Here is a 57,671-nt window from a genome sequence, read left to right on the forward strand (position 1 = left end):
GAGGTCGCCGGTTCGAATCCGGTCGGGAACGCTTGTTTGGTTTGTTGATCTGAAGGTTGTCCCGCGTGGCTGGACGAATTTCATTTCGGCAAACCAACATGGCACGCTACGCCAATAAGGCAGAGCGACCAGGCTCAAATCCTGGTGGATGGGGGTTCGAGTCCCTCGCGTGCTACTTCGAGGCGTGTCCCTCACAGATGCCTGTAAAGCACCCGTCGAAAAAAGTGAGGTGGCCGACGAGAGGTTCAAATCCTTCACGCCTCATCCATCCGTGGGAAGGAGGAAGTATGCCAAAGTTAAAAGGCAAACGCGGGTTTCGATTCATTAAAGAACTAGGCGGAGCCATTCGTCGCGAGACAATCAGTTTCGGCGCGGCGTGGCTGGTGCAGCAGCGACGGGTCGAGGGACGTACGCTCGACTATGGCTGCGGGTTCGGCCGTGATGCCGATCACTTCGGTTGGGAGGCATTCGATCCTTACTATCGACCTGTCATGCCGGAAGGAATGTTCAACACAATCGTCTGCAATCATGTCCTCAACATGCTAACGCAGGCCAGTCGGCTCGCTGCAATGGAGCAGATTCAACAGCGACTTGTTCCGAGAGGAAACGGCTGGCTGATCGTTCCGAGAAATATCCCGGCGACCGGCAAGCTAGGGCTTCGCAAACGGATTCAAAACTACGTGGTGCTCGATCTGCCTTCGGTCTATGTCGACGCCAAGTTAGAGATCTATCAGCTGACGCGGGATGCGAAGATTGCAGATCGAACGGACGAGATCGAACATCGGCTTAAAGGCCGGTAACCCATTTGGCCAAGTGGCGGAATTAGAAGACGCGCGACGCTTAGAACGTCGTGTCCATCGGGCGTGGGAGTGCAAGTCTCCCCTTGGCTACTTGATCGCAGGCAGCATGCAGCATGAACAGGAAATTGCACTATCCGAAGATTCGCGATTCGCGTGACTTTCCGCTGGGGCGCTGCATTGCCTTCGAGAAGTTGGACGGAACGAACTTACATTTCGTTTGGCAACGGACTTCCGGTTGGATCGCGCTGGGGACGCGTCGTGATCGTTTTACTTGGGATCACGCAGGTCGAGAAGCATTCGCGGCAGCCCATGGAAACGTTGCAGATGCCGCCGAATTGTTCGAGCAGCAATGGGCCGCTGAATTAGAGACCGTGTTCCAGCAGGACGAACGCTGCCAGTTATGGCAGTTGGTGGAAGTATTCGCCGAGTACTGCGGACCCAATTCGTTTGCTGGATTGCACAAACATGATGATCCCAAGCGATTGGTAATGTTCGATGTCGCAGTCGATGGCGAGATGCTCGGACCGTTTGAATTTATCGAACTGTTTCGCGAACTTCCGATTGCCCGCGTGGTCTTTCAAGGCAAGTTCAATGGTTCGTTTGCGGAACGAGTCCGTGAGGGAAAGCTGGACGTGATGGAAGGCGTCGTCTGCAAGACCGGTACACGCGGGAACGTGCAGATGGCCAAGATCAAAACCAATGCCTATCGCGACCGCTTGCAACAATCGTTCGGCGAACGATGGGAAGACCATTGGGAATAGCTCGATTCAACTGACGTGGGTGAGCCAGTGCTCATCCGGGCCTCATAAGCCTGGATCGTCGGGTGCGACCCCCGAACCCACTACTTTCATTGGTCAATGCGATCACGCCTGGTTGAGGTGAGATCGCGAGACCAACCTATGGTGACTGAAGTGTTCCTGGTAGGCACACCTGCCTGTGAAGCAGGAAGAGGGAGTTCGAATCTCCTCGGTCACCCTCATAACTCGGTAGTGTATCGGATCGCACGGAACTCTTCGAAAGTTCAAGGCCAGGTTCGATTCCTGGGCGAGTTACTCGATTGTCTTTGGAGTGTGGTGGATCGCACGCGAGCTTGCGAAGCTCGAAGATCAGGTTCGATTCCTGGCAAAGGCACTGCTTCAATGAGGGCGACTGGGACGGCGAGTTTAGAGTGTCTTCAGGTACTCAACCAAATCGGTAAGTTCGTCCTCTTTTAAAGGACGCGTGCCGGAGACTTCTTCGGGCGAGTGAAAGTCGACCAAAACATCTTCCAGGCTCTTCGCTCGACCATCGTGCAAAAATCGCACCTTGCGGTAGATGCCAACCAGCGAAGGCGTGTTGAAGCCTTCGTATTCATCTTCGTCCGAGCCCAAGCCGACATCGTGGATCTTGCCATCAGTTAGATAGGGGCCAGAGTGACAGGCCGCACAGTTGGCTTCGCTGCTTTCGAAAACGGCTTTGCCACGCTGGGCCGACTCGCTTAGTTGGCCTTCGGTGTCTCGGAACGGATTGGGTGGCGAACGATCGGTCTTCAGGTACGCCAGAATCGCTTCCTTTTCTGCTTCGCTGGCCTTCTCGCCTTGCATGGTTGTGGTGAACGATTTGTGCATTGCATCGTTCAGGTCGACCTGCCAACCATGCCAGGTCCATGGTCCAGTCTTATCGACATCGTACAGCGGTAACACTGTCTTCATGGTCAACGCGGAACCATCGTTCCAGGTATCCATCGCCTTCGAGTTCACGCCGCCGTTGTAATGGCACGAGTGGCAACTGTACCACTGATCAAGACTGCGCTGGGCATCGAAGAACAACGCTTCGCCGTGACGGATCTGGGTGACTTCGATCGCAGGTGCCAGCGGGATTTCCGCCAGCAGTTTACGCGATTCAATATCGACAACCTGCACCGCATCTTTCAAGTAGTTGGCAACGTAAACGGTTCGGCTGTCGTCCGCCATCGCCATACCCATTGGGCGACCACCGACGTCGATTCGGCCGAACATATCTTTGTCCATCATCAGCCGCGAATCGATGAAGTCGCCGGGCCCGCCGATGCCTTCCCAGGGAAGATCGGCCCGACGATAGACCAGTAACTCGTGCGTTCCCGATGCCGAAACCACCATTCGTTTGTGGTTTTCACTGATGACCATGCCATGCGGATCGGCGACGGCAGTTCCTGATTCGTCGAGAGTGATCGCTTCACGATACTCTGGGCCATCGAGACGAACCCGGGCAATCCGACTTCCCAGGACCCAGCCTTGGCGAATGTTAACGCGGCTGATCGGATTGCTGCGATAAACCATCCAGGGAAAGTAAACGTGCTGTCCGTCGGCCGAACATTGCAGGTGACCGATGTTGATGCCGCCAGAAAGTTTCTCGGCATAGGCGATCTCGCCAGAGGCAATATCGACGACGACAATCTTGCTTTCACCACTGCAGCCGACTGCCAGTTTCGAGCCATCCGGCGTGACGGTCAGATAGCGAGGCCAAGGTCCGACCGGAAACTTACGGATGACCTCGCCGGCTTCCAGATCGAGCTCGGCGACTTCGCCAGTCGCGACCAGCCCGGTGTAGGCTTTTTTGCCATCGGGAGAAATCGCCAGGCCATTTGGTTCAAAACCAACGTCAAACGTCTTCTTTTTTTCTAGCGAATTGCCGTCCACCTGAACGAGCGAGACCTGACCACTGTAAGAACAACTCACCAGGACGTGATCACCGTCGAGACAGATGGCCACCGCGGTGGGGTGTTTGCCGACGGCCAACTCGTCGAGCACTACCTGGCGGCGGGTGTCGACCAGGCTGATCGAGCCAGAGGTTTGATTCGCGACGACTAGCCATTCGCCGTTTTTTGCCAGGGCAACGTCGACGGGCGAGCGATATTGAGCCAACTCGGCCGGGGAAGCTTGGGCTAGCAACGGGACACTTGCGCAAATCAAGGCAAACGACAGGCAGATCAAACGCAGAGCATTCATTTATTTTTCGGCCTAAGCAGCGAGAACTGAAGCAAGTTTTCGGTGTTTGTTAGCAGCATAACAGAAACGCGGTTTCCTTTGGATAATCATACTCAAGACTTGTAGCTGGGGATGGGATTGCGGATACTGCATCTGATCTGGATGCCCAGTCCGGTACCGCCAAGGTGGAAGGACTCGGTCGTTGCGTCCCCTCCGTTACCTCCCCATTCTGTTCCCCTCGGTTTGTTCCAGGAGTTCTCTGATGAAGCTTTTGACGATGATGCTCACCGCGGTCGCTTTGGTTGCCGGTTCCTCGCTTTGCATGGCGGAAGAAACCAAGAGCGGTCTGCAAACGGGTGAAATGATTGGCGCGTTCTACGTGACCAAACTGGCCGGTGCCTCGGAAGATGGCGTCGATGTTGGTAAGAATCTCTGCTACCGCTGCAAGAACGGTGGTCGTCCGCAGGTGATCGTGTTTACCCGCACCGGCGACAAGCAGGTGGTCGATCTGGTCCAGCAGTTGGACAAGGCCATCGCCGCTAACGAAGACAAGCAGTTGCGTTCGTTCGTGAACTATCTCGGCGACGAAAAGGCTTCGGCCAAGGCTGACGCTGAAAAGCTGGCCAAGACCGTCACTGCCGACAACGTGCCAATCGTTCTGCCAAACGAATTTGAAAACGGCCCAGAAAACTACGGCATCAATCCCAAGGCCGAAGTCACCATCATCCTGGCCAAGGGTGGTGAAGTGAAGGCGAACTTCGCCGCTACTTCGGCTAAGGACCTGAAGGTCGACGCCGTCATCGCTGGTCTGGAAAAGATCTTGAACTAGTTTCACGATCCCGACTCGCATCAATATTAAAAGAGCCGCCTGGCAACATGTCAGGCGGCTCTTTTTTTGTTCGCTTCCAGCAAAACTTGTCGCGACTATGCAAAGATCTCGCTGACCGCTTTGCCTTTGCCATCTTCGGTCGCATAGAACGGACGACGTTCGATGTCGTAAACCGTCTTCGGGCTGATACCCATCGCGGTGAAAATGGTCGCGTGCAGGTCCATCACCGATACCGGGTTCTCGACCGCGACGAATGGTCGCTGCTCGGCCGTCTTGCCGTAAAGGTGACCCTTCTTCACGCCGCCGCCCCACATCGCCACGCACGAGCCACCGGTGAAGTGGCGGTGCTGCCCGTAGTGCTTCATCTCTTTGAAGACTTCGACCTTCTCGGTCGCCTGGTCGAAGGCATTCGAGCCTGGCTTGCCTTCCATGATCATGTCGCGGCTGAATTCGCTGGCGAGAATCACAAGCGTGCGATCGAGCAGGCCGCGGCTTTCCAAGTCGCGAATCAACTGAGCGACCGGCAAGTCGATCTCTTTCTTCATCCGCTGAAGGGTCGTGTTGCCATTCGCATGCGTGTCCCAGTTCAAAAACGGAACGTACTCGGTGGTGACTTCCACGAAGCGAGCCCCATTTTCAACCAACCGGCGGGCGAGCAAGCAGCCTCGGCCGAAGCGGCCGGTGTCGTATTTCTCGTACGATTCTTTTGGTTCCAGAGAGATGTCGAACGCCTCACGCTCTTTCGCGCTGAGCAGCCGATAGGCGTTGTCCATCGAACGGAGCAGCGACTCGCGCTGGAAGTCTCCCAGGAACTCACGCTGCGGCGACTGATCGATCAGCTTGCGGAATAGCTTGTTGCGATTGGCAAACCGGTCTGACTTCATTCCTTCCGGCGGACGAACCGACTGAGCCGCTTGTTCCGGGTAAGGCAAGTTCATTGGGCCGAACTCGCTGCCGAAGAAGCCTGCCGTGGTGAAGGCCTTTAGTTCCTCTTGTTCGCCGACACCTTCCAGACGTTGCCCGATGTTGATGAAGGCAGGCATCACCGGGTTTTGCGGGCCAAGCACTTTGGCCATCCACGCCCCGATGTGAGGGCAGGCCACTGTTTGCGGTGGAACGTAGCCGGTGTGCCAGTGGTACTGATGTCGCGAGTGAAGAATGCTGCCGAGGTCGGGCAGGACGTGCGAGCGAATGAGCGTCGCGCGATCCATGACCTGGGCGATGTTCTCCATCCCTTCCGAGATCTTGATGTTGTCGACGTTCGTATCGATTGCCGGGAAGGTGCTTTCAACCGCCGAGACCGGCGTGCCTACCTCGAAAGGAACGTACTTCTTCGGATCGAACGTGTCCGGGGCAGCCATGCCGCCTGCCATCCACAGCAGAATGCACGCGTCCGCCTTCGGGGCAGGGTGGTCGATCGGTTCCCCCTCGTTGGCTTCAACAAGTTGGGGCGCACCTGCCATCATCGTCGCGGCAGAGGCGGCGGCCATCTGCTTTAAGAACTGACGTCGAATCGCTGGATGATCCATGGATAAACTCCGTCGGGCAAGGCCCGCAGGGACTAATGAACGAGTTGAAATTCTGGCAACATGAAGACCGCCCACAGGACATCTTCAATTGCCTCGGTCGACATCTCATCACCCAGCGACTGGCTGAGTGTCGTCAACTCGGCTTCGGTCGGGTTTCGACTCAACGTGAACTGATACAGCCAGGTAACCATCGCTTCAGGCGACTCCCACGACTGCTGCTGAAGTTGCTCGGCTCCTTGGTGCAGCATGCTGGCCAAGGTCTCGCCATTGGAAAGATCGATCGCTTCGAGCGTTGTCAGTTCCAAAGGACGAACGCTGACAACCTGATCCCGGTTCGGTCGCCCTAGTGACCGCATCAGGAAGTCGCTCTTCAGCAGAGAGGCCCGCACCATCATCTGCGAGCCATCGACTCCTTGAGCGAGTAGCTGCGTAAACTGAGGCTGAATCCGACTCATCCAGACCTGCTGCGATTTCACGACCTCGGCGGGTTGCCAATCTTCAGGAGGCTTGGTGAACTTGCCCGACTTCGCAGGGATTTCAGACGTCCATTGCCAGGTGGCATCCGAGGCCAAGACCTGCGCCGGAGCATCTCCCGAGCTAAGGTGTGCCTCGAAGAAGAGGCCGGCCGGATTCGGTCCGCTACCACCATTCTTCGCGACGATCAGGATTTCGTTAACCCCTTGCTTCAGCGAAGTCAGTGGAATCAGGTTCGGTTCTTCCCAGTTGTCGCCCGCTTTCAGTTGTTTGCCATTCACGTACAGCGTGTACGAGTTGTCGCACGTTACTACCGCGTAAGCGGCCGTGATCGGCTCGGCGATCTCCCACTCCTTGCGAAGCGAGATCGTTTCGCCGGCGGCCGCATTCGAGGCATCAGTTCGACTCCAGATCCAGGAACCAGTAACGGCCAATGCATCCGCTTGCTTGGCGATTGGTTTGCCTCGCACCACTGGGGCGTCGAACTTACTTGGCGCGGTGCCGGTAACTTGCCACACACAGTCAATGAACTGTTCCGCTGTCATTCGCTTCGAGCGGGGACCGGCGTACTCGTAGCCATCGTCGTCCTTGCCTTCGGTGACGCGTTCCGCTTCGCTTTGATAGGCCTGCGACGTGGCAATCAGTTCGAGAGTCTTCTTCAGATCGTAGTGGTTGTCGACCAGATGCTCGGCGAGGAAGTCGAGCAGGTCGTCATTCCACGGCGGGCTTTGCATCGAATCGGTCGGATGCACAATCCCGTGTCCCATCATGCGATGCCACAAGCGATTGACAATCGTGCGAGTGAATCGGCCGTTCTCGCGATGCGTCATCAAGGCGGCAAGCTGCTTCAAGCGTTCCGGCTTGGCGGCGTTCGGATCGATCTGACCCAGTTCCGGAAACAGCCAGGCAGCCTCGGCCATCTTGCCGATCGGCTTATCGCAGCGATGTAGTTCCAGCGGACGTTCCGCGTAGATGGCAGCCAGCCCGTACGAATCTTTCAGCTTCCAGCGATCGATGAAGCTGTCGTGGCACGAGGCACATTTCAGATTGATGCCAAGGAACGATTGCCCCATATTCTGGGCAAATTGGATCTCAACGGTCTGCCCGGCACTTACTTCACCACGCCACTTGATGCCACCAGCAAACCCCGAACTGTCTGGCGTCGGTGGGGCGATCAGCTCTTGCGTGAACTGATCGTACGGCATGTTGGTCACGAGTGCGTTGTACAGCCACTTCGAGATCTGCGAACGCCCACCGGTGATGAAACCGGTTCCGGCGTAATCGTTGCGGAGCAAATCGTTCCAGAAGCTGAGCCAATGTTCGGCATAGTCGACGTCACGTTCCAGCAGGTTGCGAACGAGCTGGGCGCGCTTGTCAGGGTTGGCATCGCTGAGGAACTGACTCCGCTGCTCTGGCGTCGGCAGCAGTCCGATCAAATCGAGATAGGCTCGCCGCAAAAATGCTTCGTCGTTGAGGGTTGCGATCGGGGCTTGGCCTTCAGTCGCCAGTTGAGCGTCCAGGATGCGATCGATCGGATTGGTGCGGCCAGCAACGGCCGGGGGGAGTTCCGGGCGACGAGGCTTCAGCGGCGGCTCGTAGATGGGCTCGCCGAAGGTAAAGCCCGGTTCCCAGGCCACGCCGCCTGCGATCCATTTCTTTAGCAGCGTAATCTGTTCTTCGTTGAGTCCGTCCCCTTCGGGCGGCATCCGCGTGAATTCATCGTCGGTGATCACGCGTGCCAACAGTTCGCCTTGATCGGTCTTGCCAGAAACGACGGCAACGCCCGATTCGCCCCCGGCCAGGACCGTCTCGCGGGTATTCAGCGAGAAACCACCTTCCTTCTGGTTGCCGCTATGGCACTTGCCACATTGCTGCTTCAGAAGGGGCACGATCTGATGAGCAAAGTCGATTTCTTCGGCTTGAAGTGCCGAGCCAAGAGCGATTGCGAGAACGATCGCGAGTCGTGAAATCATAAGATCAGATGCAGAAAAATGGAGGCGGGAAAAACCTCAGTATATATCCGTATGCCCGATATGCAAATTGGAATATTGCCGCGTTAAGTAATCTCATGGCAGGTGAAAAGATTCTCAGTCTGGGGGAACAGTTACGCGAGCAGTTCGCGAATGACGTGACCATGAACATCGGTCAGTCGGCGATCGATTCCATTGTGCCGCACGGTCAACTTTTCGTGATTAATTCCCAGCAGATGCAGCATTGTGGCGTGGATGTCGTAGACCTGAGTTGGATGATCGCGATCGAGCGGCTTGTATCCCCACTGATCCGACTGCCCGTGGGTGACGCCTGGTTTGATGCCGCCGCCGCAAAGCCAATTGGTGAAGACATACGGATTATGGTCGCGGCCGACATTGCCTTGCGTGGAAGGCATTCGGCCGAACTCGGTCGTCCAGAGGATAATCGTATCGTCGAGCAGCCCGCGCTGTTTCAGGTCTTGGATCAGAGCCGCCGTGCCGACCGCCATGCCGGTGGCCAGAGGACCATGATCGCGCCGAATGTCTTCGTGGCTGTCCCAATTGCGGCGAGGGAAGCCGTTGTCGTTACCAGACCAGATTTGAATGAAGCGAACGCCACGTTCGATGAGCCGTCGCGCGATCAGGCACTTGCGTCCGAAGTACTCGATCTCTTCCGGAGCGTTGATCTCGGCCGGATATTCGGATCCCATCCGATCGAGACCATACATTTTTAGAATGTGCTGCGGTTCGTCCGAGATATCGAGAGCCTGGGGAGCACTCAACTGCATCTTGGCGGCCAGCTCGTAACTGCGGATGCGTGCTTCCAGACGCGAGTCGCCGGGACGCTGCGACTGATATTGGCCGTTGATCCGCTCGAGCAGTCGCATGCTGGCGGCATCACCTGCCTTGGTGGTGAACGACGAACTTGGCATCAGGTCTTCAATTGGGTTGGCTCGCTGCGGAAAGATCGCCGTTCCTTGCGTGCTGGCCGGCAGGAAGGCACTGCTCCAGTTTTTTGGACCGTTACTCGCGAAGCCGCGATGGTCTGGCAGAACAACGAACGCTGGCAAGTTGTCGTTCAAACTTCCCAGCCCGTAACTGATCCAGGCCCCCATGCCAGGATAGCCTGGCGTATCAAAACCGGTCGCTTGCAGGTACGTGGCTTGCGAATGCACGCCGCTTTTGCCAACCATATTGTGGACAAAGGCCATGTCGTCGACACATGCGCCCAGCGGGGCGACCACGTCGCTTAGCATCTTGCCCGACTTGCCGTAGGGGCGAAACGGAAACGGAGATCTCATCCAGGGACCGAGGCCGTTCTGGAACGCTTCGACATGCTCGCCGAAGTCTGATTCTTCGCCGTGATGCTTATCGAGAAACGGCTTGTGATCGAACATGTCGATCGGGCTCGCCGCACCACTCATGAAGAGCTGAATGACTCGCTTCGCCTTTGGGGGATGATGGGGCGAGGCAAGCACACCTGACTGACCAGATGCCGCGTCGGCATCCTCTTGCATGAGCAACGATGACAACGCCAAGGTACCAAAGCCCCAGGCATTCTGCTGCAAGAATTCACGTCGTGAAGGGAACATTCGCAGTCCTGAGGTGCTTAGTCGAGGTAGACGAATTCGCTTTGGTTGAACCAGACGCGACACAAATTAACGAGCCCGTGCTGTTCGGCGAAGCCAGTGAATAGTTCCACTTCGTGCGGCGTCGCCGATCGGCCCAGCGTAAGCTGAATGCCACGTTCGATCTGCCGCGGAAGGGTGTCGGCCTCTTGCTGCAGTCGCGCGGCGAATGCCTCGGACATGGCCAACTGGAACGGATTGTTGAGCATCGAAAGGGCCTGCAGCGCCGTCAGTGTCTCGCTTCGCTTCGGCGTGCTTTGCGAGGAGTCGGCACAGTCGAGCGTCGTCATGTAGGGATCGGGCTGCGACCGAACCACGAACCGATAAATACTGCGGCGATGCGAAGCAGGGTCACGCGGGTCGAACTTGTGATACTCGTAGTGCGGCGAGTGGGCTTCCTTTTCGAGCTCAAAAAGAAAGTATCCTGGGCCACCCATCTGCAGGTTCAAGCGTCCGCTGACGGCCAGGATCGCATCACGGATCTCTTCCGCTTCGAGCCGGCGACGATTCATCCGCCAATAAAACTGGTTGCCACCATCGATCGCGGCGAACTCTTGCTGGTGGTCCGACCGCTGGCGATAGACGCTGCTGTTGACGATTAGTCGATGCAGGTGCTTCATCGACTCGCCATTGTCACGAAACTCAATCGCCAACCAGTCGAGCAATTCCGGGTGCGTAGGCAGTTGCCCCATGCGCCCGAAATCGTTCGGCGAACCGACAATCGGCTGATCGAAATGATGCTGCCAGATTCGATTGACGATACTTCGCCAGGTCAGGGGATGTTCAGGATTGGTAATCCAACGGGCTAGTTGAGCCCGGCGTGCTGCTTCAGGATGGCCATCTGCCAAATCGAACGGTGCCGTGTCGTCGCCTGCTAGTGGCAATGCCCCTGGAATGGCTTCTTCGCGCGGATAAGTCACGTTGCCGCGATGCAAAACGTGAACCGTGCGCGGGGTGCCTTCGGTTGGCTGAAAACTTCCCTGTGGCTTGAAATGAGTTGCCGCTGCATAAACCATCTTGCCGGTCGGAAGTGATTTCAGCTTCGCTTCGGTCTGCTGAAGTTGCTGCTGGAGGGTCTGTCGACGTGTCGTTCGTTCTGGCGTGTTGATCTGGCTTTCGATGCGAGCCAATTCCTGTTGGACCTCTCCGATCGCTCGGGCTGGCGACGTTTCAAAAGGCTGTGGCCAGCGTCCATCGGTCAAGTTCGCCCGCCCCCAACGAATCGGGGCCTCGATCGAATCCAAGGCAGTCACTTCCGCGCCGGCTGCCAGGTTGCCGCCATTCGCGTCGAGTAGTTCAACTTCGGATAGTGCGAAGATAAAGTCGTTCTGCCGCGGAGCAAGCTTCGTTGCCGTGATGCGAATGAACCGGGCCGTGACCTCGGTGTTTACTTCATAGGTTGCCAGCAGCGGATTGGGATAGTCGCGACTCGTTTCATCTGCCAGCGTTGTGGCGTTGGTCATCGCGGGGTCGGAGGAGGCTTCGACTTTGAAGCGAACCGGAAAGCCGAAACCAGGACCGATGCCGGCGTAGTCGTCGTAGCAGGGATGAAGCACCACACGAGCCAACTCGACCGGTGCCCCCAGGTCAATCTGCACCCACTTGGCCTGATCCGCGTTCGCTTCGATCCGGCTATGGTAACCATGCTCGGCGACCGGTCTCTTCGGGCGATGCTGTGCTTGGAGTGATTTCAATTCAGCTTGAAGCTCTCGCAGACGCAGTCCGCCGGCGGTTTCCATTTCCCGATCGAGCGAAGCCAACTGCTGCAGAGCGTGTTGTTTGTGCTCGGCGAGTTCGAGCCGTTGTTGTTCGATCGCAGGATCGAGGTCGTATGCTCGTTCGGCTCGGTCGACGGCGGCGAAGACTGCTTGCAGTCCGTAGTAATGTTGCTGGGTATAAGGATCAAACTTGTGATCGTGGCAACGGGCACATTGGATTGTGACGCTGCAGAAGGTGTTCATCGTGTTCGAGACCATTTCGTCACGATCGAGATTTCGGGCCATCTTGCCATCGATCTTGGTCGCCGGGACTTCGACGTGGCCGATAAAGTCCCACGGGCCTGCGGCGATGAACCCCAGGCCGAGGATGCCATCGGCTTCGCCAGGATAGAGCGTGTCGCCAGCGATCTGTTCCTGGACGAATCGCGTGTAGGGTTTATCTTCGTTGAACGAGCGAATCACGTAGTCGCGATATGGCCAGGCATTGCGCCGCAGCTTGTCTTTATCGTATCCGCAAGTATCGGCGTACTTCACCACATCCAGCCAATGCCGGGCCCAGCGTTCGCCATAGTGAGGCGACTCCAAGAGATATTCGACAAGCTCCGCGTACGCTTCGTCGTCGCTTTCCAGCTTGGTCGTCCAATGACGCATCTCGTCGGGCGTTGGCGGCAGGCCGATCAAATCGAAGTAAAGTCGCCGGACCAGCGTGCGTGCGTCGGCCTCGGCAGAGAGCTGAAGGCCATGTTCCTGCTGCTTGGCGATGATGAAGGCATCGATTGGAGTGCGAACCTTCGCGGCAAGCTCGCCGGGAATCGCTGGCACTTCCGGACGCTTCAGCGGCTGGCGAGACCACCAGGTATCGTTCGCCTTCAAAGCGACCCCGTCCGGCCAATCGGCACCAGTAGCGATCCAGCGGCGGATCGTTTCGACTTCCTCTTTGCTTAATGGCGTGCCCCCTTTCGGCATCTCCGGTTCGTCGCCGCTGATGTAATCGAGCAGGACGCTGGCATCGGGTTGTCGCGGGACGATTGCCTCGCCGCTTTCGCCGCCAGCGAATGCCGCTTGGGCACTTGCCAGCGATAGCCCACCCTCTTGCTTCTTCGGGTTGTGGCAACGGACGCAGTGGTTCGACAGGATCGCTCCGACCGAGTTCTCAAACGTTTCGGCAGGCAAGGGTTCGGCAGAGGCAATCGAACCGACCAACGCACACGCGAGCCAGCAAACTGCGGACAGCCATCGTGGAGAAGAGATCGACATAAGGAGGGCTCGTCAGGGAAGCTGGGGCGACTTCGATGTCGCGGAAGCAGACGAGTGCTGCTGCGTCCAAGTTTGCCATGACGGGTAGGTCGAGAGCAAGAAAAAAAATAGGTAGGCATTCTGTCGGGGGAGAAGCCGCCGAAGGGAGCGTTCCGCTGCACTAAGAAGGAGAATCTAAGGCGTAGGGAGGAGGAAACCGAAATAGGCCCACCTCTGGGGACATTTTTGAGGAGCCGCGCCGCCGAGAGTTTTCGTTTTTTTCTAAAATTACAACGAGAATTGAATGAATTGAGGATGAATCGCATTGAACGACCCCAATCGGTGACCTGTGAAAATATCCCCTCAGAATGAGCAGTTTGTTCGGCTGTACGCCCGCGACGAAGGGCGGCTGCGGCGCTATGTCGCGTCGTTGGTCCCTTCGACAGCCGACGTGGATGATGTGTTGCAAGAGACAGCTATCGCGTTGATGCGCAAGTTCGAGCAATACGACGACGAGCAACCCTTCTTTAACTGGGCGTGCCGCTTTGCACTGTACGAAGTGTTACAGCATCGCAAGCGATCGAACACGCGTCGTCGCCATTTCTCGGATGAAGTGGTGGAAGCGATCGCCGCAGAGTATCAGCAGCATCAGCAGCAATCGGAAGAACGCAAGAAGGCCCTGGCCGATTGCCTGCACAAGTTGGATTCGCAAGATCGTCGGCTCGTAGAGCTACGATATTTCAGCGAAGAAACGATCGACAGTCTCGCCCAGCGAATCGGCGAACCTGCCGCGAAGTTGTATCGCTCGCTGGCACGGATTCGCTATGCGTTGGCTTTGTGCGTCCGTGAGACGATCGCTGCGGAGGCCACCTCATGAGCACGCCGATGGATCCCAAGCAGGCCCGCGAACTTTGCGATCTGATTTCGACTTTGGTCGAAGGTTCGATTACTGACGAACAGTTCGCCCGGCTCGATCGGTGGCTGAAGGAAGACGCAGAAGCACGTCAGATTTACCTCGACTATTTGCAGTTGCATGGCGACCTGGGTGAGTTCGCGTATATCACCTGCGAACCAGAACCGATCCAGCCCGTCGAGAAGCTGCCCCAACTTCCGGTCCATGTCCCGGTGGAGGAAAGCAGACGCCTGCCAGAGTGGATGATCTCGCTCTCGGTCGCGCTGCTTCTGCCGTTGGCTGTCGTCGTCGGCATGATGTTGCCGCGCGGTGGCGATCCGCTGATCAGTCCCACGTCGCCAATCGCGGCCAATAGTGGCGTGACCTATCAGGTCTTTTTCGCGAACGTCGCGCATGCCAAGTTTTACGGACAGCTACCCCCGGCGATTCGTTCGCAGTTGGTTCCCTTGAAGGACTACGTGCTGCTGGAAGGAATGGTCGAACTCGAGTTCCCTCGGGGGGCTTCCACCATTATCGAAGGCCCAGCGGTCTTTCGGGTCGAATCGGATCAAAGGCTTTCGCTCGACGTCGGACGTTGTAGCGTGCATGCCCCTGCGGGAGCCGAAGGGTTCGAAATCGCCACGCCGGAGATCAACGTGGTGGATCGCGGGACGCGCTTCTCGGTGAACGTCCTGGAAGGCAACATCACCGATGTTCAGGTGATCGAAGGGGCCGCCGACGTTTATCGTAAACCAACTAAGGATACGACAACCACGTTGGAGCCGCAGTTCGAGCGACGCTTGAACCCGGAAGATGCCCTGCGGTTCTCGCAATCGAATCGAGCGAACCCACAGCCGTTGCCATTCGAGGCCAGCCAATACCAACGGCAACTGCCAGATCGAATCGTTTCGTACGACGGGACAACCGATGCCAAAGGTCAGGTCGATGAACTGCTGAGTATCTCGATGCAGCGGGGCGGCAAGACGACCACAATTTCGATCGAAGACTTGATCCTATCGCGAGTGACCTGGTACCAGGCCCAAGAGAACGTTGGCTATTTGATTGGCGGTAAAGAACTGCCAGAGCTACGGGCCGACTTTGCGTCCGATCGTAGTTTGCGGACTGGTCTGATCAACATGGGTGGCAGCCCTGAACCTTTGGCTTCCGACCCGAAGATGACGATCGATGTCGACGCGAACGACTTCGGCACACCAGGCATGGCGGTGATGTTCGATCGCCCGGTCCGCAACGGACCTGGGGCCGACATTGTGTTCTTCGAGATTCAAACCTATTCCAATCCGATCGAAGGGGACGCGTTTCACGTCAGCCCTTTGAAGTTCACCGAGGGTCTGCGTTCGCACACGATCACCCAGTACGACTTGACGATGGAATCGCCCGAAGCGTTGTGCGTGCAACCGACCTGGTTGTATCGCAGCGATCAGGCCCCCAAGTCATTGGAACAACTGGAGCAGTTGCCTTTCGATTCCGTCGAACAGTCGACCCGTTTTGACGCGATCGCGGTTGGTATCGATTTGTCTGATCTTGGCTACCCCGAAGGAGCATTGGTCGAAGGCCTGTTCTTTCAAGACGCCATGGACAACGAAGACGCGGTCGACCCGGTGTTCATTGCCGGTTTACCTGACGAGCCCAGCTCATAAGACTCCTCCGAGAATCCTAACGGAATGTGGCCAGCTTTCCGCAGTGGCACGTTCCGAATCCCGACTATTCCTCCTTATCCCTCATTCGCAGGAATCCTTTCTATGAAATCGCACTTCGTTTCGCCTCGGCGACGTGGATTCACGCTCGTCGAATTGTTGGTCGTCATCGCCATCATCGGTATCTTGATCGCGCTCCTCTTGCCGGCTGTGCAGCAAGCCCGAGAAGCGGCTCGCCGCATGCAGTGCTCGAACAATCTAAAGCAGATGGGCCTGGCGTGTCACAACTATATGGACACCCACCAAGGTTATCTGCCGCCAGGATCGATGTATGTATTGCAGTCAGGCCAGTGGGACTCACACGGCTGGGCCGTGGCGATTCTGCCTTACATCGAACAGAACGCGTTGTACGACGGTTACGACTTCTCGCAGGGACCGCAAGCCACCGTTCATCAGAACATCCGCCGAACGGTCGTGTCTGGATACATTTGCCCGAGCTTCCCAGGTGCCTCGAAGAACTCGTCCGGCAGTGCGTTTTCGGATGGTGCTTTGCTCACCTACCAAGGCGTGGCCGGCGTTTACTACAACAACTCGACGCTCGATCGCAACCTGCCCGGCAACGCAGGCCACGGCATGATCACCTCGAACGGTGTCTTTCGTCTGAACGGTCCGCGTCGTGCGGCCGAGCTGACTGACGGCATGAGCAACACCGTCATGATCGGCGACTATAATCACGCCGACCGAACCGGCGTGAACAGCGGCTACCCGGGCAACGTTCGCGTCTGGATCATGGGCACGACCGATGTCGCCAAGGGGGCTCTCTACAACATGAAGATCATCTACGAAGACACGATCAATTCGCGTCGCGATCGTAACGATGGTGTGGCGTTCAATCACTTGCCTTTCGGTAGTCAGCATCCTGGCGGAGCGAATTTTGTCGCCGCCGACGGAAGTGCCCACTTCATTCCGGAAACGATCAACTTCGACGTCTACCGTGCGATCGGCACGATCAACGGTAGCGAAGCCTTGTCGATTCCATAAGAACATCCCACCTCCCATTCCTTGTCCTGACATTATCTCGTGGCGGAACGGTCGCCACGAGTTCGGAGTGAATCATGCGTAGCCTATCCCTTGGTCTGTTGTTTGTGGCAGTCTTGATGCTGCCCGGCTGTGGCAGTAGTGGCTCTTTGGAAACAGCACCGGTAACCGGCGTCGTGAACTACAACGGTCAACCGCTGAAGTTTGGTACGGTCAGCTTTCGACCTGCGGCTGGTTCGCCTGCGACCGGCACGATTCAAAGCGATGGCACCTTCACCTTGTCGACCTACGGCAATGGCGATGGCGCGATCATCGGAATGAACGAAGTCTTGGTGACCGCGACCGATCGCGATGCGGGCACGGCTGGTGAAGTGGCCGAGAATACGGAGATGACTGCCCCGAAGATGCTGATTCCGCAGAGGTACACCAGCTTCTCGACCAGCGAACTGTCGGCCGATGTAGTGGCTGGCAAGACGAATACCTTCACGTTCAATCTAATGGACAAATAAGTCCTTCTTCCCGCCTCGACTTTCCCACCTAACTTGCTTCCCGAATGGAAATCTTACCCATGACGTTCCTTCAGAGAATCTCGCTTGGATGTCTCGCCGGCATCTCGACCGTGTTTCCTCTTACCGTCGGCATGGTTCATAGCGAAGAACCGATCGCCTCTTGGGAATTTGGTACCGAAGAACAGTCCCCGCTCAAGTCGGTGGGAGGCGTTCATCGCGATGTCCCTGGTCCGCGTCCGCCTGCTTATCCCGACTTTGCCGAGAACAACACGGCAGTCGACTTCGATGGTAGCGGAGCTCGCTTCACCTTTGCCGATCTGGGACCTGAGAGCCCGTTCGACTTCACCAACGGTGACGAGATCACGCTCGAAGCGTGGGTCGATGTTCGCGATCTGAAGGAAGGGGAGAATACCTACGTCATTGGCAAGGGACGTACCGGCCGGGCCGGCTTCATGCCCAACAATCAAAACTGGGCACTACGAATGCGCCGCGTGAATGGGATGGCCTGCGTCAGCTTCCTGTTTTCGACGCCTCCGAACGGCGATGGCAAAGACCCTTGGCATCGATACACCTCGACGACTGGCTTCATCCCGAACAGCGAGTGGCATCATGTTGCCGCAACCTATCGGTTTGGTGATCCGAAGAGCGTAGCGACGTGGATCGATGGTCAGAAGGTGCCTGGTAAGTGGGATATGGGGGGTGCCACCGAAAAGGCCCCAGTCGTGGACGACGACGAAGTCTGGATTGGCTCTTCAATGGGTGGTGCTGCTTCGACGAGCTTCCGCGGAGGCCTCGACTCGATCGCCATTCATCGCCAGGTTCTCGACGACGCCACGCTGAAGAAGCGTTATCGACGCGTCGGCGAGGCGGTCGTGATTGGCCCGGCACCAGAAACGATGCCAGAGCTTGGCAAGTTGCCTGCCGATCAGGTCGCCGTTTCGTTCTTCGAAGACTTCCCGGCCCACGATCGTTGGTTGATGTCGAACGAAAGCTGGCCGGAAGCTGCCCAGACCTGGAATGGCGAGGCCTTCCTGCTGAATCATCTTCCCCAGCGATACGACGCATGGGGTATTCGCGATAGCTGGAAAGCTCCGGTCGTCGTGCGGATGGCTTCCGACGTGCAGCTTTCGCCAGGCAACCACACGCTGCTGATGCGTGCCCGCGGCCTGGCTCGCGTGTGGGTCGATGGTCAGTTGGTTGCTTCGACGAAACCTCTTTCCGGTTCGCCTGATGGGGAAGAGCCGATCACGCCGGTCTCCGAGCCCCCAGCACCGGGGCATCGTCCGAAGTGGCATCGCTGTCAGGAGGTGACGGGCGACTTTCAGGTAAAAACGATTGGCCCGGTCCGTGTTGTCGTCGAAGCGATGGCAGGCGGAAAACGCTTTCGTGTCGATCCAGGCGAACTGACTATCGCAGTCAGTAGCGACGAAGGGAAGACCTTCCAGGTGCTGCGTCCGGCAGCATTGGCTGGCGATCCGTTGCCATTGACCAACGTAGCGGTTGAAGCGGAACTTCGCCGTGTGAAAACCTCGCTGGAACAACTCAATCGCCAGAAGCGTCACGCGGCGGCGAAGGGGCAAGATGCTTATTGGCAGAAACGTCACGAAGCCGGCCAGGCCTGGCTGGCAGAGCATCCAGCACCAGAAGTTCCGACTCCAAAGACCCAAGTTGAAAGCCCCGTCGATGCGTTTATCGTCGCCCGTATCGAAGAAGTAAAGGCTTCGCAAGGGCAGGGGGGCACGACCGATGTCAGCTACTTCCATAAAGAAGTGCTGCCGATTTTGAAGTCGGAGTGCATTCGCTGCCATGGCGAGAAAGACAAAGGAGGCCTCGCGCTGAACTCGCGTGAATTGGCCATGCTAGGTGGCTTCTCCGGTGAGCCCGCGATCACTCCTGGCGATCCGCATGCCAGCGAGATGATCGCACGTATGCGAAGCGAATCGGCCGAAGAACGCATGCCACCGACAGGCAAGCCGCTACCAGAAAAGAAGATTCAGATCCTCGAAAAGTGGATCACCGACGGAGCAATCTGGCCAGAGGTTCAATTGACCGAAGCCCAGACCGAACGCTCAGCCATCGTCGACGACACAACCTTCCTGCGTCGTGCTTATCTTGATACGGTCGGTGTTCCGCCAACTGCGGAAGAAGTTCAGAAGTTCCTCAGTGATTCGTCGCCGGACAAGCGTTCGCAGTGGATCGATCGCCTGCTGGACGATCCTCGCTGGGCCGATCATTGGGTCAGCTATTGGCAAGATCTGCTGGCGGAAAACCCGACGATGATCAACGCGACGTTGAACGCAACGGGACCATTTCGCTGGTTTCTTTACGATTCGCTTCGCGACGACAAATCGCTCGATCGCATGGTGACGGAACTGATCATGTTGCGAGGCAGCTCGGCCGACGGTGGTAGTGCCGGCTTCGGTCAGGCCGCCCAGAACGACTCGCCGTTTGCCGCCAAGGGGCATGTGGTTGCCAGTGCGTTCCTTGGTTTGGAAATGCAATGTGCTCGATGCCATGACTCGCCCTACCATTCGACGACGCAAAAGGACCTGTACTCGCTGGCCGCGATGTTCTCGCGGAAATCAGTGACGGTTCCGAAGTCGAGTACCGTTCCGCCAGGCTTCTTTGAAAGCAAGCAGCGTGAGTCGTTGATTCAGGTAACGTTGAAGCCGGGCGAGAGCGTCACGCCGACTTGGCCATTCGCCAAAGTCACCGGGGCGGCCGACGACCAAGCACTTCAGTCGTTGATGCAGAACGGTTCTGATTCTCGCGAGAAGCTGGCAACACTGATCACCGCGCCGCAGAACGAACGCTTCGCGAAGGTGATGGCGAATCGCATCTGGCGCCGACTGATCGGAGCTGGGATTGTCGAACCTCCACACGACTGGGAAGGCAACTTGCCGAGCCATCCGGAACTGTTGGAATGGTTGGCGAAGGAACTAGTGGCCAGCAACTACGACGTGAAGCATTTGACCCGTGTGATTATGAACTCGGAGCTATACCAGCAAGAGGCGATCGGTCACAACCTAGATGCCGAACCAGGACAGCGATTGTTCAACGCTCCGGAACGTCGTCGCATGACAGCCGAGCAGATCGTCGATTCGTTCTACGAGGCAGCCGGTTGCCAGATGGATGTCGAGCAAATGACGCTCGACCCAGATGGTCGCCGCGCGGCGAGCAGTCGTAACACGTTCGGCACGCCTTATCGCAGTTGGATGTTCGTCAGTCTTTCCAACGAACGAGATCGACCAAGTCTGACGTTCCCGCACGCGGCGATGGTGACCGAAGTGCTAACTGCCTTTGGCTGGTCGGCTGATCGTCAGGCGCCGAAGACCGATCGCGAAACCGATCCGAATATTCGTCAGCCCGCCGTGATGGCCAACAGCAATCTGGCAATCACCTTGACGAAGGCGGCTTATCAATCAGAACTGGCCGACTTGGCCGTGAACGCAAAGTCGCCTGACCAGTTGACAGATACGATCTACCTGCGTTTTTTGAGTCGCTATCCGACCGACGACGAGCGTCAACTGTTTCACGATCGTCTAGCGGAAGGCTTCGATAGTCGTTTGCTGCCGAAAGATCAGGTGAAAACGCCAGAGCCGCTGCCGCGTCTGCCGCAAGTGACCTGGTCGAATCACCTTCGATCGGAAGCCAATACGATTCAGCAGCAACATGCCGACCGTGTTCGTCAGGGACCACCTGCCGATCCACGGCTCGAGCCGAAGTGGCGAACTCGCTACGAAGATTTTGTTTGGAGCGTGGCGAACCTGCGCGAGTTTGTGTGGATGCCTTAGTTCGCTAAGCCATCTGCCGCATCGTTTCATTTCAAGCCAAAACGCAAAGCACAGGATCGAATCCTATGAATCCAAATCATTCCTTAAATCGACGTAACTTCCTTGCCGGCAGCGCCGCGATGGCCGGCATGGCGGCCACACCACTGTTTGCGGAATCGAACGCTCCACTGATCCAAGGTCAGGCCGAGCATGTCATCTCCATTTGGTTGGGCGGTGGCATGGGGCAGATCGATACCTTCGATCCGAAACGGAAAGGGGACCCCGCCAAGAAGGTCGCTGGCTCGTACTACGATTCGATCCCGACGGCAGTCGACGGGGTTCAGGTCTGCGAGTTCTTGCCGAAGATGGCCGGCATCATGGACCGTGTCACGGCCGTGCGAACGGTCCATCATTCGGTGATTGATGAACACGCCGCTGCCACCAACTGGATGCATGTCGGTCGCCCGGTGAGTGGTACCGTCGTCTACCCTTCGTTGGGATCGATCATCGCTCACGAACGAGGCGCCGCTTCCGAGTCCGCGCCTCCTTACGTGTTAATCGGTTACCCGAACAGCTCGCGCGGCCCAGGCTTTCTCGGGGCTCAGCACAGTTATCTTTATCTCACCGAAACAGGTCGTGGCCCCGCTGGGCTTTCGCGACCCGATGCGATCTTGCCAGAGCGTCAGGCTCGTCGCGATCAGTATCTGACCGAGCTGCGTGCTGTCCAGCCGGAAGCACACGACAAGCGTCTGGCAGATTACGAAGCAGCCGCTCGTTTGAGTATGCGACTGAGCGGGCCAGATTTCATGCGAAGCTTCGAGCTCGACAACGAGCCTGCGGAACTGCGTGAGGCTTACGGCGGTGAGTTCGGTCAGCGATGTTTGCTTTCGCGACGTTTGGTGGAACGAGGCGTTCGTTTCATCGAGGTTTCGCACAACTTGAACTTCCTGAACGGTGCTGGCTGGGATGTCCACAATCGCGGCATCCTCGATCAGCACAAGCTGATTGCCGAGATGGACGACGCTGTATCGGCGTTGATCTTGGACCTGGAAGCGAAGAAGCTGCTCGACAAGACGCTGGTCGTCATTACGACCGAGTTCGGTCGGCCTCCGCAGTTCGATGGTGGCGGCGGCCGTGGTCACCAGGGCTCGGCCTTTACGTGCGTGCTGGCCGGCGGCGGCTTGAAGCACTGTGGTGCCTATGGCGAAACGAACGAGTTGTCGCAGAAGATTGTTTCCAGCCCGGTGTCGGTGCCTGACTTCTTTGCGACGATCCATGCATCGCTGGGGATCGACTACACGAAGTCGCTGTACGACGGCGACCGTCCAGTTCCGGTGACCGATGGTGGGCAACCGATCGCCGCTTTGTTCGGTTAAAAGAGGCGGATCTCGAATTCGTCTCGATCCGCGATTAAACTAGGGGCTCCACATTCCTACCTGTTTCGATGGAGCCCCCCATGAATCTTGCCCGCGTATTTCTTTCCCTCTCTCTGTGTGCCTTGCTGGCCACGACGGCACTGGCCGAACCGACGTTCGAGACCGTGCCGGCCCAATTGGTCAAGCCTCGCGAAGGCTTGAGTAACGTCTTAAAGAAGCTGGAAGAAGGCAAGACGGTCCGGGTCGCGTACCTGGGCGGTTCGATCACCGCGGCCAATGGCTGGCGCGTGAAGACGACTAAATGGCTGCAAGAGAAATACCCTAACGCCAAGATCGAAGAGATCCATGCCGCGATTGGCGGTACCGGCAGCGACCTGGGCGTGTTCCGCTTGGAACGTGACGCGTTGGTTCACAAGCCAGACCTTTTGTTCGTCGAGTTCGCCGTGAACGACGGTGGTGCTCCTCCGGAACGCATTTGGAAGGCGATGGAAGGGATCGTTCGCCAGACCTGGGCATTGAACCCTGAAACCGACATCTGCTTTGTCTACACCTTCCGCGTTAACTACGAAGAACCACTGCGCAAAGGGGAATGTCCGCGTGCCGCTTCGGCGATGGAGATGTTGGCCGATCACTACGGGATTCCTTCGGTCAACTTCGCTTTGAAGGTGGTCGAGCTGGAATCTGATGGCAAGCTGACCTTCCAGTCGGATAAGCCGGAAGAAGGAAAGATTCACTTTTCGTCCGACGGCGTCCATCCGCTGGATGCTGGTCACGAGATCTACACCGAAGTCCTCGGCAAGGCGATCGAGCAGATGGCTGCCAACCGTCAGCCGGTCGATCATCAAGCCAAGATGGCTACGCCGTTCGTCGCCGACAACTGGCAGGCCGCCAAGATGGTTCCGCTGAACGACAGCATGCTGACGGGCAACTGGAAGCCGCTGGCCGAAGATGCCTCGCTGCAGCGTGCGTTCGGCAAGCGAATGGGCCAGATCTATGAAGGTAGCGAGCCTGGCAGCAAGATCACCTTCAAGTTCAAAGGTTCGACCGCCAAGATCTATGACCTGCTCGGTCCCGACGGAGGCCAGGTGCTGGTCACCGTCGATGGTAAGCCACACGGCAAGCCGATTCCTCGGTTCGACAGCTATTGCACCTATCATCGGATCGCCACGCTGGGTCTGGCCGATGGGCTCGATCCTAACGAAGTGCATACGGTCACGATCGAAATTCATCCTGACCAGCCAGATCGTCAGCCGGTTGCCTTCCGCTTGAAGGACCCGGAAGTCGAACTGAAGGCTCCGAAGTATCAGGGCACGAATGTGCGTGCCAGCCAGATCCTAGTCCTGGGGGACATCGTTCCTTAAGGTTCGCTTCCGGCGACAATTGATGACTGAATAAAAAGAGGCCTCGCGAACTGAATCGCGAGGCCTCTTGGTTTATCAAGTTGACCGTTGGCATTAGGCCGGCGGCTCTGGCTCGGTTTCTTTGTGTTCTTGCACGTGGATCGGCGAGAGGCCTTCCTTCTGGAGGACCTTCATCACCACGTAGTAGAACACTGGGGTGAAGATCAAACCGAAGCCGGTCACACCCAGCATCCCGCTGAACACCGCCACGCCCAGGGCGTAACGCATTTCAGCACCAGCCCCGTGAGCCCAGAGGAGCGGAGCCACACCGAGCACGAACGCGAAGCTGGTCATCACGATCGGACGCAGACGCGTGGTACAGGCCTGGACGGTCGCTTCGAGCAGCGGCATCCCTTCCTTCTCCATCAGGTCCTTGGCGAACTCGACCACGAGAATCGCGTTCTTACACGCCAGCCCCACGAGCACCACGAACCCAATCTGTACGAAGATGTTCAAGTCCATCTGGGCGATGATAATGCCGGTCAAAGCGGCGAGCACGCACATCGGAACCACCAGGATGATCGTGACCGGAAGTTCCCAGCTTTCGTACTGGGCGGCCAGAATCAGGTAAACCAGGATCACAGCACCAATCAATGCCGAGATCGGATTTTGCAGCAAGTCTTTGAACGATGTGAACTGGCTGGCTTGTTCCTGTAGGAACGAGATTTCCGTCCACTCGGCTTCCATCGACGCAGGCAATTCTTCCTGGGCCAGGTTGTTCATGATTTCGAGCACCTGACCGGTACTGATGATCGGCACATTCACGCCGTTGATGGCGGCGGCCGGGAAGTTGTTGTAGCGGTTGATGAACATTGGTCCGACGCTGTCTTCGATCTTGCAGATCGATCCCAGCGGAACCATGCCGCCCGAGCGCCCTTTCACCTTCAACTGCTTGACTGAGTCCGAGTTGACGCGGAAACGGGATTCGGCCTGAACGTTGACTTGCCAGGTACGTCCGAAGCGATTGAAGTCGTTCACATAGGTACCACCCATGTAGACCTGCAACGCGTCGAAGACGTCGTTCAGTTCGACCCCCATCGCCTTACACTTCTCGCGGTCGATATCGATATACAACTGCGGCGTGCTGGCACGGAAGCTACTAAAGGCAACGACGATGCCTGGCTGATCGAGTGCCGCGTTGGCCAGGCGATCGGCCTGGGCTTGCAGCACGGCATAGCCATTATCGCCACGGTCTTCGACCATCAGCTTGAAACCACCCGCGTTGCCCAGACCATTGATCGGCGGGGCCTCGAAGACGGAGATACGAGCTTCTTCGATCTGGGCGAACTTCTTGCGAAGTTCCATCGCGATTGCTTCCGAAGACTCGGCCGCCGTATGTCGTTCCGAGAACGGATCGAGCACGAGGAAGCCACCACCCAGGTTCGAGGTCACAGCATTCTGCACAAACGACTGACCGGCCACATCGACCACGTGACGCACGCCGTGCGTTTCCATGGCGATCTTTTCGATCTGCTTCATCACGTTGTCAGTACGTTCCAGCGAAGCCGAGTCGGGCAGCTGCACGTCGAAGATCAAGTAGCCTTGGTCCTGAGTCGGAATGAAGCCGCCGGGAACGGTCGTGAAACCGAAGCCAGTCAACGCAATCAAACCAACGTAAACGAACAAGGCGACGAAGCTGATTCGCAGCAGCTTGGCGATTCCCTTGCCATATAGATCGGTCGCCCAATCAAAGGCATTGTTGAACACGCCGAAGATCGCAGCCAACATCTTGTTGACGGTGTGGGCCAGCAGCACGCCTACCACAGCACCTGGAATGAAGAACGCAGCGTCGACAAGGTACTTCAGCGAACCAAGGTCGCTGTCTTTGGCGGTGATGAACATGTTGCCGAGCCAGGCCGTCAGCATGCCGAACAAGATGGCGATCCCCCACCAAGGCAACGCTTCGCGATCTTTGGTGTGGTCTTCGCCTGGTTTCGGATCGCTAAAGATCGATGTCGCACGAGCCGGCGTCATCGTCATGGCATTCAAAGCGGAAATAAGCATTGCTGCGGCGATCGTCAACGCGAACTGACGGAAGAACTGCCCGGTGATCCCTCCGAGGAAGGCACTTGGGAAGAACACGCTGGAAAGCACCAGGGTGATCGCGATGATCGGGCCGGTGATTTCCGCCATGGCATTGATGGTGGCCTCGCGGACTTTATAGCCCATGCCTATCCATCGCTCGATATTTTCAAGCACCACGATCGCGTCGTCGACCACAATACCAATGGCCAGCACGAGCCCGAACAAGGTTAAGTTGTTCAGCGTGAAGCCCATCACCATCATGATGGCGAACGTACCGATCAGCGACACGCCGACGTCGATCAGGGGCAGCATCACGGCCTTCCAGTCTTGCAGGAAGAGCAACACCACGATCGCCACCAGAATGATGGCGTCACGCAGCGTCTTGAACACTTCTTCCACCGACTGTTCGATGAATGGCGTGGTGTCGTAACCGATTTCGTATTCCAGACCTGGTGGGAAACGCTTCTTCAGTTCTTCCATGCGGGCCTTCACCCGTTCGCCCACATCCAGGGCGTTCGACCCAGGAAGCTGAAACACACCCAGACCTGCGGATGGCATCTGGTCGAGGCGGCACAACGTGTTTTGGTTCTTGGCACCCAGTTCGACGTAACCGACGTCGCTGATGTGCGTGATCTGACCATCTTCGCCCGTCTTGACCACGATGTCGGCGAACTGTTCTGGCGTGGTCAATCGACCGAGCGTGGTCATGGTCAACTGCATTTCCTGTCCCTTGGGGACCGGAGGCTGACCAATCTGACCGGCGGCGACTTGGATATTTTGTTCTTTCAGCGCTGAGACCACTTCACCGGCGGTCATGTTTCGCGAGGCCAACGCATCGGGGTTCAACCAGATACGCATGCTGTAGTCTTGCTGACCCAGAATCTGCACGTCGCCCACGCCGTCGAGGCTGGCCAGCTGATCGCGAATCTGAATGGTGGCATAGTTGCTCAGATAAAGGTTATCGAGCAGCGGCTTGCCGGTTTCAGGGTCGTCCTTCGAGTAGAGGTTGACCGCCAGCAGAATATTCGGCGACTTCTTTTTCGTCGTCACGCCGGTTTGTTGCACCACGTCGGGAAGCAGCGGCACGGCTTGTGCGACGCGGTTTTGCACCAACACCTGGGCCATGTCGAGGTCGGTTCCCAGGGCGAAAGTGACCGTCAGGGTATAGCTGCCGTCACTTGCCGATTGCGACGACATATAGAGGGCGTCTTCGACACCCACCACTTGTTGTTCGATCGGAGCGGCGACCGTTTCGGCCACCACGTCGGCACTTGCACCAGCATACTGACAGGTCACCGAAACCGTTGGTGGTGCGATTTCGGGATACTGGGCGATCGGCAACAGGTAAAGACAGATCGTGCCTGCCAATACGATGACAATCGAGATCACCCAGGCAAAAATCGGGCGGTCGATAAAGAAGCGAGCCAGCACGGTGTATTCCTTCGTCGTTAGTTAACGGCTATGAGCTTAAAAGGTTTCCACTACCAGGTAACTGGCTACGACTGGTCAGGGTTTTCGGAAGCAGGGGCTGCCTCCGAAGCGTTCGGGGTGGCCGGCTGATCCCCTACGTCATCAGCCGAATCAGCGGCAGGTGCCTCGGTATCGGTTTGGGCGTTCTGCAAGATCTTCTTATCGATTGGCGGAGGTTCTGGCATAGTGCCGTCGTGCGGAACGACTGGCTTGTCAGGTCGAACCAGCAGCGTACCGTTGATGATGACCTTCTCGCCTTTCTTCAAGCCGCTCGTTATGACACGCAGCTTGCCTTGCTTCGTGCCGAGCGTAACGCCGCGGCGCTGGGCGATGCCTTTGTCGTCGAGGACGTAGACATAGCGATCACTTTGATCCGCACCGATTGCTGCTTCCGGAACGAGAACCGCGTTGTACGGAGGACCTGCGGCGACCTTGATACGGGCAAACAGGCCAGGGCGAAGGGCACCATTGGGGTTCGGTACCACGGCACGAACGGTCAACGTGCCGGTGCCAGCGGTGACCTCGTTCGAGCCGAAGTCGATCGTCCCGAGATGTGGGTATTCGGTTCCGTCAGCCAGCATGATCTCGACAGGAATCTTACGATCTCGCAGCGAGCCATCGTCGACACGGCCACCATTGGCTGCGGCGGCTTGTTCGATGTAATGCAGCAATGCGAGTTCGTCGATGTCGAAGTAAACGTACATCGGATCGACCGACACAATCGTGGTCAGCAGGGTAGGGGCCCCGACGCCACTTTGCACCAGGTTGCCCTTGGTGACGTAGGTACGGTCGATGCGGCCACTAATGGCGGCGGTGATCGTGCAATAGTCGAGGTCGACCTTGCGAGCAGCCACGTTGGCTTCTGCCGCGGCGACCTGGGCGTTGGCTTCGTTCGCGGCCGCAACGCTCTCATCGTAAAGTTCCTGGCTCACAGCACCGCTGCCAACCAGCTTCTCGTTACGGGCCAAAGTTGCTTCCGCCAGCTTTGCCTTGGCTTGATACAAGGCAACCTGCGAAACGGCCTGGTTGTATTCGGCCTGATAGGTTCGCTTGTCGATCAGGAACAGCAGTTCGCCTTCCTTCACGTTGGCACCATCCTGGAAGGCAACCTCTTGCAGATAGCCCGAGACCTTCGCGTAGACGTCGACCGATGAAACAGCCTCGACATGCCCGGTGTATTCATCGAAGTCGACGACTTGTCGTTCAATGGCCGGGGCAACGGTCACTTGCGGTGGTTCTGCCTTGGGCATTTGTCGACGGCGGCCGCAGCCTGCGACGGTCAAGACAACAACTGCCAAAATGGTGGCCAGGCGAAGCAAATCCAGCTTCATTTTCTGCTTCCCGTTGATATTCCAGTTGAAGGTCAGGCAATCGGAAGCAGGCAAGGTCAGGCCGCACGGGGCCAACCACGCATCGGACTCCCTTCATAAAAAGGGAAAGCTCCCGAATTTGTGCACCTAACAAGATACCACGCATTTCAGACTGAAATCAGATTCCCCGACCTTGCGATCATAAATTCGCGCGATCGAACGAACTTCCCCTCTTCGATGGCCAGGCCGGCATGCTCTAGGAGGTCCTTCTGGCAGCCGCCTACCCCCATAAACTCGGGCAGGGGAGCTTTCTTTAACCGTCTGAAATCAAGATTTCAAAAGGGCCAGAAGCGGGCTTAAGTCGACGAGCCGATTGTCCGAGGAAAGAATTTTCACCCGCCCTGGAATCGACTATTCAGGGTTGGTGGGGTTATGCAGCTTCGCTTGTGTGGCTTCGATAAACTTCTCGAGAATTGGAAACAATTCGTCAAGTTGAGCGTTGAATTCAGAGAGCTGCTCTTTGCCGGTCGAGAAGTCCATTTCCGAGCCCTGGGTCTCTAAACGCTGGGCAATCAGCGACACATTTTTTTGTTGAAAGAATTGCAGGGCGCTCTTCAGCTTGTGCGCAGCCATGCAAAGTTCAGTTCCGTTGGAGTCCTGAAATGCTCGACGAATTCGATCCTGACTCTCCCGCATTTCGGGGAGATAAGCCTGGACGATTTCGAGCAAAGCCCCCTCGTCGTTCCCCAAGCGTCGTTTCAGGTTGTCCCACGGCACCAACGAGGATTCAGCCGAGTCGACGATCTGGGTGCTGGTTTCTGGCTCGGTGGCTGGCACCACCGCGTCGGTCTCGGCCGATTCGCCATTGGCGACCAGGATCGCGTGGTGGATGGCCTTGTTCAACTCTTTCAGCGAGAGTGGCTTCGAGACGTAACTGTCGACGCCCGCATCAAGGCAGCGAGCCTGATCCAACGGCAAGGCGTGCGCAGTCGTCGCCACGATCGGCATGTGCTGTCCTGACTTCTGTTCCGCTTTACGAATTTCTTGCGTGGCGGTCAGGCCATCCATTTCTGGCATCTGGACGTCCATCAGAATGACATCGAACGATTGCATTTCCAGCAGTTCGAGCACAGCCTTGCCTGTCTCGGCGATCGTGATCGTATGGCCGAAACGCTTCAGCATCGCCAAGGCAACTTTCTGATTGGGGCGACTGTCTTCCGCCAGCAGAATGTTCAGTGGCCTCAGGACCAGGGTTTGCTCTTCGGCTTGCTGCTGCTTTGTCTGAAGATCATGCGAACGTTCGATCAGGCCCATGCCGACTGCGATTGCTTCGACCACTTCGGAAGGCCGGGCCGGCTTCATGATACGCGAACAGATGTTGAGATTCCCTGGGGGATCGAGCTCGTGCAGATCACTGGAGGAAACCAGGATCGCGATGGGATTGCCATATTTCTCTGGGGCCCGACGAATTTCGCTGATAAGTTCGATACCATCTTTGTCCGGCATACGCATATCGGTCAGCAGGACATCGAACGGCCGATTGCCATCCATACCAACTTTCATCTGTTGCAAGGCATCGTCCGCGGTCTCGGCCGCCTGAGGCGAAAGACCTTGGGAAGCCACGATACCGACAAGCGTTTCCAGGTTAATAATGTTGTCGTCAACAACCATCACACGCTTGCCAGCCAATTGGTCGGCGTACGAGTGCCAAGCCGGTTCCGCTTGCGTTTGACTGGCCCGAAGCCGGGTCGTGAAGCGGAATACGCTGCCGGTCCCAGGCTCGCTGGTCACCGAGATTGCTCCTCCCATCAGATGAACCAGCCTCGACGAGATCGTCAGTCCCAAACCCGTTCCGCCAAACTTTCGCGTAAGCGAATTGTCGGCCTGCTCGAAGACGTTGAAGATCGATTCGAGCTTGTCGCTGGGGATGCCGACGCCCGTGTCGCGGACGGTGAACTGCAGTTCGACGATATCTGAAGTGTCGCCTTCAGAATAGATCCGTGTGCAGCCAACATCGATCTGGCCGCTTGGTGTGAACTTGATGGCGTTACCCACCAGGTTGAACAGAATCTGGCGGATGCGTCCGGCATCGCCATGCACGGCTTCCGGAACATTGCTATCGACATGATAGACCAGGTCGAGCGGCATTCCGGAAGTCTTCTGCGAGAGTGGTTTCAGGACGTTGGCGATCAACTCACGCGGCTGAAAGTCGCCATCGCTGAGCTTCAGCTTGCCTGCTTCGATGCGTGAGAAATCGAGGATGTCGTTGATGATTCGCAGCAGCGAATTCGACGCGTCGGAAACGGTCAGCAAGTAGTCACGCTGGTCGGATGTCAGCGAAGTTCGCAGGACGGAGTCGGTCAGGCCGATGATGGCATTCATGGGCGTGCGAATTTCGTGACTCATGTTCGCCAGGAACTCGCTCTTCGCCCGATTGGCTTCTTCGGCATTGGCTCGGGCTGCCTTCGCCGACGCTTCGCTGTCCTGCAGTTCGTGGTAAAGATTCCGGGCGACCGCTTCGTTGCGACCCATCGACCAGACGATGCTGACCAGCAGGAACGTCAGAATCGTTCCGCCAACGCCGATCAACGACGGGGTGACTCGGTCGATACGCAATTCGAAATTTGGCGAACTTCGCGTAACAATAATCCAGTGTCGCCCACCGGCGATAATTTCGGTTTCCTTGCGAAATAAGTTCCAACCCCATAAAGCAACCTCGTCGACCGTTGGTGACTGCGGCACCTCGAACGCATCTTCGTAAAGTGTCGTCGGGTCGCTAGGGTCGTCGGCATCTAGAATTTCAATTTCCAAAAGGCCCTGGTTGAGCTTGTCGATTCCGTCGAGAGTCTCGTTCAAAATGATTGGCGAATAGAGCAAGCCGATCAGGTTCTCTTCACGTTGATTCGGCGTGTCGACAGGGGCGTCCAGCTTATAGACCGGCAAGTAATAGAGAAACCCGCTCGTTTTCTTGTCGTCCTGCAATAGTTCGATTCGCCCGGTAATTTGCGGCTTGCCGGACATCATCGCCTTTTCAGCGGCTTTACGCCGAGTCGGTTCCGAGCCAATATCGAATCCCCACGCCGCGCGATTTCGATCGAGGGGATAAATATGCTTGATCACGTAAAGATCTGGGGCGTTACTGGGACTGATGACGTCGAAATCTGGGGCATCATCCTTCCGTTCGGCCGCGATGAAATTATCGAGATCGCTTCGCATCACCCGTTGAATCAACCCGATGCCGATGGCACCGGGGAACTCTGTTTCGATGTCACGCGACTCGACAAATGTCTCGAACTCTTTTCGGGTCACCTCTTCGCTGGCGAGGTACAACCCACGGGCCCCGCGCAAACCGTAAACGATTCGATTGATCCGGCGTCCAATTTCATCGACGGAAAGCTCTGTCAGGTGTTGGAAACGAGACTGGTTGATTCGATAGATATTCGACTGGGAATCAAGAACCAGAACGGATGTTACAAAGAAACCCAGCAACAAGGTTCCGGTGATGAACATCGCCATCCAGCGAGCACGAGCCAGTTCGCGTCGAATCTGGTTCGCCGCGTCACGACTGCGGATCGACGCGCCGGAGTGTTCGATCAGCCAGATTCCTGAGGCGAGTACAACCAACAAAATGGCGGTGTGAATTGCGGTTGTGGAAAAGATACTCCCGCTACGAAGGCCCGAGGCTCGCACGATGTAAAGCACGACGCCAATCGCGCCAAACAAGCCGCCCAATGCCAGGAGTCGTTCGCCAAATTTTCTTTTTCCGTGCAAGCTTAGCAGAAAGCCGCCGGATAAGAGCGATAGGCCGATGGCGGTCCCGGTCGACATCAGTCCCGGCAGTTTTCCCCGGGCAACAGATCGTGGGTCCGCACTGACCAGCGTATCGATCCCGAACTGAACATTGAACAGGTTCTCGAAAATGCTGGCGAATGACAGCAGCAAAACCAACCAGCCCAGAACTTCTGGCAAGCGACTGCGAAGGTGATATGCCAGGATCGATTGAGACCGAAGCAATCCGGCGGCGGCTAGCATCGCCAGGCCCAGGGCCGTGTTGAACTTCATCGTTGGCAGGCCTGCGATCAGCGATCGTAAGGTAGTCCACTCGGCCGGCCAGGCAATCATGACGATCGCTGCGACGACAAGGGCGACCGCCAACAGCAATCGCGCTGCCATCACCCACCACGCAACCGAGATTTGTTGCGATTGCTCGGAGGGCTCGGGATGAAACAACGAATTCACCATGATGCAAACTCAAAGACTACGCTCGATGCCGCTAACGCAACGGGCCGCTAAATCGATTCTACAAGACCGTGCATCACGGCAGAGCGAACAGTGATCGACTGGCCGACAACCTGTCGGCTTCGCTCTATGATCAGAAGAGTAGGGTAACTGTTGGACATGATAGGAATCCGATCCTTGTACCTGCGTCAGACTTCCGAAGCGATCACAGTTTTAGGAACGATTTGTGAGCCGCTGGTGGAGAAAAAGAACTCGAGGCAGGCAACACTTCGCCAAAATCCGATAAGCCTCGAAGTGCCGTAACGGCCAGCGTACTTCTGGCGGGTGGCCGATGTCCAGTGTTATTTTAAGGTTTCAATCGTCAATATAAATTGTAGCCTTTTCCGAGGTGGATCACCGTGATATCCAGACGAGAATCTACGCTTTCGTTTCGAAGCCGAATCCCTCGTTGTCTGAGGGGTCTAGCAGTGCGTTACGGGCTACCCGAAAAGTGACTCCGCTGGGGAACCTTACGCCATCGATGATGGTCTCCTTCGACGGGCAGAATATCTTCCCCAGATTCTCTTCGTTTCCAGTGACGGGCAATCATCGGTCGTTGGCCCTGCGAAAGATTTCAGGACGGAAGAGTTCCCGCGAAAGCGGCGTAGACGAAACAGACGTTTTAAATGTGATCCTGGAATTAGATTCCAAATCTGTGGCACTCAGCCGCAACGGTTACCAGCACGAACCAAGGGAGTTTTGGGCTGGCTGGCAAACTTGTTCGATTCTTCATTAACTCTTAAGCAGGCCATTTTGCCCGGTCGAAACATACGAGACGCCGCCCATTAGACGCATCGAAATCAATGCGGTGTTAGTCGCAAGTTATGGCGGCATTAGTGTTTGCGAATTGTTGATGCTGCCTGCCCTGCGGGGCGAGTCCATCCCAACGAGAACCGTTGGAAGATCGGCAATTTCATCTTGGAATGGCCGATGCGTCCGGTAGACAATTATGGTGGTCCTCATCGATTTCAGCTTCGCGTAAACTCGCTGCTTCGTAGAAAGTCGAACGTTTCGAGTCGGTAGCGATGTCGAGAATTGGCCTAGGTGCGTTGTTGATCCATCCGTCACGGTTTGGTGGCGCCGAGACCTATGCGCGGCAATTGATTCCGGCCCTGGCACGAGTCGATCAGTCGAACCACTACGTGGTGTTTCTCCCCAAGGGACATGATTTTCAGTTCGAAGCCGACAACTTCGATCTGGTTGAGTTGCCATGTCCGGTCGAGAACATCTATACCCGGGTCATGTGGGAGCACACTTACTACGCCCGGTATCTGAAACAGCATCGCCTCGACCTGACACACTTTCTCGGATCGACGGCACCTTACTTCTATTCACCTCCAAGTGTCGTGACGATGCACGATACGATCCGCCTGCAGCGGCCCGACCTGACGCCGTTTTTACTGGGGCAATATTATCGGCGGATCCAACGACGAAATGTCCGCAGCGGAAAATGGGTGATCGCGGTCTCAGGCTACGCGGCATCGCTCTTGCAGCAAGAGATGCAGATCCCAAGCGAGCGGATCTCGCATGTTTATCACGGGATCGATCCGGTCTTCCTCGACGGCACCGCGACCGTTTCACCAACCACCAAGAAACATCTGCTGTGGGCAGGACGCATGCTGCCGCATAAGAATGTCGAAGTCCTGATGCGTGCTTATCAGGTGTTGAAGCAGCGCGGCGTTGACTTGCCGCTGTTTCGAATGATTGGCGCAAGCGATGCCGATCGGGCTCGGCTGACGCCATTGCTGCAAAAACTGGGAGTCGAGCAATACTTCTCGCTCGAGAACAAATTGAGTCATCAGCAGTGGCGTGACACGTTTCCGCAGCTTTGCCATGAAGCGTTGATTTACTGCTTTCCGTCGAAGTACGAAAGCTTTGGGATGCCGGTCCTCGAAGCGATGTCGACCGGAACCGCCGCGATTTGTGCCGATTTGCCCGCCTTTCGAGAAGTCTTCGGCGATCACGTGAAATACTGCGATGCCGATTCTGAGGTACAGTTTGCCGATGCAATCCAGTACTATCTAGAAAACGAAACGGAACGTCGCCTAGACGAGGCACGCAATCAGGCATTCGCCTCGAACTTTACCTGGGACAACGCCGCGATTCTGACGCTCTACAACTATCGTCGTCAGCTTGGTTTGGCGGCATCGCTTCCAGAATCGTTACGAACATTCGTCGATCGACGCCGGGTGGTTTCGAACGTTTCGTAGCGAAGCTCAGTTTTCCGACTAATACCTGCGTCGAAGGCCCGATGTCGACTACGACAATCTTACCCAATTCGATCGTCACGCCTCTCTCGTCGATCGACGATTGTCGACCGTTGCCGACATCGCAGCAGCCTCGCTATTCGATTGTCATTCCGGTCTACAACGGCTGGTCGCTCACGCAGCGTGCCTTGGTATCCATCGCCGATCGAACCGACGCCGAGCGTACGCCGTACGAGGTGATCATCGCCGACGATCACTCGAAAGACGCCACGCTCGACTGCGAAACGCAGTTTCCTGGCGTCCGTCGTGTGGTGAACACTTCCGCTCGATCAGGTTTTCTGCATAACTGCAACTTCGCGGCCCAAGAGGCCCGTGGCGAGATTATTCTGCTGCTGAACAACGATACCGAAGTTCAGTCAGGCTGGCTCGAAGCGATCGACGAGACCTTTCAGCAAAGTGAACGCATCGGCATCGTTGGTGCCCGGCTGGTCTATCCCGATGGAAGACTGCAAGAGGCAGGATGCACCGTGTTCCCCACGGCCATCACCCGTCGTGAAGGAATCGATGGAGACGCCGACGATCCGCAGTACCTGGAACAGCGCTGCTGCGATTACGTGTCTGGGGCATGCCTGGCGATTCGAACGAAACTGTGGCAAGAGATCGGCGGATTCGACGAGCGTTACTCGCCAGCCTATTACGAAGATGTTGACCTCTGCTTCGAGTCCTGGCAAAGGGACTTCGAGGTGGTTTATCAGCCTGATTGCCTGGTGCTGCATGTCGATGGTGGCTCGATGGCCAGTACACGCACCCAATTGGCGATGAATTCACGCGACAAGTTTCGCAGCAAGTGGCAGGCAGTCCTTGAGCTCATTAAGACATCGCGACCGAAGAATACGACTCCGTTCATGTACAGCGGCTTCGTGCGCAAGGTATGGCGGGCACTGCCACTATCAGGCGCGATGCGATCGCGAATCGTTTCGATGGTGATCAGTCCACCCAAACGCAAGCTCGCCAAGCTCTCGCGCGATGGCGAACCTGCCCCAGGTCGCGTCACCGTGGCAGGCTATTTGCAATCGGCACTTGGGATTGGCGAAGCAGCACGGCTCGAACTTCAGGCCTTGCAGGAACTGCGGTTCGCTCCGGCCCGGCTCGATGTCAGTCCCGCCTTCAATATGGCCGACCTTCAAGGCTGGGGCTTTGGAAATACGATTCTGACCGAAGGGGGTCCGCTGCTCATTCGGACCAACCCACTCGATCTTCCACGAACACTCGGTTTCATTGGCCAGCCCGCCCTCAAGCGGCGTTACCTGGCGGGAGGCTGGGCCTGGGAACTTTCCAAGCCGCCGGCCTATTGCCGCGAGATGTATTCGCTGCTGGACGAGTTGTGGGTTCCCTCGAAATTCTGTGCCGATGCGTTTCAACCGGAAAGCCCAATTCCGGTGCACGTGGTGCCGCATCCGGTCCGCGTTCCTCCGACCAGCGGCAAGACCCGACAAGACTTTGGTTTGCCTGAAGATCAGGTCATCTTTCTCGCGATGGCCGATATGCGTTCCAGCTTCGCGCGGAAGAACCTGGCGGGTGCCGTCGAAGCGTTCGTGGAAGCTTGCGGCGGGCGGTCCGACACGATGCTGATAATTAAAACGCACCACACGCAGCAATCGCCAGAGAATCTGCAGCGGCTTGAAACCGCGATTGGTAAGGCTGCCAATGTGAGGATCATCGATCAACTCCTCAGCCGAGGTGAAGTGGGCGATCTGCTCCGTGTGTCTGGCGTCGTCCTGTCGCCCCATCGCTCAGAAGGCTTTGGGCTCGTGCTGGCCGAAGGAATGCTGCTGGGTAAGCCGGTGATCGCCACGAACTATTCCGGCAATGTCGACTTCATGCCGCCGGGCACGGCAGCGCTGGTCGATTATGAGTTGACTCCCGTTCACGATCCTTCTCAGGTCTACGATTACCCTGATCAAGTCTGGGCCGAGCCTGACAAACAGCAGCTTTCGCAGCACATTGCGGATCTGGCCCATAACCCTTCCCAGCGACAACAACTCGGCGACGCCGCCCAGGCACACGCTCAAGCCTTCTTCGCTCCGCAGCGATTCTACGAGCAACTGCCGGCGAAGTTCCGCGAACTGATGGTCAGTTTCGCCAGCCGCTAAGTCGCCGATCTCTCAGCCAGGTAACGAGCCAACGCGTCTTTCCAAGAGGGAAGGGGAGTCGCTGTTAGATTTTGAAAACGCTGACAATCGAGCACGCTGTAGCTTGGCCGAGGTGCCGCCGCGCCGAACTCTTCCGTCGTGATCGGAAGCACCGAGACATTCCGCCCGGCGATCGCAAAGATTGTCTCAGCGAACTCGTGCCAGGTCGTGCTGCCGCTGTTGGTCAAATGAACCAAACCCTCCGCATTCCCATCGATCAAGCGAACGATTCCTGAGGCGACATCGCGGCAATAACTCGGCGTGCAGCATTGATCGTTGACTACTTTCAGTTCCGAGCGAGTGTTCGACAAGCGAAGCATCGTCTCGACAAAGTTACGGAACCGAGCGCCTCCGCCATACAGCCCACAGGTGCGGACGATCAAATGGCGATCAGCCTGAGCCGCCGCGATTTCCCCCTGAAGCTTACTCTGGGCATAGATCCCAAGCGGTTTCACCGCGTCCGTTTCTGTCCGAGGTTGGTTGCCACGATAGGTATCGAAAACGTAGTCGCTGCTGACCTGAACCAGTGGGACTTCCAATTGGTTGCAGGCGTCTGCCATCGCTTCGACGGCATGCTGGTTGATGTGAAAAGCAGCGTCGCGATCAGTCTCGGCCTGATCGACCGCCGTGTAGGCTGCGCAGTTGATCACCATGGCAGGTTGAAGCTGCCGTAGGGTTGGGCCAATCGAATCGATGTTGGCCAGATCCAACTCCGTTCGCGTGGTGCCAAACGCCCGATCACCGAGTTGGGCAAGCAGTTCACGCCCCAGTTGTCCCTGGGCACCGGTTACTAAAATTGGATTCATGGTGAAGACTGCTTCAGACGTGAAACGAGATGACGCGAATACGCCTAAGGTAATCTGGGCGATTCAAGCTTGCACGGCCCACGCCGGCCGACAAGTTCGCTAGGCATCGAATATCGTCGAAAACGAGGGAGATTGCTCGATTCCCTGACAGAACCTGGCGGAAACAGCTCGAAATCTCCGTAGTCTCTTAACCGAAAAATAAGATACACAGAGTATAGTCAGGGTTTGGTTCGATCCTTTTAGTGACGCCTGGTCTATGAAAATAACGCAAAACATTCTGGTCACCGGTGGCGCCGGTTTCATCGGAGGATGTTTCGTCCGGCAGACGACGGCGGAATCGACTTGCCGGATCGTCAATCTCGATAAGCTCACCTACGCCGGCAATCTCAGTTCGCTGGCCGGCATGAAGGATCCTTCGCGACATCAGTTCGTGCAGGGCGATATAAACGATACCGAACTCGTTTCGCAGCTACTGATCGAGCATCAGCCGAACGTGGTGATCAATTTCGCCGCCGAGTCCCACGTCGATCGTTCCATCGACGGACCGGAGGCGTTCGTCGAGACGAATGTGGTCGGTACGTTTCGGTTGTTGGAAGCTGTTCGCGTCTACTGGAACGGGCTCGCCGAATCGCAGCGAGCTGCGTTTCGATTCTTGCATGTGTCGACCGACGAAGTGTATGGTTCGCTCGGCGCGACCGGCAAGTTCACCGAGACCACTCCTTACGCGCCGAACTCCCCCTATTCCGCATCGAAGGCCGCTTCCGATCACTTCGTACGTGCGTATCATCACACCTATGGTCTGCCGGTGCTGACGACGAACTGCTCGAACAACTACGGGCCGTTTCAGTTTCCTGAGAAGCTGATTCCGTTGATGGTGTTGAATGCCCTGGAAGGGAAGCCGCTCCCTGTTTATGGTACCGGCGAGAACATCCGAGACTGGCTCTTTGTCGAAGACCATTGCCAGGCAATTCGGACAGTGCTGCACAAAGGGATACCAGGCGAGGTCTACAACATCGGCGGCAACAGCGAACGCACGAATCTGGAAGTGGTCCAAGCGATTTGCGACATCGTGGATGAACTGGCAGAAAAGAAGCTGCCACATCCACGCCGTGAATTGATTACGTTCGTCAAAGATCGACCAGGTCACGATCTTCGCTACGCAATCGATTGCACGAAGATTCAAGATCAGCTTGGTTGGCAGCCCACACAAAGCTTTGAATCTGGCTTGAAGGCAACCGTGGCGTGGTACCTCGATAACATGCCCTGGGTCGAGAACGTTACCAGTGGCAACTATCGCCGCGAACGACTTGGCGTGTTGAGTCCGTAGTCGCGAGTTCCAGCACCTAGAGCAATTCATCATTGGCATTGAGAAACCCCCATGTCCCCTTCGCAACGATGCAACAAAGGAATCATCCTCGCCGGCGGCTCTGGCACGCGGTTGTTTCCATTGACCCGTGGCATCAGCAAGCAGTTGCTGCCAGTCTATGACAAGCCGATGATCTATTATCCGCTGTCGACGCTGATGCTCGCTGGCATTCGTGATGTGCTGTTGATTTCGACGCCGCACGACATCGGTCTCTTCGAGCGAATGCTTGGAGATGGCGAGAGCTTCGGCATCCGTATTCGCTATGCGGTTCAGCCCGCACCGGAAGGGCTCGCGCAGGCCTTTCTCATCGGCAAAGAATTCATCGAAGGCGAATCGGTCAGCCTGGTGCTGGGCGACAATATCTTTTACGGTCAGGGCTTCCAGCAGATGTTGGGCAGAGCAGCCAATCAAGTGGAAGGTGCCACGATCTTCGGCTACCCGGTGAAAGACCCGCAGCGCTACGGTGTCGTCGAGTTCGACGCGTCAGGCTCCGCTGTTTCGATCGAAGAGAAGCCGCAGAAGCCGAAATCGAAGTACGCTGTGCCAGGCCTATACTTTTACGATCAAGACGTGGTCGAGATCGCCGAAAACTTGAAGCCTTCCGCCCGAGGCGAACTCGAAATCACCGACGTCAACATGGAGTACCTGCGACGTGGTACGCTGCGTGTCGAAAAGTTCACCCGCGGCTTTGCCTGGCTCGATACCGGGACGCACGATTCGTTGATCGAAGCAGGCATGTTCGTCGAAACGATCGAAAAGCGACAAGGCCTGAAGATTGCCTGCCTGGAAGAAATTGCCTTTCGCAAAGGCTTCATTACCCGGTCGCAGTTGGCCGAACTAGGACGTCAGTTCCGTAACGATTACGGCGAATATCTGAGCGGCATCGCGGAAGAGGAGAGCCCCCGTGGAAATTGAAACGACGAAGATCGCTGGCGTGTTGTTGATCAAGCCGCGCGTCTTCGCCGATCGACGTGGCTTCTTCATGGAAACGTATCGCCATGAACGTTACGCCGAGGCTGGCATCGAAGCACCTTTCGTGCAGGACAATCTTTCCCGCAGCGTTCGAGGAACCCTGCGTGGTATGCACTTCCAGGTGAACTTTCCGCAAGGCAAGCTGATCAACGTGATTCAAGGGGAAGTATTCGATGTCGCGGTCGACCTTCGTGCTGACTCGCCCACTTTCGGCCAGTGGGTTGGCGCTTACCTTTCCGAAGAGAACAAGCATCAACTATACGTTCCCCCAGGCATGGCACATGGCTACTGCGTCTTGAGCGAATCGGCCGATTTTCTCTACAAGTGCACGGAGGTCTACCATCCAGAAGACGAAGAGATCTTGAAGTGGGATGACCCCGATGTTGCGATCGATTGGCCGATCGACGACCCGATTCTCTCCGATAAAGACCAGCACAACGCCAAGCCGTTATCGGCTTTTCAAGATAGGGCGTCTTCCACCCGATAACATCTGCTCGGGAAGCGGTCGTCGCACCTTTAAGGACGTGGCTGGTTGATCGAGCGAGCCTAAGATCCTACGATCAATCCGATGGCGCCCCGATGAAGTCCGTGGCAATCCGTTGCCTTTCGTTGGGGGACCTGTTCGAGGAGGGGGAAGTGATCGCTATGTCTGAACCGTCTCGTCCTTCAGATTCCGCAAATCTCCATCAGGCGATTATCGACAACGATCTTTCTTCTTTGCGTGATGCGATTGAAGCCGAGCCTGGGTTGCTCTACCAGTCGACTGACTCCGGGCTACCATTGCTCTACACGGCTGCCCTCTATCGCAACCAGGCGGCCATCGACTGGCTGCTGAATCAGGGAGCCGAAGTCGACATCTTCGCCAGTGCGTATCTTGGTCGCGTGAGCGAGGCCGAAAGTTTGCTGCAAAAGGACCATGACCTCGTGTTCGCTGTCACGCCAAATGGTATGACAGCGCTACACTACGCAGCCCAAGCCGGACACACCGAGGTTGCCGAACTCATTATCCGGCATCAATCCAATGTGAACGCAGCCGACCAGCAGGGAAACACACCACTGGCGTATGCCACGCATCGCGGACCATGGAAGTCAAAACCGGCAGAGGACATCATCCAGTTGCTAATAGAAAGCGGCGCGGAAGTTGACTGGTTCCAAGCCGCGGCGCTCGGGCAAACGCAACGCATCGCAGAACTGCTGAGCGAAGATAGAGGCTTGCTCAATACGACTGATGCTCAGAACCGAACGGCCCTTTTGCACGGCGTCCGCAACAATCAGCTCGCTGTTGTAAAGCTTCTCGTCGATCAAGGTGCCGACCTCGGCCAATCCGATCCCATCGGCATCGCCGCACTCCATCGGACTTCGCAAGAGTGCAGCGACGAACTAATTCAGTTTCTAATCGATCGCGGTGCCAAGGCCCATCTGGCCTGCTACGTGGCCTGCGGCGATGAAGAAGGAACCGAGGCAGCAATTGCGAGGAACCCACAAGCGATCCACGAAACATTCTATGAACACAACCCCGTCGGTTACGCCATCCACAGCTGGCAACCAGGCACGCTTCGCATCCTGCTAACACATGGTGCCTGCCTGACTCAGGAAGATCAGCAAGCCATCCTCCGCATCAGCAACGGCGATCATGCTTTGCTGAGTGACCTGATGAAGGTAAAGGTCAGCGAGACAGCGACCAAACGTCAGCACGATTCATGAGTGAAGTTGGTGCTGAGGTAGCTTGGTTATTGATTGCTTGCGGCGTCAACGAGAGTCTTAATTACGCCAGCCTTCCAGACGCTACGCTTGTCCTTTGATGCGAATTCGATAAACAACTGCTTGACCAGGGCAAGCATGTCTTCGCGAACAAGATCGAAGAAAGAACCCCGGCGTTCGTAGGGACCTTGAACGATCCAGCCGGTACATTAAAAACCAACGATGACTATCAAGTGAGCGGTACCGTTGTCCAAGCGAAACGAAACCGTCGGGCATGGAATGCAACGCTTATGGGCAAAACAATAGGATCCGGCGCAAGCAGTAGATTACGCAACAGTTGAAGCTGGTACGGAGCCAAGTCACGTGGCTCAGTTAGTGCCATAGACTGGCCGCCAACATTGGGTCGCCCGATCAGATGTGCCGAAGCACCATGAACGCCCTCGATCAGCGAAATGGTCTCTGGCTTGTAGATATGCTCTATGGAATGGACCATCGTCTTACCGTCCCGCCAGGCACTATCCTAACAAGCAAAAAAGTCGGGGTGACACGATTTGAACGTGCGACCTCTGCGTCCCGAACGCAGCGCTCTACCAGGCTGAGCCACACCCCGAGTGGGTCTTTGCTGTTGAAGGCAAAGTGTGCGGAACTGCTTGTTATTATCAGCGAGTTCCGGCGAAGGATTTGATTTTATTCCTCTGGCAAACGTCCGGTCAACCTGGTTGGTTGGCGGGGATTTTCGCTTCGGTGGGCTTCCAGGCGACCAGTTGCAATTCAACATTGCTGCGGCCGCGGAAGGTGTTGATGACCGGGTGATAGGCGATATCGAGCGGGCCATCGGTCGCTTCGAGCTCATCGGCCCATTCGCCTCGGCCGAACGCGACTCCGCGAATCTTGACGCCGTGATGTTCCAGTTGAATCGCCAAGTGACGCTCGCCTCCGCCAATCCTTTTCGGCGGCATCGCCAGCTTGGCGCCACTGGCGCACATCAGCGGCCTGGGGTTGCCTTGGCCGAAGGGGCCGAGGAGGTCGATCTGTTCAACGATCTGACGAGTAAGCTGCGTGAACGGGGCCTCGGCGTCGATGACCAGTTCGGCGACGCGGTCGTCGTCGGTGACATTCGATGAAGCGTACTCGCAGAACTCATGGCGAAAGTTTTCGATCTGAGCTTCGTCGATCTGCAGACCGGCCGCTGCGGCGTGACCACCATGGCCGAGTAATAGATGGTCGCAGGCTTGAAGGGCTTCGTGCAGGTTCAAGCCGTTAGCTGAGCGGCACGAGCCGACGCCTGGTTTGACGCCTGCTTCGTCGAGAGCAATCATCACGACCGGGCGGTTGTACTTCTCGGCCAGTCGGCCAGCGACGATCCCGATGATGCCGGGGTGCCAGCCATGGCCAGCCAGGACCAGGGCCGGATCGTTGTCGGGATCGAAGTTCTCTTTGATTTGCTTCGTCGCGGAAAGCTGAACGCTACGTTCGAGGCTCGAACGACTGTCGTTCAGTTGATGGAGGTAGTCAGCCAGTGCGGTGGCGCGTTCGTTGGAATCGGTCGTCAGCAGCTCGATGGCTAGTTGGGCCTGACCGAGTCGGCCGGCTGCGTTCAAGCGTGGAGCGATGGTGAAGCCAATGTCGTCGCTTGCCAGGGCAGGCTTATCCGACAGGCCAGTCACTTTCAGCAAAGCACTAACACCGGTCACTGGGAACTCGCGGAGGCAGTTCAGGCCGTGGCGAACCAACAGGCGGTTCTCGTCGGTCAGGGGAACGACGTCGGCGACGGTTCCGATCGCGGCGAGTCCGACTGCGGACAGCAGGTAGTTCTTGTATCGGTCGGTCACGCGTTTCGAATCGCATGCCAGTTGGCAGAGTGACCAGGCCAGCTTCAGGGCGACACCCGCACCGCAGAGGCCGCCGAACGGATACGCCGTGCCAGGCAAGCGAGGGTGAACCAGCACCGAGGCATCCGGGAGCGTCTCGCCCATTTCGTGGTGATCGGTCACGATCAGTTCCAGGCCGAGTTCTTTGGCTCGCTTGGCTTCTTCAACGCTGGCGATGCCGCAGTCGACCGTGATCACCATGTCGGTTTCGCGGTTGGCCAGTTTCTCGAGGGCGTCGGAGTTCAGGCCGTATCCTTCATCGATTCGATGAGGAACGTAGTATGAAACGGCCGCGCCCATCAGCTTCAAGCAGCGGAACAAGATCGCGGTCGAAGTGATGCCGTCGGCGTCGTAGTCGCCGTAGATCGTGATCTTTTTATTGGCTTGAACGGCGGCATGAATCCGGGCCGAGGCTTCGCGGACGCCGGGTAGTTCTTCCGGATCGCGGAGTCCCGACAGCTTGGCGTCGAGGAACTCGCGGGCCGATTCGGCATCGCGGATGCCTCGGCAGATCAGAAGTTGAGCGACGACTGGTGGGACGTTGGCGGTGCGTTCGAGATCGCGAACCACGGCCATGTCGTGCGGCAAAATGCGCCAGGTAGCGTCCATGAGTTGGTACGTCGCTCCATCGTAAAGGGAAGAATCGGCTGAGTCTCAATTATCAGCAGGATCAGCCTGATTTCTACCCCTATGCCGAGAATCGCCGGGCTTCGGCGCGGCTTACTTCGATTTCGCCGGCAACGCCTTGGTGACCGATTCGACGACCGTTTCGCCGAGCAGGTCGTAGGCAGGCTTGGTCCAGTGAAAGCGGTCTCCGCGAGCCCACTCGCGTTTGTTGACCAGCAAGCCGTAGAAATCGTTGACCGGCACGTTCATTTCCTGCATGACTTCGGCTGCCATGCGATTGTGTTCGACGATGATCGGATTGACTTCTGCGTCCAGATCGAGCGGTTTGTCTTTAACGGTCACTGGGGTGCTGTTCGCCCAGATCAGCTTGGCGTTTGGTAGTTTCTCGCGTAGGACTTCGACGTAGGCCTTGGTGAGTGGTTGGAAGGTCCCTTCGCGGATGCGTCCATCCTGCCAGCCATGCAGGCCCATATTGAAGTGGACGACATCGTACGGTCCGCTTTCCAGGACTTCAGCCAGCTTCTTGTTGAGGTGTTCGGACTGGTGGTAGGGGTTTACCCAGGCATCGACATACGCTTTGCCCTGCAGGCCTTCAATGGCCTGTTTCATGTAGCCGTTGAGGATCGAATCGCCGATCAGCAGTACGCGTGGTCGGTCTTGGTCGACGATCTGGGCCTGATCGAGTCGCCAGCCTTTGCCGTCGGAATGAAGGCGTTTGTCGGTCTCGACCGGAGTTGCGTCCGGTTTGGGTTCGGCCGCGATCAGGCTGGTGGTCGTAAGAAGAAGCATTAGCAGGGTATGCGTCGATTTCATGGCAGGCTCGAGGGGGCAGGGGGCAGAAGGGGGGATCGCCATGAAACAGCTTGACTGGTTGCCAGGCCGGCGTCAATCAACTTTCCGGAGAGCGCATGCAATAAGCCGGGTCTAGAGAGCCCGGCTTGTGCGAGAGAAGTGATCTCGAAGGTACGCGGCAACCAACTGGTTGCGCGGAGACCTTACTTCTTCTTTTCAACGTGAACCGTGTGCTTTCGCAGCTTCGGCGAGTACTTCTTCAGACGAAGCTTTTCACCACCTGGCTTGCGGCGAAGCGAGTAGTTGTAGTCGCCCGTTTCTTCACAGACGAGGAACACGGTTTCAGCTTTTTTATTCTTCTTGGCCATGGCTGGGACCAACTACCTGCATAAGGGCAAAGGAAGGGTGCATCGAAACCCTAGTTTCTAGCAAATTGGGCCCGGAAATGAAAGGGGCAGGGGGCGTCTTCCGTGGAAAGATAGTAGCGGGCCCCTCAGCGGAATGGCATTCGCAAAAAAGTACCGGGGAGGTCGAGTACATTCGTCAAGAAAAATCGTTCAATAAGGTGAGACGATTCGCAATAAAACGCTTCTGGCGGTGCGAATCAGAGGAGAAGGAACCTAGTCAACTCATCCAAAATCAACACCGATAAGGTCTATTTTGCCCTTGCCGGGGGGTGACGAGAGGGAATCCTCGCCATAAAATACCGTCGGCGACGATTTTCCTTTTCTCGACGCCCCATTCAGTCAAATTGGTACCGATCGAACGTTCGAGGCCCTTTTCTTTCCTCGAGCTCTTTGATTTTGTTCACCGGGTGAACAGCCAGCTTGACTATGAGTTATTGGTCTCCGCTTCTAGCGTGAAGCGACGAAATCTACGGAGAATAATAATGGCTCAGCATAGCGCGGATCATGAATCGCATGAAGAAGAGCATCAGCCACGGCTGGTGAATCGCTTCGTGCTCTTTACGGCAGTCCCCTCCTGGCTGATAAGTCTGGTGGTGCATCTTGTCTTTTTCATGATCCTCCTCACCATCTTCATGCCGCCCGTCGATCGCGAGAAACGCGTTCTGACGATCAACGATTCGGCCGATGCCGAAGAGATCGAAGAACTGGTGATGGAAGAGTTCGAGCCGATCGACGAGCAAACGCTCGAGTTCGACGTCCCGCCAGAGCAGCCGGAAGATGCCGTGCTGAGCGACGAGATTGTCGTGTCGGACTTCCAGGAAGAAATGGCTGCGACCCAAATGGTCGAGCTGAGCGACTTCGCCGACGTCACGATGCCATTCTCGGACATCATGAGTGAAGTCTCAGGCGTCGATGGCAACGCGACCGCTGGTCGTGGTCAGGCGACACGAACCCAGATGCTTCGCGAAAACGGCGGTACCGGTGCCAGTGAAGAAGCGGTTGTCTTCGGTGTGAAGTGGATCGCCGAACATCAACTGCCGGACGGTACATGGAACTTCGATCATCGTCGTGGTGCCAAGAAGCCAGGTAGCAAAGACTTCGGAACCGCATCCAACTCGCCTCGCGCTGCCACCGCGATGGCTCTGCTGCCATTCTTAGGCTCAGGCATCACCCACAAGGAAGGCAAATACAAAAAACAGGTCGAAGCCGGCCTGGGCTCGCTGATCAAGCTGATGGAAGTCCGCGGCGACACGGGCAGCTTCCGCGAAGGGGAAGGCAACATGTACTCGCACGGTCTGGCGACCATCGCTCTGTGCGAAGCGTACGCCATGACCCAGGATAAGAACCTGTTGGGGCCTTCGCAGTACGCCATCAATTACATCCAAGCGGTGCAGGACCCTGTCGGCGGTGGCTGGCGTTACCAGCCTCGTCAGCCTGGCGACACGTCAGTTGTGGGTTGGCAGGTGATGGGCTTGAAGAGTGGTCACATGGGCTACCTCAGCGTCAATAAGAACACGATCGCCGGCGCGATCAAGTTCCTCGATTCGGTGCAGACCCAGAATGGTGCCGCTTATGGCTACGCAGATCCCGGCAGCAAGCCATCGATGAATGCGGTTGGTTTGCTGTGCCGGATGTACACCGGCTGGAAGAAAGAGAATCCGGCACTGCAGCAAGGCGTTGCTAACCTGGCGAAGGCTGGTCCGAGCCTCGGTAACCGTTCGGACATGTACTACAACTACTACGCCACCCAGGTGATGCGTCAGTATGGTGGTGCCCAATGGGATGGCTGGAACACGAAGATGCGTGATTTCCTGGTCAAGAATCAGGTGCCTCAGGATCAAGCCGAAGCTGGAAGTTGGCACTTCGATGGCCCGCACACCGAACGTGGTGGTCGTCTCTACAACACCTCGTTGAGCGTGTTGACCCTGGAGGTTTACTACCGCCACTTGCCGATCTACAAGGCGAATGCTTCGGAAGAAGATTTCCCACTGTAGTCGTTAGAATCATCGCAGCTCATGTAATCGAACCTCGCGGCTAAGTCCAGTTAGCTGCGAGGTTTTTTGCTGCGCTTTCGGCAAAGGAATACGACCTAGAGTTTTCGGTTCTGATCGATTGCCTAAAGGATCGTAGTAGCTTGCAAGCCAATACGACGACTGCCAGTGGAGATACGACGTCTCACGAGACGGCGTCCACTGCTGCGCCGATTCGGTTCCGCTTTCGCAAGCTTGTCTTGATGACGATGGACCACATCAAAGGCGGGATCAGTTTCTTCACGAGTGCCGCGATCCACTTCGTCTTGTTGATCGTGCTGGCCCTGTGGGTCGTTCCAGCCGGACCGGATGGCAATGCGAATACGATCACTCTGCTTCCTTACGAACAAGAACCGGCCGATCTGTCGATTCAGCAGACCATGACGCCGATCGAAATCAGTCAGGCCCAAGACGCGATCGAGCAAGAGGTTCAAGCCGACTCGGCCGCGATCGGAGAACTGGCCAAGTTAATCGAGCCGATGCCCAGCCAGTCGGCGACTAGTGCCCAGGCCGCAACGTTGCAACTGACCAGCGAACTACAAAAAAACCTGCCGTGGAACCAGGCAGTGCCGGCTCGTAACGGTGGCGGATTTCAAGGCCGCAGTGGCGATCTGCAGAAGCAATTGCTGGCCGCTCGTGGTGGTTCGCCGGCAACGGAAGATGCGGTCGAGCGAGCGCTGCGCTGGATTGCGGCACATCAGCTTCCGGACGGATCTTGGAGCTTCAATCACCATGAAGTCGAAGTCGGGAAGCTCAGTCCGAACCCGGGCGAATCGCTCACCAAGACCGGGGCCACTGGGCTCGCCTTGTTGCCGTTCCTGGGGAAGGGCTATACCCACATGAACGAGAACCCCTATCGAGATCATATCGAACGGGGGCTCTATTACTTGAAGGCGAATCAGATCGTCGGGCCGAATGGTGGTGACCTGCAAGATGGTTCGATGTACGGGCATGGTCTGGCGACGCTCGCTTTGTGCGAAGCGTATGCGATGACCGAAGATCCTTCGCTGCTGCCTGATGCCTCGCAGGCAATTCGCTTCATCGAGTATGCCCAGCATAATCAAGGTGGCTGGCGATATATTCCCAAGCAGCCCGGCGATATCAGCGTGTTCGGCTGGCAATTGATGGCCCTGAAGAGCGGTCTGCTCGGCGGTATCAAAGTCGATAGCTCGACGATCGGTATGGCGGAGTTCTGGCTAGATAGTGTCCAGTTGGCGGACGGGGCATATTACGGATATCAGGCACCTGGCAAGTTGCCATCGACCACGTCGATCGGCCTGTTGAGCCGAATGTATCTAGGGTGGTCGAAGGACGACCCGCGGATGCATAAGGGGGTCGACTTCCTGTCGGATGAAGGGCCGTCGAAGCTCGACATGTACTACAACTATTACGCGACCAATGTGCTTTGCCACTATGGCGGACCGCAGTGGGAAGGCTGGAACGACGAGCTCAAGGCGTATCTGATCAAGACGCAATCGAGGAAGGGCTTCACGACTGGAAGCTGGTACTTCGAGGAAAAGCATTCCAAGGTGGGTGGGCGGTTGTATGTGACTTGCCTGGCGGCGATGATCCTGGAGGTCTATTACCGCCACATGCCTTTGTACTCGGAAAAGTCGCTTGACTTCACTTTCTAACGATCCGTCCTCGTTTTGGTACTCTGCCATTCTGCCGGTGATTGATTTGCAGTTTGGTTGCGCAGTCCGAGGTTTCGCCGGGCGTCGCAACGAGTATATGCCGGTCATGTCGCCGCACTTCCATGGCTCGCGGCCTGGCACGGTCGCCCACATGTACAAGCAGAAGTTTGGCTTCAAAGACTGCTACGTGGCGGACTTGAATGCGATCGCTGACACGCATCTCGACGCATCCTCGATTGAGGCGATCGCGGTTCATGGCTTGAATGTCTGGCTCGACTCTGGAGTTGGCTCAGTCGAGACCTATCGCGAACATCAAAGCCTCTTACGAGATCTATCTCCCTATCGCTGGATTGTCGCGCTCGAGTCTCTGGAAAGTTGGGCTGCGCTCGAGCAGTTGCTCGCAGCGATCGGACCAGATCGATTCGTCTTTAGTCTTGACTTGATGGCTGGATCGCCGCTTTGCGAGGAAGATGAATTCCGTGGAATGAGTGCCGAGCAGATCGCCGATCAGGCCATTCAGCTAGGAGTGAAGTCGGTGATTGTCTTGGATCTGGCTTCGGTTGGAGTTGGGAAGGGGAGTCGGACTGAGCCTTTGATTGCGAATCTTGTGGCTCGCCATCCTGATGTGATGTGGATCGGCGGAGGCGGGGCTCGCAGGCTGAAAGATGTCGAGCCGTTGTATACCGCCGGGGCCAAGCGAGTTTTGGTGGCTTCGGCATTGCTCGACGGTCGAATCACTCCTCAATTCGTGGACTGACCGATTATTTTTGCGAGCGACGCAAAAAATTTACTGCCGCGAGCTGGGGGCAAGCTGGGTAAATCAGAGCTGGTGAGAGACCTTAAGCAACGGCTGTGTTGCGTTAAATCTCATCTCGGCGATAGTTGTTAGCTGGTCCGTTCCCCTTAGGACGGTGCAATGGAGATGAGTTTTCCGCAATTTGCCGGTTGTGATTGATTGGCAAGCTGCAGTTGATCGATCCTAGATGGGGGAGTTCCCGCACGCTGTTTTAAGTGGCGGAATCTCCCCTTGCTGAGTCAACTGAAGCCATTATGATTTGTGGAGTCGAGCTGGTTACCCCACCATGCACTGATTGTTCTGGAAAGATTGACCCGGGCAGGCACGCCGCATCGACGTTGGCACGCCTCGCTCATCGGTTGCTACTATCTTTCACTCGGAAACAAACGCAGAGCACGCACCCAGTTTCTCCGAGATTTTTCCCAAAGAGAATATGCATCGGGGGACATTCGACTTTGACATTGTGATAGTTTTCACAATGCCCTCCTTGCAAGTGTGTTGAACCATAGCCTCCCAAGCGGGAGTGAGGCCCAAGATGCCACGCCGGATCACGATTAGCAAAGGCTTGGATCTGCCGATTGCAGGCAAGCCGAAACAGTCGGTGGAAGAGATCGCGGACGTCCGAAAGGTTGCCCTTTTAGGTCGCGATTACATCGGTATGAAGCCGACCATGTTGGTCACCGAAGGGGATAAGGTCAAACTTGGCCAACCCCTATTCGAAGACAAAAAGACTCCCGGCGTACTCTACACGTCGCCAGTCGCCGGCAAAGTGGTTGAAGTCAACCGCGGCGCCAAACGTAAATTCATCTCAGTCGTGGTCGAGGCCGAAGGAGACGACAAGATCGCCTTCGCTTCGTACACCGACAAGCATCTGTCGCAGCTGGAACGCTCCAAGGTTGAAGAAAACCTGGTTCAGTCCGGTCTTTGGACAGCGTTTCGTACGCGTCCTTACGGCAAGATCCCAGGCCTGGGAACTTCGCCGCGATCGATCTTTGTCACCGCGATCGATACCAATCCCCTGGCTGCCGATCCGGCACCGATTATTAAGGGGAACGAAATCGAGTTCAGTGCGGGTCTGGAAGTGCTTAGCACCCTGACCGAAGGCAAAGTGTTCGTCAGCCAGGCTCCTGGTGCGGCACTGCCAGGTTCGGAACTCGAATTCGTCGAAGCTGCTGAATTCTCGGGTAAGCACCCAGCAGGGCTGCCGGGCACCCACATCCACTTCCTCGATCCAGCGGGTCCAGGGCGTGTGGTCTGGTACATCGGTTACCAGGATGTGATCGCCATTGGCCACCTGTTCCGTACCGGCGAACTTGATACGCGCCGCGTCATCTCTTTGGCTGGTCCAGGCGTTGAAAACCCACGCTTGGTGAAGGCTCCTATCGGTGCGAGCATCGAAGAGCTGACCAAGACCGGCATGAAGGAAGGCACCATGCGGAAGATTTCCGGATCGGTGCTGTGTGGTTATCAGGCCGAAGGGGCGGAAGCTTACCTCGGTCGTTTCCATACGCAGGTTTCGGTTCTGGAAGAAGGCCTGCAGCGAGAGCTGATGGGCTGGTTGGCTCCTGGCTTCAAGAAGTTCTCGGTGAAGTCGGTGTTCGCATCGTTCCTTTCGCCAGGCGAGCTTGATATGACCACCACCGCCAACGGTAGCCACCGTGCGATCGTGCCGATCGAGACCTACGAATCGATCATGCCGCTGGACATCGAACCGACGGCACTTCTGAAGTCGCTTATTGTTGAAGATACCGATTCCGCTCAGGCCCTCGGCTGCTTGGAATTGGAAGAAGAAGACATCGCCCTCTGTACGTTTGTGGACATTGGGAAACACGATTTCGGTACCATTCTGCGGAAGAACCTGAACCGCATTGAAGCCGAAGGATAGCCATGAAATTTTTACGCGGAATGCTCGATAAGGTCGAACCAATGTTCCTCGAAGGAGGAAAGTTGGAACGGCTCTATCCGCTGTACGAAGCGGCGGATACGTTTTTGTACACGCCACCGGATCGTGCCAAGGGTCTGACCCACGTGCGCGACGGGTTGGATCTCAAGCGAACGATGATCTTCGTCGTTTTGGCCCTGATTCCATGTATTTACATGGCCCTGTGGAACACCGGGTATCAGGCCAATCTGGAAATCTACGAACACGGCGCGAAGCCGATCGAAGATTTCCACGAGACGATCTTCAAGATGACCGGCCTGGAGCATGATCCTGCGAGTTGGATCAGCAACGTTGTGCTGGGTGCGATCTTCTTCCTGCCGGTGTACATCGTCACGATGACCGTCGGTGGTACGATCGAATTGATCTTCAGCATCGTTCGTAAGCACGAAATCAACGAAGGCTTTCTGGTCTCGGGGATGCTGTTCCCGCTGATTCTGCCGCCGACCATCCCATTGTGGCAGGTCGCTGTTGGTATCGGCTTCGGCATCCTGGTTGGCAAGGAAGTGTTCGGTGGTACCGGTAAGAACTTCCTCAACCCGGCTTTGACTGCTCGTGCGTTTCTGTACTTCGCTCATGCGGGGAACATGATCGGCGACAAGGTCTGGACCGCGGTTTCGCCGGATGGCTTCTCGGGGGCAACCACCCTCGGTGTGGTCGCCACGGCAGGTACCGGTGCTTTCGCAGACGTGAAAACGATGAGTGACGCACTGACGCACGTCGATGGCCACGGCATCACCTGGAACGACGCCTTCATGGGCTGGATTCAAGGTTCGATGGGGGAAACCTCGGTGCTGGCATGTTTGCTCGGTGCTGCGTTCCTGATCGCGACGGGCATCGGCTCGTGGCGAATCATGGCGGGCTGCTTGATCGGTGCGGTAGGTATCTCGACGATCTTCTGGGCTTCGGCTTCGGAAGGTGCGGTCCTGTTTGGTATGGCACCGTGGTGGCACCTGGTTGTTGGTGGTCTGGCGTTCGGTATTGTCTTCATGGCAACCGACCCGGTCTCGGCCTCGATGACACGTACTGGTAAATGGTTCTACGGCATCTTGATTGGTGTGATGACCATCTTGATCCGTAGCATCAACCCGGCCTTCCCGGAAGGGATCATGCTGGCCATTTTGTTCGGTAACGTGATGGCCCCGCTGATCGATTACTTCGTCCTGCAAGCCAACATCAATCGGAGAAAGGCCCGCTATGCGACGTGATAGTGTAGGCGGAACCATCATGGTCGCTGCCGTTTTATGTGTGGTTTGCTCGGTCATCGTGAGCGTGGCTGCGGTTGGTCTTAAGCCGACCCAGGAAAAGAACGCTCAGCTCGACAAGCAACGCAACGTGTTGGCCGCGGCCGGCAAGTTGATGCCTGAAGATTCCGACGAACAAGTCGCCGAGAAGTTCAAGACGATGATCGATCGCCAGATCGTGAATCTCGACACCGGTGACATCGCTTCGGAAGAAGAACTCAAAGAAGCCGGAATCAATCCGGAAGACTACGACCAAGAAGGTGCTCGCAGCAAAACGAGCATGAATCGCGAGATCCCGAAAGGGGCTCTCCCGGGCTTCACCAAAACCGAGAAGTACTCGGAAGTGTACGTAGTCAAAAGTCCCGAAGGCCAGATCGAAGGCGTCGTGCTTCCGATTTACGGCAAGGGGCTGTGGTCGACGCTGAAGGGCTTTATCGCCTTGCAGTCCGACACCAAGACGGCGAAAGGTTTGACTTTCTACTCGCATGGCGAAACGCCAGGTCTGGGTGGTGAAGTCGACAACCCGAACTGGAAAGCTCAATGGCCAGGCAAGAAGGTCCGCGACGACGAAGGCAACGTCCTGATCGAAGTGAAGAAGGCTGGCAACGTCAGTGACGAAAAGACCCAGGTCGATGGTCTGTCGGGTGCGACGATCACGACGAATGGTGTCAACAACCTGGTGCGGTTCTGGCTCAGCGACGAAGGGTTTGGCCCTTACCTGAACAATCTTGAATCCAAGGAGAAGTCGGATGGCTAAAGTATCTCCGAAGGACGTGCTGCTCGATCCAATCGTGCACAACAACCCGATCGCCTTGCAGGTGTTGGGTATCTGTTCGGCGTTGGCCGTTACCTCGAAGCTGGAAACAGCATTGACGATGGCCATGGCCGTGACGGCCGTGACGGGTTTCTCGAACCTGGGTGTGAGCCTGGTTCGTAAGTTCATCCCGAGCAGCATTCGTATTATCGTTCAAATGACGATCATCGCCTCGCTGGTGATCGTGGTGGATCAGCTCCTGAAGGCTTATGCCTTCGACATCAGCAAGCAGTTGTCGGTGTTCGTCGGTCTGATTATCACCAACTGTATTGTGATGGGCCGTGCTGAAGCATTCGCGATGAAGCACGAACCAGGGATCAGCTTCCTCGACGGTATCGGCAACGGTCTGGGTTACTCGATGATCTTGCTAGTTGTCGGTTTCTTCCGCGAGTTGTTCGGCAGTGGAACCTTGTTCGGGTTCACCGTCTTCTCGCTGACCAAGAATGGCGGCTGGTATGAACCGAACGGTCTGATGCTGCTCCCACCGAGTGCATTCTTCCTGATCGGCTTCATCATTTGGGTCATTCGCACGTTCCGTCCGGAACAAGTGGAATCGGAGGGTTAAGCCATGGAATTGTTGAACATTGCTCTGAAAGCTGTTTTCAGCGAAAACCTGGCCCTCGCGTTCTTCCTCGGAATGTGCACGTTCCTGGCGGTGTCCAAGAACGTGAAGACTGCCCTGGGCCTGGGTGTCGCAGTGGTGGCGGTGATGGCGATTACCATCCCAGCCAACCAATTGCTGTACGCCAACTTCCTGAAAAAGGGTGCCATGGTTTGGATCAGTCCAAGCCTGGCCGAAACCGACCTCGAGTTCCTCGGTCTGATCAGCTACATCGGCGTGATCGCGGCCATCGTGCAGATCCTGGAAATGACGCTCGATCGTTACTTCCCACCGCTGTACAACGCTCTGGGTATCTTCCTTCCGCTGATCACCGTGAACTGTGCCATCTTGGGTGGTTCGCTGTTCATGGTCGAACGTAACTACACGTTCGTCGAAAGCGTGGTTTATGGTCTGTTCGCAGGTATCGGTTGGGCGTTGGCAATCGCCTCGCTGGCGGGTATTCGCGAAAAACTGAAATACAGCGACGTGCCAGATGGTCTAAAGGGCCTCGGGATTACGTTCATCACTGCCGGTCTGATGGCGATGGCCTTCATGGCGTTCGGCGGCATGTTGTAATCGGAACGTAGCACGGTTATTAGCAACTTAAGTCTCCTGGCATCAGGAAGAAAATAACAATGTTAACAGTCATTCTCGGCGTAGGTATGTTCACCGGAGTGGTGTTGCTCCTGGTGGTCGTCATTCTGCTGGCCAAGAAAGTCCTGGTGCCGTCGGGCGATGTGCATATCGACATTAACGAGCACACCAAGTCGATCGACGTGCCCGCAGGCGGTAAGCTGCTCAACGCGTTGGCCGACCAGGGCGTGTTCGTCTCCTCGGCCTGCGGTGGCGGTGGTACTTGTGCCCAGTGCATCGTGAAGGTGAAGAGTGGTGGCGGCGACATCCTGCCGACCGAACGCTCGCACATCAATAAGCGTCAAGCTCGCGAAGGCTATCGCCTTTCGTGCCAGGTTGCCGTCAAGCAGGACATGGAAGTCGAAGTCCCGCACGAAGCCCTGGAAACCAAGAAGTGGGAATGCGAGGTCATCTCGAACCGCAACGTTGCCACCTTCATCAAAGAATTCAAGCTGAAGATTCCCGAAGGGGAAGCGGTTAACTTCAAGCCGGGTGGTTATATCCAGATTGAAGTCCCTCCTCACGAAATCCACTACAAAGATTTCGACATCGAAGAGGAATACCACGAAGACTGGGATAAGTTCAACCTGTGGCGTTACGTCTCGAAGGTTGACGAACCGGTCATCCGTGCTTACTCGATGGCCAACTACCCGGGCGAAAAGGGCATCATCATGCTCAACGTCCGCGTTGCTTCGCCACCACCACGCGCCCCTGAAGGAACGCCTCCAGGTAAGGTCTCCAGTTACATCTTTAACTGCAAGCCAGGCGACAAGGTCACCATCAGCGGTCCTTACGGTGAATTTTTCATCAACGAAAGCGACGCCGAAATGGTGTACATCGGTGGTGGTGCCGGTATGGCTCCGCTGCGAAGTCACATCTTCGAACTGTTCAAAGAACGCAAGACCAACCGCAAGGTCAGCTACTGGTACGGTGGTCGTAGCGTTCGCGAATTGTTCTACGTCGACGAATTCGAAGAGATTGAAAAGGAGTTCCCAAACTTCAAGTTCAATATCGCTTTGTCCGACCCGATGCCACAGGACAACTGGACCGGTTATCAGGGCTTCATCCACCAGGTGCTGTTGGAAAACTACCTGAAGAACCATCCCGCTCCGGAAGACATCGAATACTACATGTGTGGTCCTCCGATGATGAACCAGGCTGTCTTCAAGATGCTGGACGACCTGGGTGTCGAACCGGAAAACATCCGCTTCGACGACTTCGGCGGCTAAGCCTTGTTGGCGAGCAATTTCAGCTCGCGGAATATCATGCAAAAGATCACTACGGCCAGCCTCCTTTGGCTGGCCGTTTTCCTTGGTTGCCAGCAACAGCTGCCCGATTCTTCGATCAGCACGATCCAAGGGCAGACGATGGGTACCACCTACAGCGTGCGTGCCGTCACTGGACCCGATGGTCCTCAGAAGCTGGAAGCGGCTCAGGCCAAAGTTGATGCCTGCCTGGTGGAAGTCAATCGCCAGATGTCGACCTACGACCCCGAGTCCGAGCTCTCGAAATTCAATCAGGCTCCGGCCAACGAGTGGTTCCCGGTCTCGCCGCAACTGCTGCTGGTGGTCAAAGACGCTCGCCTCATCAGCGATGCAACCGACGGGGCATTCGACGTGACGGTCGGTCCTTACGTGAATCTGTGGCGATTCGGTCCCGACAAGAAGCGAAAAGAGTTTCCGACCGACGCCGAAGTTGAAGAGCGGCATCGCTATGTCGGTTATCAGAAGGTCGAGTTCCGCGAAGATCCACCGGCACTCAAGAAGTCGGAAAACGATTTGTATGTCGACTTATCGGCGATCGCCAAAGGATACGGCGTCGACGCTGTGTTTCAGGTACTGAAGGAAGAAGGCTTCAGCGACTTCATGGTCGAGATCGGCGGCGAAGTCCGCGCGACTGGGATGAAGCCGAATGGCGAGCCGTGGCGAATCGGCATCGAGACACCTTCCGATCAGCAGCGTGACTACAACCTGGTGATCGGGCTGACCGATCAGGCTTTGGCCACCTCAGGCGACTACCGCAATTTCTTTATGCACGAGGGCAAGCGGTTCTCGCACACGATCAATCCGCAGACAGGCTACCCGGTCGAGCACGACCTGGCTTCGGTCAGTGTCCTCCATGGCGAGTGTGCGATGGCCGATGGTTATGCGACCGCACTTTTGGTCTTGGGACCGGATGCGGGGT

General features: G+C 56.6%; 38 protein-coding genes and 6 tRNA genes (2 of these 44 running past the window's edge). 31 read left to right on the plus strand and 13 right to left on the minus strand.

What is annotated here, in order from left to right; genetic code table 11:
* The 7 genes from AB1L30_RS07115 to AB1L30_RS07145 all read left to right on the plus strand — a co-directional run.
* Positions 1-31: transfer RNA gene (locus AB1L30_RS07115), tRNA-Asp, on the plus strand; it begins 42 nt to the left of the window's first position.
* Positions 32-100: 69 nt separating this feature from the next.
* Positions 101-175, plus strand: a tRNA-Leu gene (locus AB1L30_RS07120).
* A gap of 112 nt (positions 176-287) precedes the next feature.
* Positions 288-800 carry a hypothetical protein gene (locus tag AB1L30_RS07125; RefSeq protein WP_367012733.1) on the plus strand — a complete coding sequence of 171 codons (513 nt, stop codon included), beginning with the start codon at positions 288-290 and terminating at the stop codon, positions 798-800.
* 7 nt (positions 801-807) lie between these two features.
* Positions 808-890 (plus strand) — tRNA-Leu (locus tag AB1L30_RS07130).
* A 23-nt stretch (positions 891-913) separates the two neighbouring features.
* A complete protein-coding gene (locus AB1L30_RS07135; protein ID WP_367012734.1) occupies positions 914-1,561 on the plus strand; it encodes an RNA ligase family protein in 648 nt (215 codons plus the stop codon).
* Between the two features lie 141 nt (positions 1,562-1,702).
* Positions 1,703-1,775: transfer RNA gene (locus tag AB1L30_RS07140), tRNA-His, on the plus strand.
* A gap of 84 nt (positions 1,776-1,859) precedes the next feature.
* Positions 1,860-1,931 (plus strand) — tRNA-Arg (locus AB1L30_RS07145).
* A gap of 32 nt (positions 1,932-1,963) precedes the next feature.
* Here the strand turns inward: AB1L30_RS07145 and AB1L30_RS07150 are convergent.
* Positions 1,964-3,766: a cytochrome c peroxidase gene (locus AB1L30_RS07150; protein WP_367012735.1), complete on the minus strand. Its 1,803-nt coding sequence runs from the start codon at positions 3,764-3,766 to the stop codon at positions 1,964-1,966.
* 241 nt (positions 3,767-4,007) lie between these two features.
* Between AB1L30_RS07150 and AB1L30_RS07155 the strand changes: the two genes are divergently transcribed.
* Complete coding sequence (locus AB1L30_RS07155) at positions 4,008-4,574, plus strand: hypothetical protein (RefSeq protein ID WP_367012736.1); 567 nt, start codon at positions 4,008-4,010, stop codon at positions 4,572-4,574.
* 95 nt (positions 4,575-4,669) lie between these two features.
* On the opposite strand, the gene AB1L30_RS07160 is transcribed toward AB1L30_RS07155, so the two are convergent.
* The 4 genes from AB1L30_RS07160 to AB1L30_RS07175 form a co-directional block, all read right to left on the minus strand.
* Positions 4,670-6,103, minus strand: coding sequence for a DUF1501 domain-containing protein (locus tag AB1L30_RS07160; RefSeq protein ID WP_367012737.1), 1,434 nt, complete (start codon positions 6,101-6,103; stop codon positions 4,670-4,672).
* A gap of 32 nt (positions 6,104-6,135) precedes the next feature.
* Positions 6,136-8,550, minus strand: a complete 2,415-nt coding sequence (locus tag AB1L30_RS07165; protein WP_367012738.1) for a DUF1549 domain-containing protein — start codon at positions 8,548-8,550, stop codon at positions 6,136-6,138.
* Positions 8,551-8,681: 131 nt separating this feature from the next.
* The gene (locus AB1L30_RS07170) at positions 8,682-10,139 is read right to left on the minus strand and encodes a DUF1501 domain-containing protein (RefSeq protein ID WP_367012739.1); all 1,458 of its coding nucleotides are present in this window, start codon (positions 10,137-10,139) and stop codon (positions 8,682-8,684) included.
* Between the two features lie 17 nt (positions 10,140-10,156).
* The gene (locus AB1L30_RS07175; protein WP_367012741.1) at positions 10,157-13,150 is read right to left on the minus strand and encodes a DUF1553 domain-containing protein; all 2,994 of its coding nucleotides are present in this window, start codon (positions 13,148-13,150) and stop codon (positions 10,157-10,159) included.
* A gap of 328 nt (positions 13,151-13,478) precedes the next feature.
* Here AB1L30_RS07175 and AB1L30_RS07180 point away from each other — a divergent pair, with 328 nt between their 5' ends.
* The 7 genes from AB1L30_RS07180 (at position 13,479) to AB1L30_RS07210 (ending at position 23,733) form a co-directional block, all read left to right on the plus strand.
* Complete coding sequence (locus AB1L30_RS07180) at positions 13,479-14,006, plus strand: sigma-70 family RNA polymerase sigma factor (RefSeq protein WP_367012742.1); 528 nt, start codon at positions 13,479-13,481, stop codon at positions 14,004-14,006.
* Complete coding sequence (locus tag AB1L30_RS07185) at positions 14,003-15,679, plus strand: FecR domain-containing protein (protein WP_367012743.1); 1,677 nt, start codon at positions 14,003-14,005, stop codon at positions 15,677-15,679. Before AB1L30_RS07180 ends, AB1L30_RS07185 begins: the two co-directional genes overlap by 4 nt.
* 102 nt (positions 15,680-15,781) lie before the next feature.
* Positions 15,782-16,717, plus strand: coding sequence for a DUF1559 domain-containing protein (locus AB1L30_RS07190; RefSeq protein WP_367012744.1), 936 nt, complete (start codon positions 15,782-15,784; stop codon positions 16,715-16,717).
* Between the two features lie 74 nt (positions 16,718-16,791).
* Positions 16,792-17,223 (plus strand): hypothetical protein, encoded by a 432-nt coding sequence (locus AB1L30_RS07195; protein ID WP_367012745.1) that lies wholly within the window; start codon positions 16,792-16,794, stop codon positions 17,221-17,223.
* A 59-nt stretch (positions 17,224-17,282) separates the two neighbouring features.
* Positions 17,283-21,017 carry a DUF1553 domain-containing protein gene (locus tag AB1L30_RS07200; protein ID WP_367012746.1) on the plus strand — a complete coding sequence of 1,245 codons (3,735 nt, stop codon included), beginning with the start codon at positions 17,283-17,285 and terminating at the stop codon, positions 21,015-21,017.
* 119 nt (positions 21,018-21,136) lie between these two features.
* Positions 21,137-22,372, plus strand: coding sequence for a DUF1501 domain-containing protein (locus tag AB1L30_RS07205; RefSeq protein WP_367012798.1), 1,236 nt, complete (start codon positions 21,137-21,139; stop codon positions 22,370-22,372).
* Positions 22,373-22,452: 80 nt separating this feature from the next.
* Positions 22,453-23,733, plus strand: a complete 1,281-nt coding sequence (locus AB1L30_RS07210) for a GDSL-type esterase/lipase family protein (RefSeq protein WP_367012748.1) — start codon at positions 22,453-22,455, stop codon at positions 23,731-23,733.
* A gap of 93 nt (positions 23,734-23,826) precedes the next feature.
* Here the strand turns inward: AB1L30_RS07210 and AB1L30_RS07215 are convergent, their stop codons facing one another.
* From AB1L30_RS07215 to AB1L30_RS07225, 3 genes are all read right to left on the minus strand, one after another.
* On the minus strand, positions 23,827-27,228 hold the full coding sequence (locus tag AB1L30_RS07215; RefSeq protein ID WP_367012749.1) for a multidrug efflux RND transporter permease subunit: 3,402 nt from the start codon (positions 27,226-27,228) through the stop codon (positions 23,827-23,829).
* Positions 27,229-27,293: 65 nt separating this feature from the next.
* Positions 27,294-28,598: an efflux RND transporter periplasmic adaptor subunit gene (locus AB1L30_RS07220; RefSeq protein WP_367012750.1), complete on the minus strand. Its 1,305-nt coding sequence runs from the start codon at positions 28,596-28,598 to the stop codon at positions 27,294-27,296.
* Positions 28,599-28,988: 390 nt separating this feature from the next.
* Positions 28,989-32,819, minus strand: a complete 3,831-nt coding sequence (locus AB1L30_RS07225) for a CHASE domain-containing protein (RefSeq protein WP_367012751.1) — start codon at positions 32,817-32,819, stop codon at positions 28,989-28,991.
* A 1,061-nt stretch (positions 32,820-33,880) separates the two neighbouring features.
* Between AB1L30_RS07225 and AB1L30_RS07230 the strand changes: the two genes are divergently transcribed.
* Complete coding sequence (locus AB1L30_RS07230) at positions 33,881-35,065, plus strand: glycosyltransferase family 1 protein (protein ID WP_367012752.1); 1,185 nt, start codon at positions 33,881-33,883, stop codon at positions 35,063-35,065.
* Positions 35,066-35,106: 41 nt separating this feature from the next.
* Complete coding sequence (locus AB1L30_RS07235) at positions 35,107-37,215, plus strand: glycosyltransferase (protein ID WP_367012753.1); 2,109 nt, start codon at positions 35,107-35,109, stop codon at positions 37,213-37,215.
* Here AB1L30_RS07235 and rfbD read toward each other — a convergent pair.
* Positions 37,212-38,060 carry a dTDP-4-dehydrorhamnose reductase gene (gene rfbD / locus AB1L30_RS07240; RefSeq protein ID WP_367012754.1) on the minus strand — a complete coding sequence of 283 codons (849 nt, stop codon included), beginning with the start codon at positions 38,058-38,060 and terminating at the stop codon, positions 37,212-37,214. The two genes, AB1L30_RS07235 and rfbD, sit on opposite strands and share 4 nt — an antisense overlap.
* Before the next feature lie 256 nt (positions 38,061-38,316).
* Here rfbD and rfbB point away from each other — a divergent pair, with 256 nt between their 5' ends.
* From rfbB to AB1L30_RS07260, 4 genes are all read left to right on the plus strand, one after another.
* Positions 38,317-39,387 carry a dTDP-glucose 4,6-dehydratase gene (rfbB, locus tag AB1L30_RS07245; protein WP_367012755.1) on the plus strand — a complete coding sequence of 357 codons (1,071 nt, stop codon included), beginning with the start codon at positions 38,317-38,319 and terminating at the stop codon, positions 39,385-39,387.
* A 51-nt stretch (positions 39,388-39,438) separates the two neighbouring features.
* Entirely contained in the window at positions 39,439-40,341 is a 903-nt protein-coding gene (rfbA, locus tag AB1L30_RS07250) for a glucose-1-phosphate thymidylyltransferase RfbA (RefSeq protein ID WP_367012756.1), read from the plus strand.
* Entirely contained in the window at positions 40,331-40,885 is a 555-nt protein-coding gene (gene rfbC / locus AB1L30_RS07255) for a dTDP-4-dehydrorhamnose 3,5-epimerase (protein WP_367012757.1), read from the plus strand. The genes rfbA and rfbC overlap by 11 nt, the downstream gene beginning before the upstream one ends.
* A gap of 158 nt (positions 40,886-41,043) precedes the next feature.
* Positions 41,044-42,102 (plus strand): ankyrin repeat domain-containing protein, encoded by a 1,059-nt coding sequence (locus tag AB1L30_RS07260; protein ID WP_367012758.1) that lies wholly within the window; start codon positions 41,044-41,046, stop codon positions 42,100-42,102.
* Positions 42,103-42,635: 533 nt separating this feature from the next.
* Here AB1L30_RS07260 and AB1L30_RS07265 read toward each other — a convergent pair.
* From AB1L30_RS07265 to rpmG, 4 genes are all read right to left on the minus strand, one after another.
* Positions 42,636-42,709, minus strand: a tRNA-Pro gene (locus AB1L30_RS07265).
* A gap of 100 nt (positions 42,710-42,809) precedes the next feature.
* A complete protein-coding gene (gene recJ / locus AB1L30_RS07270; protein WP_367012759.1) occupies positions 42,810-44,579 on the minus strand; it encodes a single-stranded-DNA-specific exonuclease RecJ in 1,770 nt (589 codons plus the stop codon).
* Positions 44,580-44,690: 111 nt separating this feature from the next.
* Positions 44,691-45,410, minus strand: a complete 720-nt coding sequence (locus AB1L30_RS07275) for an SGNH/GDSL hydrolase family protein (protein ID WP_367012760.1) — start codon at positions 45,408-45,410, stop codon at positions 44,691-44,693.
* A gap of 182 nt (positions 45,411-45,592) precedes the next feature.
* Positions 45,593-45,757 (minus strand): 50S ribosomal protein L33, encoded by a 165-nt coding sequence (rpmG, locus tag AB1L30_RS07280; RefSeq protein WP_345087929.1) that lies wholly within the window; start codon positions 45,755-45,757, stop codon positions 45,593-45,595.
* A 521-nt stretch (positions 45,758-46,278) separates the two neighbouring features.
* Here rpmG and AB1L30_RS07285 point away from each other — a divergent pair.
* The 10 genes from AB1L30_RS07285 to AB1L30_RS07330 form a co-directional block, all read left to right on the plus strand.
* Positions 46,279-47,790, plus strand: coding sequence for a prenyltransferase/squalene oxidase repeat-containing protein (locus AB1L30_RS07285; protein WP_367012761.1), 1,512 nt, complete (start codon positions 46,279-46,281; stop codon positions 47,788-47,790).
* Positions 47,791-47,930: 140 nt separating this feature from the next.
* Positions 47,931-49,460: a prenyltransferase/squalene oxidase repeat-containing protein gene (locus AB1L30_RS07290; RefSeq protein ID WP_367012762.1), complete on the plus strand. Its 1,530-nt coding sequence runs from the start codon at positions 47,931-47,933 to the stop codon at positions 49,458-49,460.
* Positions 49,444-50,217 carry a HisA/HisF-related TIM barrel protein gene (locus tag AB1L30_RS07295; RefSeq protein ID WP_367012763.1) on the plus strand — a complete coding sequence of 258 codons (774 nt, stop codon included), beginning with the start codon at positions 49,444-49,446 and terminating at the stop codon, positions 50,215-50,217. The genes AB1L30_RS07290 and AB1L30_RS07295 overlap by 17 nt, the downstream gene beginning before the upstream one ends.
* A gap of 574 nt (positions 50,218-50,791) precedes the next feature.
* The gene (locus tag AB1L30_RS07300; RefSeq protein ID WP_367012764.1) at positions 50,792-52,141 is read left to right on the plus strand and encodes a Na(+)-translocating NADH-quinone reductase subunit A; all 1,350 of its coding nucleotides are present in this window, start codon (positions 50,792-50,794) and stop codon (positions 52,139-52,141) included.
* Positions 52,142-52,143: 2 nt separating this feature from the next.
* Positions 52,144-53,403, plus strand: a complete 1,260-nt coding sequence (locus tag AB1L30_RS07305; protein WP_367012765.1) for an NADH:ubiquinone reductase (Na(+)-transporting) subunit B — start codon at positions 52,144-52,146, stop codon at positions 53,401-53,403.
* A complete protein-coding gene (locus AB1L30_RS07310) occupies positions 53,393-54,196 on the plus strand; it encodes a Na(+)-translocating NADH-quinone reductase subunit C (RefSeq protein WP_367012766.1) in 804 nt (267 codons plus the stop codon). Before AB1L30_RS07305 ends, AB1L30_RS07310 begins: the two co-directional genes overlap by 11 nt.
* On the plus strand, positions 54,189-54,818 hold the full coding sequence (locus tag AB1L30_RS07315; RefSeq protein WP_345087915.1) for an NADH:ubiquinone reductase (Na(+)-transporting) subunit D: 630 nt from the start codon (positions 54,189-54,191) through the stop codon (positions 54,816-54,818). Before AB1L30_RS07310 ends, AB1L30_RS07315 begins: the two co-directional genes overlap by 8 nt.
* A gap of 3 nt (positions 54,819-54,821) precedes the next feature.
* Complete coding sequence (nqrE, locus tag AB1L30_RS07320) at positions 54,822-55,430, plus strand: NADH:ubiquinone reductase (Na(+)-transporting) subunit E (RefSeq protein WP_345087913.1); 609 nt, start codon at positions 54,822-54,824, stop codon at positions 55,428-55,430.
* Between the two features lie 59 nt (positions 55,431-55,489).
* On the plus strand, positions 55,490-56,716 hold the full coding sequence (nqrF, locus tag AB1L30_RS07325) for an NADH:ubiquinone reductase (Na(+)-transporting) subunit F (protein WP_367012767.1): 1,227 nt from the start codon (positions 55,490-55,492) through the stop codon (positions 56,714-56,716).
* A 36-nt stretch (positions 56,717-56,752) separates the two neighbouring features.
* Positions 56,753-57,671 carry the 5' portion of an FAD:protein FMN transferase gene (locus AB1L30_RS07330; RefSeq protein WP_367012768.1) on the plus strand. The gene runs 110 nt beyond the window's last position, so the window shows 919 of its 1,029 coding nt (coding positions 1-919); its start codon is at positions 56,753-56,755; its stop codon lies beyond the right edge, outside the window.

The sequence above is a fragment of the Bremerella sp. JC817 genome, assembly GCF_040718835.1.
In the GTDB taxonomy this organism is placed as follows: Bacteria; Planctomycetota; Planctomycetia; order Pirellulales; family Pirellulaceae; genus Bremerella.

Excerpts from the sequence above, each read along its gene's own strand:
- AB1L30_RS07125 (WP_367012733.1), top strand. The coding sequence starts at position 288 with ATGCCAAAGTTAAAAGGCAAACGCGGGTTTCGATTCATTAAAGAACTA.
- AB1L30_RS07135 (WP_367012734.1), top strand. The coding sequence starts at position 914 with ATGAACAGGAAATTGCACTATCCGAAGATTCGCGATTCGCGTGACTTT.
- AB1L30_RS07150 (WP_367012735.1), bottom strand. The coding sequence starts at position 3,766 with ATGAATGCTCTGCGTTTGATCTGCCTGTCGTTTGCCTTGATTTGCGCA.
- AB1L30_RS07155 (WP_367012736.1), top strand. The coding sequence starts at position 4,008 with ATGAAGCTTTTGACGATGATGCTCACCGCGGTCGCTTTGGTTGCCGGT.
- AB1L30_RS07160 (WP_367012737.1), bottom strand. The coding sequence starts at position 6,103 with ATGGATCATCCAGCGATTCGACGTCAGTTCTTAAAGCAGATGGCCGCC.
- AB1L30_RS07165 (WP_367012738.1), bottom strand. The coding sequence starts at position 8,550 with ATGATTTCACGACTCGCGATCGTTCTCGCAATCGCTCTTGGCTCGGCA.
- AB1L30_RS07170 (WP_367012739.1), bottom strand. The coding sequence starts at position 10,139 with ATGTTCCCTTCACGACGTGAATTCTTGCAGCAGAATGCCTGGGGCTTT.
- AB1L30_RS07175 (WP_367012741.1), bottom strand. The coding sequence starts at position 13,150 with ATGTCGATCTCTTCTCCACGATGGCTGTCCGCAGTTTGCTGGCTCGCG.
- AB1L30_RS07185 (WP_367012743.1), top strand. The coding sequence starts at position 14,003 with ATGAGCACGCCGATGGATCCCAAGCAGGCCCGCGAACTTTGCGATCTG.
- AB1L30_RS07190 (WP_367012744.1), top strand. The coding sequence starts at position 15,782 with ATGAAATCGCACTTCGTTTCGCCTCGGCGACGTGGATTCACGCTCGTC.
- AB1L30_RS07195 (WP_367012745.1), top strand. The coding sequence starts at position 16,792 with ATGCGTAGCCTATCCCTTGGTCTGTTGTTTGTGGCAGTCTTGATGCTG.
- AB1L30_RS07200 (WP_367012746.1), top strand. The coding sequence starts at position 17,283 with ATGACGTTCCTTCAGAGAATCTCGCTTGGATGTCTCGCCGGCATCTCG.
- AB1L30_RS07205 (WP_367012798.1), top strand. The coding sequence starts at position 21,137 with ATGGCCGGCATGGCGGCCACACCACTGTTTGCGGAATCGAACGCTCCA.
- AB1L30_RS07210 (WP_367012748.1), top strand. The coding sequence starts at position 22,453 with ATGAATCTTGCCCGCGTATTTCTTTCCCTCTCTCTGTGTGCCTTGCTG.
- AB1L30_RS07220 (WP_367012750.1), bottom strand. The coding sequence starts at position 28,598 with ATGAAGCTGGATTTGCTTCGCCTGGCCACCATTTTGGCAGTTGTTGTC.
- AB1L30_RS07225 (WP_367012751.1), bottom strand. The coding sequence starts at position 32,819 with ATGGTGAATTCGTTGTTTCATCCCGAGCCCTCCGAGCAATCGCAACAA.
- AB1L30_RS07230 (WP_367012752.1), top strand. The coding sequence starts at position 33,881 with ATGTCGAGAATTGGCCTAGGTGCGTTGTTGATCCATCCGTCACGGTTT.
- AB1L30_RS07235 (WP_367012753.1), top strand. The coding sequence starts at position 35,107 with ATGTCGACTACGACAATCTTACCCAATTCGATCGTCACGCCTCTCTCG.
- rfbD (WP_367012754.1), bottom strand. The coding sequence starts at position 38,060 with ATGAATCCAATTTTAGTAACCGGTGCCCAGGGACAACTGGGGCGTGAA.
- rfbB (WP_367012755.1), top strand. The coding sequence starts at position 38,317 with ATGAAAATAACGCAAAACATTCTGGTCACCGGTGGCGCCGGTTTCATC.
- rfbA (WP_367012756.1), top strand. The coding sequence starts at position 39,439 with ATGTCCCCTTCGCAACGATGCAACAAAGGAATCATCCTCGCCGGCGGC.
- AB1L30_RS07260 (WP_367012758.1), top strand. The coding sequence starts at position 41,044 with ATGTCTGAACCGTCTCGTCCTTCAGATTCCGCAAATCTCCATCAGGCG.
- recJ (WP_367012759.1), bottom strand. The coding sequence starts at position 44,579 with ATGGACGCTACCTGGCGCATTTTGCCGCACGACATGGCCGTGGTTCGC.
- AB1L30_RS07275 (WP_367012760.1), bottom strand. The coding sequence starts at position 45,410 with ATGAAATCGACGCATACCCTGCTAATGCTTCTTCTTACGACCACCAGC.
- rpmG (WP_345087929.1), bottom strand. The coding sequence starts at position 45,757 with ATGGCCAAGAAGAATAAAAAAGCTGAAACCGTGTTCCTCGTCTGTGAA.
- AB1L30_RS07285 (WP_367012761.1), top strand. The coding sequence starts at position 46,279 with ATGGCTCAGCATAGCGCGGATCATGAATCGCATGAAGAAGAGCATCAG.
- AB1L30_RS07300 (WP_367012764.1), top strand. The coding sequence starts at position 50,792 with ATGCCACGCCGGATCACGATTAGCAAAGGCTTGGATCTGCCGATTGCA.
- AB1L30_RS07305 (WP_367012765.1), top strand. The coding sequence starts at position 52,144 with ATGAAATTTTTACGCGGAATGCTCGATAAGGTCGAACCAATGTTCCTC.
- AB1L30_RS07310 (WP_367012766.1), top strand. The coding sequence starts at position 53,393 with ATGCGACGTGATAGTGTAGGCGGAACCATCATGGTCGCTGCCGTTTTA.
- AB1L30_RS07315 (WP_345087915.1), top strand. The coding sequence starts at position 54,189 with ATGGCTAAAGTATCTCCGAAGGACGTGCTGCTCGATCCAATCGTGCAC.
- nqrE (WP_345087913.1), top strand. The coding sequence starts at position 54,822 with ATGGAATTGTTGAACATTGCTCTGAAAGCTGTTTTCAGCGAAAACCTG.
- nqrF (WP_367012767.1), top strand. The coding sequence starts at position 55,490 with ATGTTAACAGTCATTCTCGGCGTAGGTATGTTCACCGGAGTGGTGTTG.